The following is a 57,671-nucleotide window of genomic DNA, read 5'->3' as shown; positions in this document are numbered from 1 at the left end:
CCACGTCGACCTCGACTTTCACCGGCTCCTGATCGTCAACGACTGCGGCCCGGAGGTCGACGAGATGGAGCGGCAGATCCTCGCCATCATCGACGGCGTCGACGGCGTCGTGTACGCGCGCAACGAGCGCAACCTGGGCTTCGTCGGCACGTGCAATCGCGCGGTGACCGAGCTCGACACGAGCGAGAACGACGTGCTCCTGCTCAACAGCGATGCGCAGCTGTCCGCGGGTACGGTCGATGAGCTGTCAACGGTCCTGTATCTGTCCGAGAAGCACGGCGTCGTCACGGCGCGCAGCAATCACGCGACGATCGCGACTCTTCCGTTGCGCACACGCTCCGGCGAAGAGGCGTCACCGGAGCGGTCACGGGAGGTGTTCGACGAGATCGCCTCCGAGCTGCCGCGGTATTCGATCGCGCCGGTCGCGCATGGCTTCTGCTTTCTCGCCCGCCGTTCGCTCATCCGAAACTACGGCCTGTTCGACGAGGTCTTCGCCCCGGGGTACGGCGAGGAGAACGACTTCTGCCTGCGGGTCAACGACTACGGCTTCTCCTCCGTCATCGCGAACCACGCTTACGCCCACCATGACGGCGAGAAGAGCTTCTCGTCGCTGGACCGTCGCACCATTCAGGACGCGAATGAGCGGCGTCTGGTGCGACGCTACCCCCACTACCCGTCGGCGGTGGCGCACTACCTCGAAGACGGCATCGACACCGCGGACTGGTTCGCGGACCTGCTCGTGCCCTCCGATGCGCGAAAGAAGGTCCTGATCGACCTTCACCACATGTCGCTCATCTACAACGGCAGCGTGCAGTACGCGCTCAGCTTCCTGAATCATCTGGCCACGCTGCGTGACAACGGGATGCTGGACGAGTTGGAGTTCGTCATCGCGACCTCGGCGGAGGCGATCGAATTCTTCGGGATGGAGCGCTACGGATTCCGCGTCGTCGCGAACGAGGACCTCGACGAGCTCTTCGATCTCGGCCTCTCGCTGGCCCCTCTCAACGCGGCGGGCCAGATCCAGCGCCTGGACCGGTACTGCGTGAAGTGGGTCGCGTCGCTGCTCGACATCATCGCCATCCGCTCGCTGCCCCTCCTCGAGAGCGACTACAGCCGCCGCCAGGTGGTCCTGGACTCGCTGCGATTCGCCGACCGCGTGATCGCGATCAGCCAGGCGACGATCGACGACGCCCGCGCGTACTACCCGTCACTCTCTTCCGACTTCGCCGACCGGGCGTCCGTGCTCCACCTCGGCGTCGAGCATCTCGCCGTCAAGGTCCCGGGTGCCGTCTTCGATCTCGAAGCCCGCTTCAACGATCGGCAGCGCGCGGCGGTGCGCGCCGGGGACTACGTGCTCGTGATCGGCAACACGTTCCTGCACAAGCAGGTCCGGGAGACGGTGGCTGCGCTCGAAGGGACCGAGCGTACCGTGATCGCTTTCGGCAGCATGGACGAGGACGCGGGCAGCAACATCGTCCCGCTCCCGAGCGGCTATCTCACGGACGCGGATGTGAGCGCGCTCTACGACGCAGCCGGGGTGATCGTCTACCCGTCTGCGTACGAGGGCTTCGGACTTCCCATCGCCGAGGCGGCGGTGCACGGAAAGCCGATCGTGCTGTTCGATTCGCAGGTCGCCCACGAAGTCGTGGACGCTCTCGGGCTCACGCAGTCCGCCGCCTTCTTCGACGACTTCCGTCGTCTGCCCGAGGTGGTCGAGCAGGCCGCGTCACTCCCACTGCCCGACTCGGTGTCGGTGCGCACCCTCCAGGACTACAACGAGGGAGTGTTCCGCATCCTGCTCGAGACCCTCGCCGAACCGGTCGTCATCGACCGGGTGCGCGCGCGCAACTCCTACTTCCGTGCCACGCGCTCGTACGAACTGGCGCAGTCCGCGCGGGCGGCGCACCTGGAATGGCGGCTGTCGCGACGGTCGTTCCGCATCGCCGACGCGGTCGTGCGACGGCTCGAGTTCCTGCGACCGATCGCTCGAGGCGCCCGCCAGGCCATTCGCCGCGAACGTCCCGAGATCGACGGCTGAGCCGCCGGCCGCACAGCGCCGGCTACGCCGGTCCAGCGCGCGCGGCTAGAATCGAGAGTCGGACCGCTCCGGCTGCGACCTCGATCCACGTCCGTTTCGATCGTCCGACCGACCGCCTACGAACGAATGGGAAACCCCTTGACAGACGAACGACGCGTCGCGCTCATCACCGGCATCACCGGACAGGACGGTCGCCACCTGGCCGAGCTCCTGCACGAGAACGGGTACCAGGTCGCCGGTCTGATCCGCGGGCAGAGCAACCCCCGCCGTGAGACCATCACCAGCTACCACCCCTACGTGCGTCTCATCGACGGCGATCTCACCGACCCGTCCTCGCTCGTGCGCGCCATGGAGACCGTCAACCCGGACGAGGTGTACAACCTCGGCGCGGTGAGCCACGTCGGCTACTCCTTCGGCAACCCCACCCTCACCGCCGACGTCACCGCCAAGGGCGTGCTCAACGTACTGGAGGCGGTGCGGATCACCGGACGCACCGAGACCACGCGCGTCTACCAGGCGTCCACCTCCGAGATGTTCGGAGGCCTCGACTACAACCGCCCCGGTGCGGGATACAACGAGGACTCGCTCTTCCACCCCCGCAGCCCGTACGGCGTGGCGAAGCTCTACGCGCACTGGATCTCGCGCAACTATCGCGAGAGCTATGGGATGCACGTCTCGTGCGGCATCCTCTTCAACCACGAAGGCGAGTACCGCGGCCCCGAGTTCGTGACCCGCAAGATCACTCAGGCGGTGGCCCGCATCGAGGCCGGCCTGCAGGAGTACGTCGAGTTGGGCGACCTGTGGCCCAAGCGCGACTGGGGCTACGCGGGCGACTACGTCCGCGGCATGTGGCAGATGCTGCAGCACGACGAGCCGGACGACTTCGTCCTCGCATCCGGTGAGACCCACAGCATCGAAGAATTCCTGACCCTCGCCTTCGGCGAGATCGGCGTCGACGACTGGACGCCTTACGTCCGCAAGAGCGAGACCCTTGTCCGGCCTGCAGAGGTCGACATCCTCCTCGGCGACGCGTCCAAGGCCGAGACCGTCCTCGGCTGGCGCCGCGACGTCGACTTCCCCCACCTCGTCAAGCGGATGGTCGCCCACGACCGCAGCCTCGCGCGCATCCAGGCCGCGACGCCCTCGCACGCGTGAACATCGTCGTCACGGGGGCCGACGGGTTCGTCGGCCAGCACGTCGTCAAGCAGGCGCTGCAGGCGGGGCACGAGGTTCGGGGCATTCGCCGAAGCGCCTCCCCCGCCGACCCCGCCTCCACGCTCGTGGCCGACCTCACGGAGCGCTGGCCCGTTCCCGAACCACCGGACGGGATCATCCACCTCGCCAGTCTCGCCGCCGTGGGCCGATCCTTCGACGCCCCCCAGGAGTACATCTCCGCCAACACGGCGATGCTCACGCGGATCGGCGAGGGCCTGCTGGCGGCAGGCACGCCGCGGACGCGTGTGATCGTCGTGAGCACAGGCGCCCTCTACTCGCCGGGCCGCGGCCCCGCCGACGAATCCCGCCCGTTGGCGATGAGCTCGCCCTACGCCGTGAGCAAGGGGGCCGTGGAGCTCCAGTGCGCCTACTACCGTTCGCGCGGCATCGACATGGTGATCGTGCGCCCCTTCAACCACATCGGTCCGGGCCAATCCAAGGGGTTCCTCGTGCCCGACCTGGTCGACGCGGTCGACGCGCTGAGCGGCGACGCGCCGCTGCGCGTCGGCAATCTCGACACCCGACGCGACTACACCGACGTCAGGGATGTCGCGGCCGCATACGTGGGATTGCTCGAGGCGCCCCAGGTCTCACCCGTCTACAACATCGCCAGCGGGCGATCCCTCTCGGGTCGCGAGATCCTCGAGGCCGCCTGCCGATCGCTGGGCCGGGAAGTACCCCAGACGATCGTCGACGCCTCCCGCATCCGCCCCACCGACCCGCAGGAGATCGTCGGAGACGCATCGCTCATCCGGCGCGAGCTGGGATGGGCTCCGAAGATCGGGTACGAGCAGTCGATCGCCGACTTCGTCGCCAGCCGCCGTCCCGCCGTCGCGGCGGACCGCGCCTGATCGCGTCCACCTTCGACTCAGACTGCCGCAGATAGGATGGTCCGCGCCATGACAGCGCCATTCGACCCGACCGCAGAACGCCAGCGCCGCTTCGCCCGGCTCGCCGCGCTCCCGATGCGTCCCGTCGGATCACTCGCCGACGGTGGCGTCATCCGGCCTGTTGCCGAGATCTTCCGTCACCGCGAGATGCTCGACCTCCTCATCCGACGCGACCTCAAGTCCCGGTTCAAGGACTCCAGCCTGGGGTTTCTGTGGACGCTGATCCGTCCCCTCACCCAGTTGGCGATCTACTACGTGGTCATGGGGCAGTTCCTCGGCGCCGCCCGAGGGATCGATGACTTCGCGATCTACGTGTTCGCCGGTCTGACGATCTACGGGCTTCTGAGCGAGATCGTCCTGGGCGGTGTCGCATCGGTCGTGGCGAACGCGGGACTGGTGAAGAAGATCTACGTTCCGCGCGAGGTCTTCCCCCTCGCCGCAATGGGTGCCGCGCTGTTCACCTTCGCGATCCAGCTGCTCGTGCTTCTCGGGGCGACAGCGCTGGCCGGGTCCTTCCCGTGGAGTGCGGAGATCCTGTACGCGATACCGTCGATCCTCCTGGTGGTCGTCTACGGAGCGGCGTTTGCCCTTCTCCTGTCGGCGGTGAACGTCTACCTGCGCGACACGCAGTATCTGACGGAGGTCGTCATGATGCTCCTGATGTGGGCGTCTCCGATCGTCTACACCTGGACGATGGCCGGTGACATCCTGGGCGGCGGGCTCGTGTTCGACGTCTACACCGCGAACCCGATCACCTTGGCGGTGCTGGGTTTCCAGCGCGCGTTCTGGGTCGCGGGCGCACCGAGCGACTACCCGCCCGACCTGCTCCTCTGGATGGGCATCGCGCTGGTGATCGGCCTCGTCCTCCTGTACTCGTTCCACCGAGTGTTCCGTCGCCTGCAGGGCAATTTCGCTCAGGCGATCTGAGCACGCCGTACGCCCGACCACTGAAAGCCCCTTCGCCCCATGAATCACGCGCGCGTCAGCCTCGAACGACCCGTCGTCGTCGAGGTGTCCGACGTCTCCAAGAGGTTCGTCGTCCGCAAGGACAACTCACTGAAGGAGCGGCTGGTCACCCTCGGACGTGCCGGCCGCCGCCACCGCGAAGACTTCTGGGCTCTCCGGGACGTGACCACCACCATCCGCGCCGGCGAAACCGTCGGGCTCGTGGGCCACAACGGCTCGGGCAAGAGCACCCTTCTCAAGCTCATCGGCGGGATCCTCGAGCCGACGTCAGGAACGATCACGGGTCGCGGCCGCGTAGCTGCCCTTCTCGAACTCGGCGCCGGGTTCCACCCGGATCTCACGGGTCGCGAAAACGTCTACCTCAACGCGTCCGTGCTCGGCCTCAGCCGAGAAGAGACCGACACCCGCTTCGAGGAGATCGTCGCGTTCTCGGGAATCGGCGAGTTCATCGACACGCAGGTGAAGTTCTACTCGTCGGGCATGTACGTCCGGCTGGCTTTCGCCGTCGCGGTCCACACCGACCCCGACATCCTCATCGTCGATGAGGTGCTGGCCGTCGGCGACGAAGCGTTCCAGCGTAAGTGCATGGACAAGATCCGCGCCTTCCAGAAGGAGGGTCGCACGATCATCCTGGTGACCCACTCCATGGCGCAGGTGTCAGAACTGTGCGACCGGGCGATCCTGCTCGATCACGGGCGCGTCGTGATCGAGGGCGAGCCCAACGACGTGATCCCCGAGTTCAGGGATCTGCTCGAACAAGAGCGTCAGGTCGCCCTGAGCGCGACGAATCGGGCGGAGGACGACCCGACTCACGCGAAGATCATCGGCGTCACGCTCGACGGGAACCAGGCCGACGATGTGGTGCTGCAGCCGGGTGATCCGCTCTCGATCGACGTCCAGCTGTTCCACCCGACGGGCGTCGATGAGTGGCTGTGCGCCGTGCAGATCGACAACGAGAACGGACAGGTCGTGTTCGGCACCGGCACCGATCACGCGACGACGGCGCCAGGCCCGCTGCGCGGCACGCGCACCGTCTCGGTGAAGCTGCCGAGCCTGATGCTCGGCGGCGGCAAGTACTTCGTCAGCATCGCGCTGCTGGACGGCAACGGGCGGCAGTTGGCGGCGCGGTCGCAGGCCTGCTCCTTCAACGTCCGGTCGGACGGCACGACCTTCGGGACGCTGTACGCGCGACCGGCGATCAGCTTCTCGCCGCTGGGTGCGCCGGATCAGCCGACCGGATAATCGGCGTTGTACCGATCGAGGACCTCGCCGATCGGCGCATCCATCGCAAGGCGATGCTTGTCGAGGTAGAGCCCTCGCGTGCAGAAGCGACGCAGATCGCGTTCGCTGTGGGAGACGAAGAACAGCGTCCGCCGCTCGGCCAGCAGCTCGTCGATCCTCGCGTAGCACTTCTCGCGGAACGCCTTGTCCCCCACCGCGAGCACCTCATCGACGAGCAGGATCGGCTCCTCGAGCTGCGAGACGACAGAGAACGCGAGACGCACCTTCATCCCGTTGCTGAGGTGCTTGTAAGGGGTGTCGAGGAAGTCGCCGAGTTCGGCGAAGTCGATGATGCCGTCGAACCTCCGCGCGACCTCCGCTTTCGACATCCCGTGCAGGCCGGCGGTCAGGCGCACGTTCTCGCGGACCGTGAGGTCGCCGACGAAGCCGCCCGTGATCTCGATCAGCGGCGCGACACCACCGTTGACCGTCACCGACCCCTCGTCGGGAAGCAGAACCCCTGCCACGAGCTTGAGCAGAGTCGACTTCCCCTGCCCGTTGCGCCCCACCACGCCGATGGACTCGCCGGCGGTGACGTCGAAGCTGACGTCCTTCAGTGCCCAGAACTCCCCCGGCTTCGAGCGGCGAGTGGAGTCGGAGAACAGATCCTTGATGCTGCGTCGGCCCCGCCGGTTGCGGCGGAAACGCACCCCGAGACCCTTGACCTGGATCGCAGGATCGCTCGGTGCCATCACAGCTCCTTCAACACGGGGCGCTCAAGGCGCCGGAACACGGCGATGCCGAGGATCAGGAACAGCAACGACATGATCGCGCTCACGCTCACGACCCACGGGTCCCATTCCTCCGGGAAGAACCCGACCCGGTACAGGGCGAAGATCCCCGCCAGCGGGTTGAACGCGACGAGCGTCTCGAACACCCCCGGAAGGTCCTCGACCCCGTAGATCACCGGAGACGCGTAGAACAGCGCCCGCAGGACGAGCTTCGTGGTGCGCTCGAGATCGCTCCAGAGGACGCACAGCGGTGCGATGAGCAGCCCGAGCCCCACGAGCAGCACCGACTGCATCACGATCGCCACCGGCACCCACAGCAGGCCCCAGTTGAGCTGGGCGGGGGTTGCGGAGAACTGCGAGAGGACGACGAAGAACGCGACCACCGGTATCGAGCAGAGGAACTCGATTCCCTTGCTCAGGATGATCCGATTCACCCAGATGGATCGCGGGATCGCCGTGGAGCGCACCAGGCGGGCGTCCTTGTTGAACGCACGCGTGAAGTCCGACACCGCCGAGTTGAACCACACCCACGGCAGCAGCGCGGTGATCAGAAACACGATGTACGGCTCGTGCCCCACCGTGCGCTCGAACACCTGTGTGAAGACGAACCAGTAGATCGCGCTCATCACGAGCGGATCGAGGATCGACCACAGGTAGCCGAGGGCGCTGGTCGAGTAGCGGACCTTGAGGTCGCGCGCGGACAGCAGCCAGAGCGAGTGAAGGTACCGCCGGGCAGACCCAGGGGCGCCGACGGCTACGGAAGTCACGCGTCCGATCCTACTTCTGCGGCGAGCTCGTGCCGCACTCGTCGATCCGGAACAACGCCGTATCCCCTTCGGAATCGACCTCCGTGAACAGGCCCGCTTCGATCGCCTCGTGAGAGCCGGGGAAGTGGTTGCCCGCCGGGTCGCCGCCCCCGAAAGCGTGCGGCGAGTACACCACGTACTCGACATCGAGCCGCTTCAGTGCCGCGCACACCTCGGGATTCGTCTGGATGTCCGCGAGACTCCATGCCAGCGTCTGCCGGTCCGCGTCCCACTGACCGTTCACGTGGGGGAATACGGGCTCACGGTCCCCGAAGGCCAGCGTCCACGCCGAACCATCCCACGGATCCCCCAGAACCCGCTGCCCCTCGGGGACGACTTGTCCGATGCGTCCGAAGAACGAGACCTGTGCACGAGAGACGACTTCGCCGTGCGCGCCCGACTCCGGCATATGGAAGACCGCTGCGACGCCGGCCGTCATGCCGCCCAGCGTCAGCGCCACCCCGGATGTCGTCGCCACCAGCCACGCGCCACCCACCGTGACCGCATGGCGGGCGCGCGGATGCGAGACCATTCGCCCGAGCGTGATCACCCCGAGTGCCGCCAGCGGAACCCCGAGCACCGGCAAGACCGAGCTGAGCCGGTACTTGTCCTTGTACCAGAGCGCCGTCATGAGCTTCGTCACGACGTCGTCGGACCCCGCGGCCAGCACGAAGAGCACGGCGACCACCGCGTACGCCACGACGATCCACCGAGTGCGGTGACCTCGCGCAGCCGCGATCGCGCCCACGATCACCGCCGCCGCGAGCAGCAGCGACGGCCAGGTCGCGCTCGCCCCGACGCCGGTGAGCCACGACTGGGACACCACCTGCCAGACGCCCGCCCACAGCGGCTGGACCGCTGCAGCCTGCGGCCCCGTGAGCCGATCGTCCAGCGGCCTGGTGAACAGCCCCAGGCGGAAGATGACGTACCACGCTGTGGCGACGAGGGCCAGCGCGACGAGGACTCCCCCGATCGCGAGAACCTTCCGCACCCGCGCGCGTGCTGCGCCGCCTGCGCGACGACCACGCCGGCACCATCCGACGAAGACGCCACCGGCAGGCACCGCGAGGATCAGTGCGAACGACGCCAGCACGCGCGGTTGGGCGAGCGCGATCGCAGCCACGCTCGCCACCACGCCGACGAGGGCCCACACCAGCAGTCGGCGGCGACGCGCAGGCCTGGTCGCGCGCCATCCTCGCCACGCCCACACCGGCATCGCCACCGCGACAGGCAGCAGCGCGGTGGCCAGGAAGGTCGGATACAGCGTTCCCCACGTGAGCAGGGCGTACGGCATCGCGCCGAACGCCGCACCGAGCGGGAGCGCCACGAGCGCTACGGTGCCCGCGGCGATCCGCGGCAGGCAGGCTTGCGTGAGCCAGGCGACGCCCGGCAGCCAGATGACCGCGCACACGGCGATCCATGCGGCGTTCACGGCCACGGGCACGGACACCCCGGTGATCTGCGCGACCAGCGCGACCGTTGCGTGCCACCCTGCGGGATAGAACGCGAATGCGCGGTCGGTCTCGATGAGCGTGCGCAGCGTCAGCGACGATGCGTTCCCGTTGGCCAGGATGTCCGCGATCGCCGACACGTGGAAGACGTTGTCGTACGTCTGGCTGACCAGTTCCGGGCTCGGCACGGATGCGAACGCAACCACCCCGATGATCGCGGTGCCACCGGCCCAGGATGCCGCGAGCCCCCACGCGCGCCCGTCTCCGGGAACCCGCGGTGCCGACCGGCGTGCGAGGAAGACCGCCACCCCGCCTGCCACGGCCATCAGCAACGGCTGCCACAGTCCGAACGCCGCGCCGGTCGGTGCGAACACGATCCCGGCCCCGCCGATCAGGACCACGGAGATCATGCCTGAGAGCGCGATCCTGGCGACGATCCCCATCCGGACGGGGGCGAGCACGACCAGTCCCGGCGCCAGCAGCACCGCGCAGGCGACGAGGATCGCCGGCGCCGCCTCCCACCAGGCCGCGTCGCTCACGTCAGGCGAGCTCGTTGCGCCACATCGTCAGCGCCGACCCGATCGCCATGTGCATGTCCAGGTACTGGTAGGTCCCCAGGCGCCCCCCGAAGTGCACGTCCCGCTCCCCCCGGGCCAGGTCACGATAGGCGAGCAGCCCTGCGCGGTCCTGAGGCGTGTTCACCGGGTAGTACGGCTCGTCTTCGCGCGACGCGAACCGCGAGAACTCGCGCATGATGACCGTCTTGTCGGTGGGATGCCGGTCGGCGCGCTCGGGATGGAAGTGCTTGAACTCGTGGATGCGGGTGTACGGCACCTCGGCATCGGCGTAGTTCATCACGGGCGTGCCCTGGAAGTCGCCCACCTCGAGCACCTCCTCCTCGAAGTCGAGAGTGCGCCAGGACAGCGCGCCCTCGGCGTAGTCGAAGTAGCGGTCGACGGGGCCGGTGTAGACGATGGGCACCTGGCCGACGGTGGCGCGCTTGCTCAATGGCTGCGTGTCGTCGAAGAAGTCGGTCTCCAGTCGCACGTCGATGCGGGGGTGGTCGGCCATCCGCTCCATCCAGGCGGTGTATCCGTCGACCGGAAGCCCCTCCCAGGTGTCGTTGAAGTACCGGTTGTCGTAGGTGTACCGAACCGGGAGACGGCTGATGACTTCGGCGGGCAGCTCCCTCGGGTCCGTCTGCCACTGCTTGCCGGTGTAGTCGCGGATGAAGGCCTCGTATAGCGGGCGACCGATGAGTCCGATGGCGCGCTCCTCCAGGTTGCGCGCGTCTTTCGGGTCGAACTCCCCGGCGAGCTCGTGTACGAGAGCGCGAGCCTGATCGGGCGAGTACGCCGCCTGGAAGAATTGGTTGATCGTGCCCAGATTGATCGGCATCGGGTACACGACGCCGCGGTGATTCGTGTAGACGCGGTGGACGTAGTCGGTGAACCCGGTGAAGCGGTTGGCGTACTCCCAGACGACGGCGTTAGAGGTGTGGAACAGGTGCGCACCGTAGCGGTGCACCTCGATCCCGGTCGCCTTCTCGAGTTCGCTGTACGCGTTGCCGCCGATGTGCGGCCGCCGGTCGATCACGGTCACGCGGCGGCCCGCGTCTGCCGCGCGTTCTGCGATGGTGAGCCCGAACAGGCCCGAGCCGACGACGAGAAGATCCATGCGATGCCAAGCCTTTCCGGCGCCGCAGCGCCCGTGACATTCTACGGATGCCGCGAGGTGACGGTGCTGTGACCGTCCGCGGTGGGCGGACACGCGACCGAGGCGGCCCCTATGCGCGATGGGGGCGCAGCTTGCCGACCGCTCGCAGGGGCGCGGTGATCCGCCAACTCGTGCTGGCTTTGATCGTCTGCACGTACTGCCTCTCGGCCTCGAGGGCGGCGGCCGTCTGGTCGATCTGAAGCGACCGCTCATGGGCCAGTGCGTTCACACGGTCGAGCTCGGCGGGCAATGACTCCAGCCACGCCTGCCGGTGTACCCGGTCTCCGAGTCGGGAGAAGTCGCCGCGGATCTTCGCGGCGGTCTCCTCGTCCGCACCGCACAGCCGCGAGATGGGCTTGTACCGGATGTCCCCTACCGCGAGCAGGCCGAGGCCGTGTCCGTGTTCGAAGAAGAACGATCGCCCCGGCTCGGCGATCTCCTCCCACAGGCGCCACACACCGAAGCCGCGCTCGCGTTCGGCGATGTCGTGGAAGAGGATCACTCCGCCGTCCGCCACGCTCGATCGCCACTGCTCGTAGTCCTCGGTGGCGTCCTCGTACCCGTGACGTCCGTCGATATGGAGAATGTCGACCGACTGGTCTGCAACCCTGGGACGGACGTCGCTGAACCACCCGCGGTTCAGCACCACCGTCCGGGGAAAGTCCTGCTCGACGACCGTCCGCACGGACTCGAAGACCGATTCGTCGTAGAAGCCGGCGTGGTCATCGCCTTCCCATGAGTCGACGGCGTCGACAGTGGTCGGCAGCCCGAGCCGGCTCGCCGCCTCCGCGAAGGCGAAACACGAGAAGCCGAGGTGAGTGCCGAGCTCGACGATACGCCGCGGCCGTATCGAATCCACCAGCCACGACGCGAACGGCGCGTGTGTGAACCAGGCGGACAGCGGGTAATGCGTGGGCATCCAGAACGACGCCGGGCTCAGCCAGAACGGCTGATCGACCGCCTCGGGATCGGGGGTTTCGGCATCAGTCGACATGCACGCGCTCCGTTGCTTGCAGGATGTCGCAAGCATACGCGTTCCGCCCGCACCGACCCGCGACCGCTGACGTGCCGACGTGCTGACGTGCTGACGTGCTGACGGTGGTCAGGCGTGCGCGTCGTCGAATCGCTGCCGCCATGCCGCTGCCGACGCGGACTGCGGCGCGGCGGTCGCGTAGTCCCGCGCGAGACGTCGCCACCCGCGCAGAAGCCGCCACCGGAGGACGATGGCGCTGCCAAGCTGACGTCGGGCCACGTGCCGATCGCGTCGAACGACGAAGACGCCGTTGCCCGCCGCCGCGTCGACGAGTGCTGCGTCCGTGACGCCCAGTGCCCACCACTTGCCCTCAGCGCGCGTGAGCACTGCCGTCGGCGCGTCCACGCGGGCGGGCCGCAGCTGGTGGACGCACACGCGAACGAGTCGCCCGAGTACCGCGACGGTGCCGCGGGGACGCCTCGGGGCAGGCGTCGTGGTCGTGAGAAGATCCGCCGTGCGCGGCACGACGACCTGGCCGTGCTCCGCCAGCACCGACGCCGCCCTGGCAGGACCCGCCCGCAGGACGGGATCAAGATGTCGCGGACCGCTGAGGATGTCGTGCAGGGCGAGGTTTCGCACCGCCACCGAACCATATTGCGCGCACAGCAGATGGTTGAGGTCTTGGGCGAACGATGCCTTCAGCACGCCGCGACCGCCATGCAGGAGGGCGGCGACGACACGGTTGCGCAGCTGGAAGTACGCCTGCCAGTCGAGGCCGTCGTCCTTCGCCGTCCACGGCATGTGCCAGAGCGCGGCACCCGGAAGCGTGACCGTCCGGGTTCCGAGAGCGGCCGCGCGAAGGCCGAACTCCGCATCGTCCCACTTGATGAACAGGGGCAAGGATGCCCCGGCCGACCGGATCGAGGACGTCGGTACCAGGCACATCCACCAGCCGTTGAAGTCCACGTCGATCCGACGGCTGAGCGCGGGGGTCGTCTCGAGGGCGTCACCGGCCACGTCGAGGCCGGACAGCTCCGGGATGACTGGCCCCCACCAGAAGGGCCGACGCAGGATCCGTTCGCCGAAGGAGTGCAGGCGCGTCGGCTCGATCAGGCTCAGCATCTGAGCTCCGACGATGAGGGGCGACGGCGCGTACTCCGCGAACAGCGCCATGCGACGCAGGGACTCGGTCTCGAGGTCGACGTCGTCGTCGAGGAGGAGCACGTGCGAGCTGCCGACGTCAACCGCCTCGAGCATTCCGCGGCTGAATCCCCCCGACCCGCCCAGATTGGGCTGCTCGACGACGATCAGACGTTCCCCGAGCGTCGCTGCGACGGCGGCGAAGCCCTCAGCGTCGCGAAGGCGGCGGGTGCCTTGGTCCGCGACGACCACGGCGTCGAGGCGCCCGAGCGAATCGACATCGCCGGCGAGTCGGTCGAGCACTCCGACGCAGTCCGCCTCTCGGTTGAACGTCGTGATCGCGACTGTCACGCGTGCGTTGGTGAAGGCGTGCTCGTGGGTCGCCCAGCCGACATCGTCGACGACGGCGGGGGCGCGGGAGGCCTCGACCTCGGCCCAGATCCAGCCCATGTCAGCCCTGATCGACACCGGCAGCACGCAGGCATCGCTCGTCTCATGAAGCTCTGCGACTGTGGACACGCGCCCCGCGGAGTCCGTGGCGCGAACACGGACGGATACCGGCGCGTCGGACCGGAGCTGGAGGTCGACCGTCCGCACACGCGTGTGAGCGAACCAGTATGCGGCGGGGAAGGCTCCGAAGTAGGTGCCGAAGGAAGCGTGCTCCCCGGCGGCGAGGCGCAGTGCGGTCCGCGACACCGGGGATCCGCCGCGGACGTACAACGATCGCCGGGACGGCGTGTCCGACAGGACGCAACGATGGATGACGCGCGCCACAGCCGTCATCGAGTCCGCCGGCGTCTGCGCCAGTCGCGGGCGGCGTCCATCAGGCGCTGTCCGGGTCCGCGGCGCTCGTCGAGCTGCCGGCCGACCTCGTCCTGGATGTACCGTGCGAGATACAGCGCAAGCCCCGGCCCGTTGTCCCGGACATACGCCCGCAGCGCTTCGTCGCGCACGAGCCGGTCGTAACGGTCGTGCTCCGCTGCAAGCGCGTACATGCTGTTGCCGAGCTCCCCTTCGACGCCGACCCGCTGCATCCAGTAGGCGAGAGGCTGTCCGCCGATGAACCCGATGTGGTGAACGAGGGCAGTGCGGAGGTTGAATTCCCAGTCCTCGACCGCGTGGAGGTCCTCGCGGTAGTACCCGACCGAGTCATGAAGCGCTCGTCGGTAGAGATAGGAGATGGGCACGGCCCGGTTCACCTGGAGGAGATCGGAGTACGTGATCTCGGTCAGGTCATGCCAGAAGGGGGCTCGTCCGCTTTCGACGAATCCCGCCTCGGTCTGTCGTTCGTAGACGATCTCGGTGCGCACCATCACGCCGATGTCCCCGGGGTGCCCGTCGAGGTGAGCGACCGTGCGATCCAGAAAGGACGGATGCCAGAGGTCGTCGTCGTCGTGAAGGACGACGAATTCGGCGTCCAGGCCCCGGATCGCCTGGTTCGCGGCGCTCGATCGCCCCGTCGAGACGGCGTTGTGGCTCGCACGCACTCGCGCCCGGACATCGTCGGGAAGTGCCGCCACGACGCGATCCACCCCGGCGGCGTCGCCACCGTCGTTCACGACGTGGACCTGCCAGTCGCCGTATTCCTGCGCGACGATGTCGCGAAAGGTCCGCTCCAAGAACCACGGTCGATTCTTCGTGCGCACGGCGATGCCGACGCGCGCCGTCATGACCTCGTCGGACACCGCTACCTCCGTCCGATGGGAATCCGCCCCGACGATACCATCGGGTCGGTGAGGAACCGCTCCGTATACTCGGCAGGGTGGTCATGAGGGGGGTGCGCGCGCTGTGGCGTGCCGCCCGCCGGGCACCGCTGGTCGGTACAGCGCTGGCGGGTGTCGACCGCCTGTGGTGGGCGCGGACGATACGCCGGGCCGACATCGTCGACCTCGATGTCGTCGCGGCGCAGGTGGGCCGCGCCGTCTCCGCCCGCCGCGCCGTGCGCACCTACGTGCGAGGCGGCTTCCGGCACGGATTCGTCATCAACCCCCTGATGATGGAGCGGACCGTCTCCCGGCAGCTCTCCGACGCGGACCGCGTTCCGGCGCTGTACGCGTACCTGGTCAACGATCGCGCCCGACTGCAGACGAGCCCCCACTGGGACTCGGTGGCGGTGGCATCCGCGCATCCGTCGTCGCTCGACGACCCCGCTGGTCCTCTCGGCTGGATGTGGCGTCGCGCGCGCGCAGCGGGGACGATCGACCTCGGCCCGGCGCGGGAGTCCGTGACGCGCGCCTGGACCGAGGTCGTCGCTGCCGCGTCCCGCGCCGCGGACGATCCGGTCCCCGCCGCTCCGACCGCACTGCACCTGACCTGTGTCGTCGCTGCCGATGAGCCCGATCCGGACCGGGCCCTCGTGGTGGCGGCCCACGCCGCGAGCGGGCTCGGCGCGTCGGTGGACCTGGTCGTCACCGGGCGTTCGGCTGACCTGCACCTCCAGGCGCGCCTGCTCGCACTGTGGGTCCCGGGCATCTCGGTGCGCAGAGCGAGCCTCGACGAGGTCGCCGAGCCAGTGCCCTTGCCGGACGGCTCGGCCGGTCTCTGGCGCGCAGCGGGTGCAGACCTCGATGCCGCGACGCTGGAGGCGCTCGCCGCTGCGGGCGCGGAACACCCTGTCGCCGCGCTGTGGATCGGCGCCGACGGAACGATCACCGCAGCCGGCGCGGTGGTGCACGAGCGCCGGACCCTTCCCCTTCTCGAGGGGCATCCGGCGGAGGACGCCCGCCGCCTCGGCGCCGAGGTCGCTGTCCCGATCCTCACCGGCCCGGCCCGGGCGTGGCCCGCGGGTGCCGTCCCGTCCGGCCCCGGACGGGTGCTGACCGAGTCTTCCGTCATGGCGCCGGGGCGGATGACCGGCGAGGTCTCATCGATCGCAGACACCGACCTGGACGAGCTGCTGGCCCCCTCCGGACTCGTCGTCGCCGCCTGGAAGGACGGCCGGCCGCTGCTGGGACGAGCCGACGGCGCGGCGCAGCGAGGTCTGCGCTGGGCCATTAAGACGTCGTCCCCCGCGGGACGCGCGGGCGAGTCGTGGGGCGACACGCACTTCGCGCGGGGTATCGCCACGGCACTGGAGCGTCTCGGCCAGGAGGCTGCGGTCGACGCGCGCGCGGCCGCACATCGGCCCTCGGCATACCTCGACGATGTGGCGCTGGTGCTCCGAGGACCGCACCGGATCGATCCGCCCCCGGCCAAGATCCGCATCCTCTGGATCATCAGCCACCCCGACGAGATCACACCCGACGAACTCGAGCAATTCGATGTCGTGTTCGCCGCGTCGGCGGCCTGGGCGGAGCGTGCCACTGAGCGCTTCGACCGAACCATTCGGCCGCTGCTGCAGTGCACCGACACGACCCGCTTCCGCCCGTCCGGCGCACCACGGACCGATGACATCGTCTTCGTCGGCACGGCGCGCGGGATCGCCCGCCCCGCGGTGGTCGAGCCGCTCAAGCACGGCATACCTGTGCGGGTCTACGGACCCGACTGGAGCGGCTACATCCCCGGATCGGCGATCGCGGCAACGGGCATCCCCAACGAGGACCTGCCGCAGCAATACGAGACGGCTGCGGTCGTCCTCAATGATCATTGGCCGGCGATGCGCCGGGAGGGTTTCGTCTCGAACCGGCTGTTCGACGTCGTCGCCGCGGGGGGTCGCGCGATCTCGGACCAGGTCGACGGCATCGACGACATCTTCCACGGCGCCGTGCGCACCTTCGATTCGACGGCCGAGCTCATCGGGATGCTGTCGGGCGACATCGACTCCCTCTTCCCCGATGACGCGAGTTTGTCCCGCCTCGGCGCCGAGATCCGATCGGCCCACTCGTTCGACCGGCGCGCCGCACAGCTGCTGTCAGCGGCGGAGCCGGCGGCGCAGCGCGATCACCGGCGCGAGTAGTCGCCGCAATCGTGACCCGGCGTTCGGCCACCGGGAGCGGACATACATGCGGGCGAAGTCGCGTGCACGGCCGGTTCCGAAGTGCCCGACGCGCCGCAGGGCATCGAACTGGGCCTCGGCGGTGGCCGGCACGAGGGCGGTCAGCTGATCCAGGTCGAACTCGAGAGCTGGCTGGCTGATGGCCGCATAGTCCGTCGTCAGCACCGTTCGCGTCACGAAGCCCGCCTCCCCCGCGGCGTACGACGGCATGCGCTCGAGGATGTGGGCGAGGCCGCCGTCGCGGTACTGATCCGATCCCCCGAAGTCGGAGAATCGCCACTGCTTCGCGAACAGCCCGGCCAGCGCCTCGGGGCGGGCGAAGTACATCGAGCCGTAGGGCGCGAGCGGAGAGCTGTCATCGAGCGGCACGCGGATGCCCAGGGCCGCGGCGAGGCGGGCGAAACCGGGCTTGTTGGCCCACCACCCCTGTCCGAGCGTCGGGTAGCCGATGTGGATTGCGGGCGGGTACACGATGCCGACCTCGGGATGACGTTGGAAGACGGCGAGCACGTTCGCTGCGTAACCCTGACTGGCAAGCAGGTTGTCGAACTGCTGCAACGCGAAATGCCGGCCGATGTTGAATCCGTCCTGCGGCGTCTTCTTGGAGTGCAGCTTCACGACCACATCGTGCTCGCCGGCCAGCACCACATCTCGTGCGGTGATGAGGAACGCGCTCTGGTCGCGGCCGTCGTTCGAGGCGACGATGCGGACATCGACGCGTCCGGGGGCCGCGGGACGAGCCGCGATGATCTCGCGGATGCGATCGGCCTTCTGCGGCGTGGCCGTGGTGACGAGGAGGTCGTAGTCGCCGGGCAGCCGATCCGCACGGTCCAGGATCTCGTCCGTCATCTCTTCGTAGAAGATGTGGGCGATCACGACCACGCGCAGTGGTCGGGCCGTGTCGTACGTGCCGGCATCGGTGAGCGGCAGGACATCGAGCAGCGCTGCGGTCGTGTTGAGCACCTTCGGCTGCACGTTCCGTGCCAGGTCATGCCAGAGCGCTCGGGCCGGATAGCCCGCGGCGAGGAGCCGCTCGATCACCCACCGCCCGACGACGGCGTGGCTGTTCAGCGCAAGCGGGGAGTGGAACAGCACCCGCCGCTTGAGGACCGGGCATCCGTCATCGATGAGCTGGATGGGCGCCCACAGCGACGCGTTGTCGGTCGCGTAGCGATCGGTGTCGAAGGCGGCCACGCCGATGTACCCGAGCGCGCGGAAATGCCCCGTGAAACGAGATTCGTGCCGGAGCACGGCGTCCTGGTAGCCGCGGACAGCCCCGAGCCCCGACCAGTACGCGGCCCAGTCGGCGGTGGTGAACATCTCGCGGCGCACCGCAATCCAGTACGACTGCAGATGGTAGGCGACGCTGCCGCTGCCGGTGAGGGGATGCGGGCTCGCCGCCGCGTGCGCCGTCATGCCCCAGAAGTGGACCGGCTGCGCGGCCATCCGCGCGAACAGGGCGTCGAAGTCATCGAGGGGACCGTACCACGTGTCGTTCGTCAGGAGCAGCTCGTCGAACGCGGCCAGCCCGCCTCCGAGCTGCTGAAGAGCATCACGCTGCGCACCAATGTCGAGACCCGTGTTCGGGCGCACCACGATCTCGTCGCACACCGACTCCAGTCGCGTACGCGCGGAGTCGGAGAGGGAGCCGTTCACCACCACGACGAGCCGCTGCGCGTGTGGGCGCAGCCCTGTCAGCGCGTGCATCACGTAGGGTTCGACATCGCCTCGGCGGTCGTACATCGTGTAGATCACGAGACGGCGCGCGCTGTCGGGCAGCGAACGGGCCGGGCGGAGAGAGGATTCCGGGTTCATCGGCCGCCGATCACGCTCCGGACGACGCGACGGATGCTGCCGATGCCGCCCCGGAGGGATCGGATCAAGGGCAGAAGCGGATGGGAGCCGTCGGGATGGTTGATCCGCATGTGCATCTTGACAAGGTCGATGGCCCGCGCTTGACCACGCCATTGGGCGCGCTGCAGGAACTGGATCTGTTCGAGTCGATACCCGTAGGTGTTTTCCAGCAGCCGGTCGAGGGAGTACTCGATCGCCGTGTGCGCCAGCGCCGCATGCTCAGCCGTCGTCACGGTGCGGGAGTGGAACCCGCACTCGGCGACGAGGTACGGCAACATCAGGTCGCTGAGCGCCCACGAACCGGGCGCCATTGGGGGCTCGTCGGTGGTGAGCTCCGCCTGGCCTGCCATCGCCTCGGGCCGCGCCGCCCAGACGCCGGCCGCCGGGGCCAGCGGGCCGAACTCGTCGATCGGCACATGGATGCGTGCTCGTTCGGCGGCGGCTGCCACTCGACCTCGCGTCGCCGGCCAGCGGATCGCCTCGGGCAGCTCGCCCACGTACGGCGTGGGAGGAAAGACGAGCCCGAGCCCAGGCTCCCGGCTGAACGCCTCCGCGAGCCACGCGAGGGCATCCTGCGGGCCCAGGAGCGACTCGAGCTGCTGACGCCGCAGCGCCCTGTGCTCATTGTCGTCGCCGTCCCAGATGCGCGCATCGATGCGGACGAGCAGATCGACCCTCTCCGGATCCGCGAGGTCCTCGGCCCCTGCGAGCGGGTGCGTCGACGGGCCGGCAGCCGGTCGGACATCCACGGCGAGACCAGGCAGCGCGGCGCCCCACGCCTCGATCAGCGCGGCACGGTCCTCGTCGCGCGCGGCCACGACCACGATCCGCGAGCCCGCCGGGAACCGGCTCGCCCACGTCAGCGCGGAATCGACGTGGCCCGGTGACATGGCCACCACCACCATGGCGACGCGGGCGGCCGAGAGGGCTTCCGGGGCAGCGGCGGCGGTGCCGCGGACGTCGAGCAGCCCGAGATCGGCGTTCAGCGTTCGGGGGGCGACGTTGCGCGCGAGGTCCCGCATGATGAGCTCGGTCGGGTACCCGAGCTCACGCGCCACACGGAGGATGTCACGGGGGACGATCGCGTGGCGATACAGGAACGTCGGATGGTGGAACAGCACTCGACGCTTGAGCAGGGGGCACCCGTCGCGCATGAGCAGGTCGGCGTGGAAGATGGTCGCGTTCTCGGTGGGATAGTCGGATGAGGGGAAGGCCACGGCCGCGATGAAGCCCTGCGCGGTGAACGTCTCCGTGAACACCGACTCGTGAAAGAGAATCGCCTCGTTGTACGACGTGATGGGGGCCAGGTCACGCCAGTACCTGCGCCACTGCTCGGTCGCGAACATGCTCCTGCGCACCGCGATCCAGAACGACTGGAGGTGGCGATGCATCACCCCGGCGCCCGTGAAGGGGTTCGGAACCTGCTCCCGGTGGTCGGTCATGCCCCAGAAGTCCGCCGCGGTGGCGTCCATTCGTTCGAACACCTCGGTGAACGACCCGATCGGCCCGTACCAGGTGTCGTTCGCGAGCACGATCTCGTCGTAGTCGTCGATGGATGACCCGAGGTAGGTGAGGGCTTCGCGCTGGGCCTCGATGTCGAACCCGTGGTTGTCGCGCTCGAGGATCTCGTCGGCCACCTCGCTGAGGCTGCCTCGACCCGCGGAGGTGAGGCGACCGTTGACGACCACCAGAATGCGATCGGCGTGGGCGCGCAGGGCTCGCAGCGCGTGGACGATGTAGTCCCCGACGTCGCCGCGCCGGTCGTACACCACGTAGACCAGCAGCCGCTTGCCGTCGGCGGGGAAGGCCACGGCGGGCTGACGGCTCGGCGTCACCTGACTCCCTGCGCGAGCACCTTGAGGAGGTACGTGCCGTAGCCGCTCTTGCGGAGGGGCTCCGCGCGCTCCCGGAGCTCGTCATCGTTCAGGAACCCCATCCGCCAGGCGACTTCCTCGGGGCTGCCGATCGAAAGGCCCTGACGCTTCTCGACGGTCCGGATGAAGTCGGTCGCCTCGGCGAGCGAGTCGAAGGTCCCCGTGTCGAGCCAGGCGGTGCCTCGCGGCAGGAGCTCGACCTGGAGCCGCCCCCGCTCGAGGTACACCTTGTTCACGTCCGTGATCTCCAGCTCGCCCCGAGGGGAGGGCTCGAGCCCCTTGGCGATCTCCACGACGTCGTTGTCGTAGAAGTAGAGGCCCGGCACGGCGTAGTTGCTCTTGGGCTGCGCCGGCTTCTCCTCCAGCGAGACCACCCGGCCCGCTTCGTCGAACTCCACGACGCCGTATGCCGTCGGGTCGTCCACCCAATAGCCGAAGACGACTCCGCCCTCGAGCTCGGTGTAGCGGCGCAGGCGGGTGCCCATTCCCTGCCCGTAGAAGATGTTGTCGCCGAGCACGAGGGCCGCGCTCTCCGAGCCGATGTGCTCCTCACCGAGGATGAAGGCCTGCGCAAGACCATCCGGCGAGGGCTGGGTCTTGTACGTGAGAGAGATCCCGAACCGGCTCCCATCGCCGAGCAGGCGCTGGAACTGGTCGGCGTCCTGCGGGGTGGTGATGACGAGGATGTCGCGGATGCCGGCGAGGACCAGTGTCGACAGCGGATAGTAGATCATCGGCTTGTCGTAGACCGGCACCAGCTGCTTCGAGATGCCGTGGGTGATCGGATGCAGCCGTGAGCCGGTCCCGCCTGCAAGAATGATGCCGCGCATGACGTCTAGTCTCGCCGATCGCCGCGCCATTGCCCAATTGCAGGGCGGCGAATGGCTCGCCGGCTCAGGACAGCGTGCCTTGCCCGTGGGCCGAGCGAACCGCGGCGAGAGTGCGGCCGATCCCTTCCGCGAGCGGCACTCGCGGGCGGGCGTCGAGGTCGGTCCACACCATCGAGCGGACTCGAAGGTCCGGAGCTTGCAGTGCTGACTGTGCGGACGCGGACATCACGATAGGTGGTGCGCTCGTCGTGATGCGCCGAAGATCGCCGATCAGCGACCCGACGCTGGCTGCCTGCCCCGCTGCCAGGATCTTCGTGGTCGCGCCGCCGAGCATCGCGGATCTTTCCGCGAACGAGATCACCAGCTCCGCGCAGTCGTCGACGTAGATGTAATCGCGGCGCGTGTCGAGAGGCACGAAGACGGACAACGGCGTCCGTGTGACGGCAGCGAGGCACAGCCGCGAAATTAGCCCCTGCCCCTTGTCCAGTCGCTGGCCCGGGCCGTAGAGGTTGGAGATTCTGCCGATTGCGAGGGCCTGCCCCGTCGAGTCCGACCACGCACGCGCGGCCGCCTCCATGTCGAGTTTCGCCCGACCGTAGTACCCGAGCGGCTGCGCGGGTGTCTCCTCGGTGAAGGGTGGTTCGGACGCGCCGCCGTAGACGGCTCCGACCGACGATGCGAGGAAGAGCGCACCGCCCGCCCGGTCTCCGAGGTGGTCACGGATTCGTGAGACGAAGGCTCGGAAGACCTCGACCTCCCCCTCGAGGTGATCGCGACTGGAGCCTGTCACCGCAGCACCGGCGCACCAGAAGATCCGCCAGTCATCGCCGGCTGATCGTGCGAAGCGCTCGAGGTTGCGTGCCAGGTCCGCGTCCACCGCCTCGGTGCCCCAGCCGATCCGTTCGGCTCGGAACACCTGCTGACCGGTCCGCTGCAGAGCGCGGACGACGGCGGAGCCCAGGAGCCCGCCGGAGCCGATGACCCAGTTCGGCGCGGCGGTCATCGCCGCACGACTCGTCCCAGCGGACCCGACGCCGGATCGCTCACGATGAGGTACGTCGGTTTGCCCATCGCCATGTTCACTGCCGCGCCGAGGTACTCGGAGATGACGCCGAGCGCGAAGAGGATCGCTCCCGCGCCGACGAGGATGACGCACATCAGCGAGGTCCAGCCGTCAGGTGAATCAAGACCGAACAGATGCTGCAGCCCGAACCATATCGCCAAGAGGATGCCCACCACGCCGGAGACGATGCCGAGCACGCCCACGAAGCGTAGTGACCGTGTGCCCGTGGAGAGCACGAGTCTCCAGAAGTGGCTCATGAGCTTGCGCGGCGAGTAGCCCGACCGCTCCCGCCCCTCGATTCGCATCGGCACGGACGCGCTCGCGACCGAGCTCGCCCCCCAGCTGAGCGCGACGTCGAGGTAGACCCCACCAGTGGCGTACGCCGCGATGCTGCGACCGAGCTCACCGAGGATGAGGCGGAAGCTCTGATACTGCGTCGTCCTGCTATCGCCCGTGAGGAGCGAGACGATCTTCTTCGCGCCACGCGAGGAGGCGTTGCGGAGTGCGCCGTGCGGCGGTTCGTTGGATGCCTGGGCGTACACCAGCGGAGCCCGCTCGCGTTGCGCGACGTCGAGCAGCACGCCGATCGATCGCGGGTCGTGCTGGCCATCCTCATCGAGAGTCACGATCCACTCCGACCCGCTGGATGCGATGCCCGCCAGTGTGGCCGCGTGCTGCCCGAAGTTCCGGCTCAGCCATACCGGCCGGACGAACGGGTAGCGGGAGGCGAGCTCGCGGATCCGCTCATCCGAGCGGTCCGGCCCGTTGTCGTGGACGAGAAGGACCTCGGTCACGCGCCAGGGCGTTCCGTCGGGCGTCTTCGGACCACGGGTCAGGGGTTCGATCTCCTCGACGAGCGCCTGCAGGGTCCTCTCACCCTGGTAGACGGGTACGACGACCGAGACCTCATGTGGGAGTGGCTTCAACTCGACCGCGAGGAGGGCTTCGGGGGGCGGCGGGGCGGAGTTCATTTGCATCTAGAATAGCCCAGTGCCACGTCGACCTTTGAGCTGCAAATGAGCCGTGTCCGGACGGCGTTTCGCCGCGTCGTTCACGATGAGAAGGTCCGGTTCCTTGCGGTGGGCGGCACGAACACGGTCGTCGGATTCCTGCTCTTCGCCGCTTTCGAGTCGTGGATATTCCGCGACGTACCGTATGGCTACCTGATCAGCCTCGTGCTGTCGTACGCGATCGCGATCGTCCTTGCCTTCTTCCTCTACCGCCGCTTCGTCTTCCGGGTCTCAGGAAACGTCGTGACGGACTTCGTGCGCTTCGTCAGCGTCTACGCACTCTCGATCGGCATCAACTTCCTGGCGTTGCCGGCCCTCGTCGAGATCGGCGGAGTCCCCCCGATCATCGCTCAGGCTGTGGTGCTCGTATGCACGACAGTCGTCAGCTTCGTGGGTCACAAGTTCTTCTCGTTCCGCCGGAGCACCCGCGCCGAGGCGCCCGACCTCTGATCTGGTGGCCCCGATGAGCGAAGGAGCGACACGGGTCAGACGTCGAATCCTGCTCCGCGCAGGCGCTCGAGGATGTCGGCACGATCGCGCTTGAGGAAGTAGAAGCCGTCGAGGTTGGGATCGTCGACGGTGAAGTACGCCCTGCCCACCTCGTCGAGGATGCGTTCCACCGCCGTAGGCCCGAACGGACTCCCCGGGTGGAACCACATCACCCGCGGCTGATTCGTCAGGATGTCGCTTCTCACCTCATCGAAGCAGACATCGCAGGCGGCGACGTGGTCGAAGAAGTAGAGGAACCTGGATGCCGAGGGCGAATCGACGAGGATGGCCTGGTTGTATTCGGCGGGTGCCATCCAGTAGGTGCCGTCAGTCCCCTCGTTCACGATGTTCACGATGCCGGCCGCAGAGTTCGGCCCCGCGTGTATCGCGATGCTGCCCGTCGATGCGAGCGCACTCCGCATCTGCGTCGTCGTGACGGTCAGACCGTCGACCGCGACGAGGAGGGCAGCGACCGACACCAGCGCGATGAACGGCTTGCGCATCGACGCGACGAGCGCGGTGTGCGCGACGCGCCTGCCGACCAGGACCTCCACCGAGGCCATCACGATGACGATGATCACCATGAACAGACCGGCAGCGTGGCGCGCGTTGGCATTGTCCGGCAGCAGGGCCGCGAAGCCCTCCTGCTTCTCGCCCCAGACTCCCCGGCTCCCGGTGAAGACGACGAGGACGCAGAGCCACGATGCCAGGACCCAGCGCTTGTTCGCAAAGAGCCAGGTCAGTCCCAAGATCGCCGTGACAGCCAGCAGGAACTGAATCGGCTGACCTGCGACGCCGAAGTCGGTCAGGGCGGTCCACAGGCCGCGGAAGAAGATCTGAAGCACGATGATGACGCCGTCAATCGCGCCCCGCGGCGCCGAGGGATTGAACGCGGCGTAGTAGCGGGTGTTGAACTGAACGGCCTGGAAGACCGCGTCTGCCAGGGCTCCGTTCACGACCAGGACCGCGCCCACAAGTGCGTACGGACCTATGGCCACCGCCGCCAGCCCGACCCAGCGCGGCACCGTCAGTGCCGCGCGTCGTTCGACGATCCACCACACCGTCATTCCGTACAGGGCGACGGTCACGGGCAGATACGCGAGCGCTGAGAGCACCGGGATACTCGACAGGACTGTCATCAGAAGGATCGACGGGAAGAACTTCGTCGACGCACGGTTGCGCAGCCAGAACAACACCGTCACGTGAGCAACCGACCAGGCGATCCATGTCTCCGCCATGAGCATGTTCGACCACGATGCACTGAAGGTCACGGCGACGGTCAGGACGAAGCCCACCGCGTACCACCGGCCGGCACCCAGCGCGATGCGACGCCCGATGCCGAAGGTCCACAACACGAGGAACGCCGTGAACACGACCCGGATCACCAGCAGGCGTTCACCGAACACGGCGACGATCGGGTAGGTCAGGAAGTACGTCAGCGGCATGTGCTGCGTGAAGTAGCCGGTGTATATGAATCCGCCATCCGCCAGCACCTTGGCCGCGAGGATGTTGTCGTACTCGTCGAGAAACGAGTTCTGCGTCGACACGCTCAGCATCAGCAGGCCGGCGGCGACGAAAGAGAGAACGACGACGACCGTCGGCATGTCGATTCGGCCGCCGGCCCGCCTTTCGGAGGCGGAATCCACCATGTGCATGTTTTTGATCCCTATCTGAGACGCAGAACTTCCAGCCTAAACGGACGGAGCAGATCGAGCGATTCGCCCCGAGCGGCCGTGCTGCCGTGTCCGATCACCGCGGAGGACCGGGGCTCGGGCAGGGCGCGAGCACACTAATCTTGGGGGATGGCCAGACTCCTCGTGACCGGCGGTGCCGGGTTCATCGGCTCCAACTTCGTTCACCACGTGATCGAGAACACCGACGATCACGTGACGGTGCTCGACAAGCTCACGTACGCGGGGAACCGCGCCTCTCTGGCCGGGCTGCCCGAAGACCGACTGACCTTCGTCCAGGGCGACATCGCCGATGCCGCCCTCGTCGACGAGCTGTTCGCCGGCGTCGATTCCGTCGTGCACTACGCCGCCGAGTCCCACAACGACAACAGCCTCCACGACCCGCGCCCGTTCCTCGACACGAACATCATCGGCACGTACACGCTCCTCGAGGCCGCCCGCAAGCACGACCGGCGCCTGCACCACATCTCGACCGATGAGGTCTACGGCGATCTCGAGCTCGACGACCCGGCGAAGTTCACCGAATCGACGCCCTACAACCCGTCGTCGCCGTACTCGTCGACGAAGGCGGGCTCCGACCTGCTCGTGCGGGCGTGGGTCCGCTCGTTCGGAGTGCGCGCCACGATCTCGAACTGCTCCAACAACTATGGCCCCTACCAGCACGTCGAGAAATTCATCCCTCGCCAGATCACGAACGTCCTGCGCGGCATCCGTCCGAAGCTGTACGGCAAAGGCGAGAACGTGCGGGACTGGATTCACGCCGACGACCACTCGTCGGCCGTGCTCACGATCCTCGATAGGGGCTCGATCGGCGAGACCTATCTGATCGGCGCCGATGGCGAGAAGGACAACAAGACGGTCGTCGAGCTGATCCTCCAGCTCATGGGTGAGCCCGCTGACGCCTACGACCACGTCACCGACCGCGCCGGACACGATCTGCGTTACGCGATCGACTCGACTCGCCTCCGCACCGAGCTCGGGTGGGAGCCGCGGTTCCGCGACTTCGAAGCCGGCCTCGCCGCGACGATCGACTGGTACCGCAGCAACGAGGACTGGTGGGCTCCCGCGAAGGACGGCGTCGAGGCGTTCTACGCATCGAAGGGTCAGTGATGACGAAGTTCGGCAAGGCGCTCGGCCGCACCGAGACCCCCATCCCGGGGCTCTTCCTATGGGACCTGCCGGTCCACGGCGACAGTCGCGGCTGGTTCAAAGAGAACTGGCAGCGCGAGAAGATGACGGCAGCCGGTCTTCCCGACTTCGGCCCCGTCCAGAACAACATCTCGTTCAACGACGCGGTCGGAACGACCCGCGGCATCCATGCCGAGCCCTGGGACAAGTGGGTGTCCGTGGCGACGGGACGAATCTTCGGCGCCTGGGTCGACCTTCGGGAGGGCCCGACGTTCGGGGCGGTGTTCACCGCCGAGATCGATCCCTCCCGGGCCGTCTTCGTCCCTCGCGGCGTCGGAAACTCGTACCAGACACTCGAACCCGACACCGCGTACAGCTACCTGGTCAACGACCACTGGTCGCCGAATGCGGCCTACAGCTCCCTCAACCTCGCCGACGAGACAGCTGCCATCGCGTGGCCGATCCCGCTGTCGGACGTCGAGATCAGCGCCAAGGACCTCGCGCACCCGCGACTGGCCGATGTCGTGCCGATCCCGCCGAAGCGCATCCTGGTGACCGGAGCGGCGGGGCAGCTCGGACTGGCCCTGCGCGACGAGCTCGCAGGCATGCCGAACGTGGAATTCGCTTCCCGGGCCGACCTCGATCTGAGATCTGCCGACCTCGCCTCCGCCCGACGGTGGCGCGACTATCAGGTGATCGTCAACGCGGCCGCCTACACCGCGGTCGACACCGCCGAGACCTCCGAGGGCCGCGCCGAGGCCTGGATGGCCAACGTGACTGCTGTCGCGGCGCTGGCGCGCATCGCAGCGGACAACGGCATCACGCTCGTGCACGTGTCGAGCGATTACGTGTTCGACGGCACGAGCGCACTCCCCTATCGCGAAGACGACCGCGTCACCCCGCTCGGCGTCTACGGTCAGACGAAAGCGGCGGCGGACGCGATCGTGTCCACGGTGCCGCACCACTACATCGTCCGGACGTCCTGGGTCATCGGCGCAGGCAAGAATTTCGTGCGCACGATGGCTTCGCTCGCGGAACGGGGAGTCGACCCGGAGGTCGTCTCGGACCAGATCGGGCGCCCCACCTTCACGAGCGACATCGCGCGCGGCATCCGTCATCTTCTGGATGTCGAGGCGGAGTACGGCGTCTACAACCTCACCAGCGGCGGCCCGTCGGCGGCGTGGTCGGACGTGGCGCGGGCGGTCTTCGCGGCGGTGGGCCATGATCCCGAGCGGGTGGCGGACGTCACGACGGAGCAGTACCTGTCGGGGGCTGCCGGCCCGGTCTCGCCTCGGCCGCACAACAGCGTCCTCGACCTGTCGAAGATCGAGGCCACCGGGTTCGCCGCACCCGACTGGACCACGGTGCTCCCCGAGCACGCCCGCGCCTCGCTCCGACCCGCCTGATGGCGCCGGATCGCGTCACGAGCCTCGATGGCCTGCGGGGGCTCGCCGCCCTGGTCGTCGTCGTCCATCACGCGCTCCTGACGATGTCCGGCTTCTCCGCCGTGTACTGGGGGCTCGCGGAACCGTGGTTCGTCACCCCCTTCGCGCACACGCCGTTGCATGTGGTCTGGGCCGGCGGAGAGGCGGTGCTCGTCTTCTTCGTCCTGAGCGGTGTCGTGCTGACGCTGCCCGCCACCGGTGAGCGACGGATCCGCTGGCGGTCCTACTACCCGAGCCGGCTTCTGCGGCTGTACCTCCCGGTCGCGGCCGCGGTGGTCTTCGCCGTCGCCTGCGCGCTGCTGTGGCCCCGGTTCGTGGGCGAGGGATACAGCGAGTGGGTGCGGGCACACGGCGAGGAGCTCACGCCCGCGGGTGTGGTGCGGGACATGGCCCTGCTGGACGGCACGTCCTGGCTGAACAGCCCGCTGTGGTCTCTGCGGTGGGAGGTGGTGTTCTCGCTCCTGCTTCCGGTGTACATATGGGTCGCTGTCCGTTTCGGGCGGCGCTGGTGGCCTGTCATCGCCGGCCTCCTCGCAGCCGTCTCGGCATTCGGTTCGGCGGTCGGCTCCGATGCGATGCGGTACCTCCCGTTCTTCGGGTTCGGTGCGCTCGTGGCCGTCAACCTCTCCCAGATCACCCGCAGCATGCAGCGGCTCTTCACCCGCCCCCGAGGTGCGCTGGCCGAGATCGTCGCCGGAACGATCGCGGTGTTGCTCGTCACATTCGCGTGGTGGGGTCCCGCGGCCACCGAGCCTGTCGGGACGGCGCTGCGGGCCATTCCGGTCGTCATCGGTGTCGTGCTGGTGGTCCTGCTCGCGATCGGGTCGCCCGGTGCGCAGCGCCTGCTGTCCACGCGCCTGCTGACAGCCGTCGGCACGATCTCGTTCAGCCTCTACCTCACCCACGAGCCCATCGTCGTGAGTCTTGCCGTCATGACGCCACCCGAGCACTCCTGGATCGCTCCCGTCGTCGCCCTGCCGATCTGCATGGTGGCCGCGTGGTGCTTCTGGAGATGGGTCGAGCGCCCCTCTCATCGCCTCGCGCGTTCGGTCGCCCGCAGCTTGAGCCCGAGCGAGCCGCAGACCGGGCGCTGGGGGCGGCGCGGGCAGCAGGCGGGTTCGCCACGAACCGAGCAGGATTCGCGCACCTGAGAGGCGGCGGCTCGAGTGTCCGCCTTCACGGCCCACGGGGGACCAGGTCGCCGCACCGGTTAGGCTTGTCCGATGCATTGCCCCCACGACCAGCTCTCGCGCGATGACGCAGGCCCGTGGACCTGTCGGCAGTGCGGGCAGATCTTCGGAGCGTCGCACGCGCCTGCCCCAACTTCCTGACGAGGTCGGAACACAGCGCCGCTCCTCTAAAGCTCGGCGTGCAGCATCCAGACCTTGTCGGCCGCCTCGCGCCACGAGAAGGCCCGGCCACGGTCCCCCGCCAGCACACCGAGCCGCTCGGCGGCCGACGTCGAGCCCAGAGACGCGGCCAAAGAGGCTCCTAGTCCCTGCACAAGGCTCGGGCGGTCGGTTCCGCCCACCAGCACGCCCCCGTCGAACACGACCTCGTCGTGCGCAGCGGACGAGGCGGCGATCACCGGCACCCCCAGCGTCAGAGCGTCGACGACCCGCCACGGGAACGCCGCTCGACGCGACGGCGCCACGAACGCGACCGCCGCCCCGAACACCGCCGCCCGATCCTCCGCGGAAAGCACCCCGCGCACATGGAGCGCCCGCTCGGGCACCCCGGCCGCCGAGGCGAGATCCGCCACCGCCGGCTCGTGCCCCTCCGCGACGTCCATGACCACCACCGGAAGATCGACCCCGGATGCCGCCACCGCCGCGAGCCCGGCCTCCAGGCCTTCGGAGCCGAACGGCCCGCCGGCCAGGAGCACGAACCCTTCGGGGAGCCCCAGTTCGCGGCGCCGCCCGACCTCGTCGACGGGCACCGAGAACCCCAGCGGCGAGGCGCCGGCGATGACGCGCAGCCGATCCCGAAGCGCCGGAGCGACCTCGAGCAGCCGCGACGCGAGCGAATGCGTCGGCACCACCACGGCATCGGCGTGCTTCACCGCCCGCTTGAGCATCGCCTTGTGCCACGCGACGACCGCGCGCGGCAGCTCGGAGGGTGACTCCCACGGGCGCAGATCCCACACGGTCACCACCGTCTGATCGTGGTCGTGTACGCGGTCGTGGCGCACCAGCGGTGCGAAGAGCGACGGCGAATGGATCATGCCGCCGCCGATCCCCGTGCCGACTCCGAGCTGCAGAGCGCCGGCGAGCTCGCGGCGCGGCAGAGCCGTGCGACGCACGCCCGCGAGCCCTGAGACCGCATCCAGCGCGCCGTCCACTCCCCCGGCCGGCGCGATCGCCTCCACCTCGCATCCGGACGGTGCGCCCAGCACCAGGGCCCGCGCGAGCTCGCGCGAGGCCTCAGCGAGCTCGGGCTCGGTCGGTGCGACGAGCTGGTCGAGCACGACGCGCAGCGTGGCGACCATGATCACTCCCCCGACGGGGTCGGAGTCGGCGGGTGGAGCGTCGTCTGGAGGAGCTCCGCGATATAGGGGTAGTCCGGGTCGAACTCGTCTATGCCGCCGGCCGGAGTGAGCTCGAGAGTCTGCACGGGCTGCTCCTTGGCCTTGAGACCGAGGTCGACGAGGGTCGGGATGAACGACTGCGGCAAGTCGGTCTGGATGATGTCGGCGCCCGCCGCGGCGACCTCCTGGAAACGCGTGAGCACCACCTGCGGAGTGAACTGCGCGAGGATCGCCTCCTGCAGCTCGCGCTGACGACTCATGCGATCGAAGTCGCTGGTCGTGTACCGCGACCGGGCGTACCACTGAGCGGTGTCGCCGTCCATGTGCTGCTGGCCGGGCTCGATCCAGCCTGTCGCCCAGTCGTCCACCGGCTCGCCGGGGTACGAGGGTCCGCCGCCCTTGGGCAGGCGTTCGGTGACGTTGATGTCGACCCCGCCCAGCGCATCGACGAGCGAGGCGAAGCCGTGCATGTCGACGAAGACGTAGTACGGGATCTCGATGCCGAGGATCCCCGCGGCGGCGTCCTTCGTCGCCTCGATCGCAGGCGTCGAACCCTGGGCCTCGGCATCCGGGTACAGCCCCGTCCCGCGATCCTCGCGGCACTGCTCGACGGCGTTCGTCAGCTGGTTGACGCCGCTCCCCCAGCCACAGCTGGGGTCACCGTGGCCTTCGAAGCCGTTCGGATACTGGTCCTGCATGGGACCCTCCGAGAACGGGAAGTGGGGCATGTCACGCGGGATGCCGGTGATCGTGGTCGCTCCGGTCTCGGCGTTGACCGACACCACCGAGATGCTGTCGAACCTCATCGAGTCACGGCCCTCGCCGCTGTCGGCGCCGAGCAGCAGGATGTTGTAGTAGCCGTCGGAGGGTGGAACCGTCGGCCCGCTCGCACCGAAGATCGTGCTGATCGTGCCGCGCACCGTGCCGACGGCGTTCGATGCGTAGACGGCGGTGCCGCTCGCCACGACCATCAGCCCGACAGCCACGAGCGCGATCGCGAACCGCGCGCCGCCACCGGTCTTGACGAGACGCACCAGGCGCAGGGTGTCCACCGTCAGGACCACCCACAGCACCGCGTACGCGATGAGAAGGCCCTGCGCGATCAAGAGCGGCAGCGGCCGGAGCAGTCCCAGCCAGTCCGGCAGCCACGCGCCGGTCACGATGCTCAGCCCTGCAGTCGGCGCCAGCAGTGCGAACAGCAGCGCGACCACGACCAGCACCCACATGAGGAGAGTGGCGGCGATCCCGAACCGACCCAGCCGTCGGTTTCCGGCGAGTACCTGCGCGGACCCCGGGATCAGGAAGTTCAGCCCCACCAGCCACCAGCCTCGGCGCGTCATCATGCCGCGGGACGAGGCATCCGGATACCGCATCGGGCGCTCCTGCACGACCGCCGGCCCGCCGAGGCGGGCGGTGGCGCTCGGAGGGCTGATCACGCTCACAGCGACTCCTTGAGCCGCCGGTTCTTCTGCTCGACCTGGGCTTCCAGATCGCGGGCGTAGGCCTCGACGCGGTCGGCGACCTCGGGGTCGGACGCGCCGAGGATGCGGGCGGCGAGCAGTCCGGCGTTCTTGGCGCCGTTGATGGAGACGGTGGCGACGGGAATGCCGGCCGGCATCTGCACGATGCTCAGGAGCGAGTCCATACCGTCGAGGGTTGCCAGCTGCACGGGCACCCCGATGACCGGGAGTGCGGTGACGGATGCCAGCATGCCGGGGAGGTGCGCCGCGCCCCCGGCGCCGGCGACGATGACGCGGAGACCGCGAGCGCGCGCGTCACGCCCGTACCGGATGAGCTTGTCGACCGTGCGGTGCGCCGACACGACCTCGACCTCGTGCGGGATGCCGAAGTCGGTGAGCGCCTGCGAGGCGTCGCTCATGACCCGCCAGTCGGAGTCGGAACCCATGACGACGCCGACGAGCGGCGACTCGGAGGAGTGGAGGGGCGCAGTCACTCGTCGAGGGTAGCGGGGAAGGCTGGAAACTCCCCGCAACGGCGCGGCAGATCCGATCGTCGCGCGACGCACGATGCGAAGAGCCGCGGGCCTATGGCATCGGCTCGGCGCGTTTCGTCTCGCTCGTTCCTCGCTCGCTCAACGACCGGTTCAGTCGAGGAAGAAGGATGCCGCGGCCCGCGCCTGGTACGCGACATCGTCGAGCTCGTCGCCCACCACCGTGACATGCCCCACCTTGCGGCCGGGGCGGGGGGCCTTGCCGTAGGTGTGGACCTTGGCCTGCGGGTGCTCCTGCATCGCGGCGGCGAAGCGGGCGTCGAGGGAGTCGTCCGCCGGACCGCCCAGGATGTTCACCATCACCGCCCACCCGGTGAGCGGGTCGGTGTCGCCGAGGGGAAGGTCGAGCACGGCCCGCAGGTGCTGCTCGAACTGGCTCGTGACGGCGCCGTCCTGGCTCCAGTGCCCGCTGTTGTGAGGGCGCATGGCGAGCTCGTTGACGAGCAGGCGCTCGTCCGTCGTCTGGAAGAGCTCGACCGCGAGCATCCCGGTCACGCCGAGTCCGTCGGCGATCGAGATCCCGATCTCGGCGGCGACCTGCTGCAGGCGCTCGCTCGAGTGCGGCGCCGGGGCGATCACCTCGGCGCAGACGCCGTCGCGCTGCACGGTCTCGACGACGGGGTACGCCCGCACCGCGCCGGACGGGCGCCGGGCGACCTGCTGGGCGAGCTCGCGGGTGAAGTCGACGAGCTCTTCGACCAGCAGCGCGCCGCCGTGGGCGTCCTCGGCGAGCGTCGTGAACCAGTCCTCGGCCTCGGTGCCCGCCGAGACGACGCGCACGCCCTTGCCGTCGTATCCGCCGCGCGGTGTCTTCACGACGGCGCGCCCGCCGTGGTCGTCGATGAACGACTGCAGCTCCTCGGCGTTGGTGACGGCTGCCCAGTCGGGCTGCGGCATCCCGAGCTCCTGCAGCCGGGCGCGCATGAGCAGCTTGTCCTGCGCGAACCGCAGCGCGTCGGGGCCTGGATGCACGGCGATGCCCTCGCCGACGAGCGTCGCGAGGACGTCCTGCGGCACGTGCTCGTGGTCGAACGTGAGGACGTCAACGTCGCGCGCGAAGGCGAGCACGGTGTCGGCGTCGCGATAGTCGCCGACGGCGGTGGCCGCGAGGGATGCCGACATCCCCTCGTCTTCGGCGAGCACGCGGATCTCGACCCCGAGCTCGACCGCCGGTGCGATCATCATGCGGGCCAGCTGGCCACCTCCGACGACTCCGACTCGCAGTGCCATGCCACTCCCTCTCGACCGGATCCTCCGTCCATCATCCCGCACGCGTGGGACGACCGACGATCCGGCTCATGCCGGAGGGGCGACCGGACGGGGCGGGGCGGGCGGCGTGCCCGGCGGAAGCGGCTGCGCGTCGCGGTGAGCCAGGATCTGGTTCACCTCGACCTGGTCGACCAGCGCCTCATGCACGAGTTCGACACTGGGGATGTTCGCGAGCTGGAGCGGTTCGTCGATGCCGTTGGTCAAGGTGATCGTGCCGGCGCCCCACATGCGCTGCAGCAGACCCCGGTGCACCTTCAGCGCGTAGCCGCGCACGTGGGCCAGCTCGCGGCGCTTGATGGAGAAGATCCCGCGCCGCTCCATGACGCGCCGCGTCGTGATCGTGTAGACGTGACCGAGCCACACGAGGTACGGCAGCACGACCAGGAGGAGCACCACCACGGCGGCAGCGGTGAGCAGCATCCAGTTCTCGAACGGCGCGGGGAGGTTGCCGTAGAAGAACCCGCAGGCGCCGGCGACGGCGATCAGCACGAGCGCCGACCACGCGAGCCGACGCGCGTGCGCGCGGAAGCGCGCGACGAGCAGCTCCGGCGTCGGTGCGCCGGGGGCCGGAGTCAGCGGCCTGCCGCCGTAGCTCGTCGGCTGCGTCATGTCCCCATTGTGCGGGGCACGGCTGACAGTCCGGTGCGCACCCGCCGTATTGCGTCATGCGGGGGCGCACCCGCGAGCCGTGCCCACCACGGCCCGGCCGGCGGCGGGACGGCGCCCGGCGGCGCGCCTGACCTCGCCCCGGCCAGCGGCGGGGCCGCGCGTCAGGAGCCGGCCGGCCGGCTCCGCACGTGCACCACGTCGCCCGCCGACACCACGCTCTCGAACTCGTCGTCCTGCACGACCACGAGGCGGCCGTCGGGGTCGATCCGCTGCGCGCGTCCCCACAGCGTCGCGCCGTCAGGCAGCGACACCGCGACATCGCTGCCGAGCGTGCTGCACAGCGCCTCGACCTCGGCGACCACGCCCGCGGCCGCGGCGTCCCCGCCCGCGCGGGCGAGGGCCGCCAGCTGCTCGTCCAGCGCGGACAGGTAGTCGGCGAGCAGGCGATCGTCGTCGCACGTCAGGCCCGCCGCTGCGAACGAGGTCGCCGTGTCGACGGGGAGCTCTACCTGCGGCATCCGCGTGTTCACACCCGAACCCACGACGACGATGTCGGGGTGTCCGGGGACCACCTCAGCGAGGATGCCGCACACCTTCGCGCCGTCCAGCAACACGTCGTTCGGCCACTTGAGCGTCGCGGAGTGCACGCTGCCCGCCACCTGTGCGGCGATCGCGCGGGTCATCGCGGCACCGGCCAGCAACGGGATCCACCCTCGCGCCTGGACGGGGACCGCCGACGCGTCGACGACCACCGACACCGCCAGCGCAGATCCTGGCGGCGTCACCCACGTGCGGTCGAGCCGCCCTCGCCCGGCACGCTGGTCATCGGTGAGCAGCAGCGACAGATGCGGCCAGTCGTGCGGCGCCTCGACGACGTGACGCACGACGTCGGCGTTCGTGGAATCGGTGGTCTCGACCACCTGCACGCGCGGACTCACAGCGGCGGCGAGCGGATAGCCGCGATCAGGGATCGACATGCTGACACGCTACCGCCGTGTCAAGCGGGCGCGCTAAGGCCGCTCCCGATCATCGCGTGACGACGTCTGAGTAGTAGATCCACACCTGGCGGGAGCCGTATTGGACCAGATACCACAGGCGCTGCGCATCGAGGACCTGCAGCGGGTACCACTGGGGCAGCTGCGCCGCCACCAGTCCACCCGGCGTCGTGCGGACCACTGTGGCGGCGCGTGTGAGCACCTGCTCCACCGGATAGGTGGCCGCCGCGCCGAATGCCCCGTGGAAATGCTGGTACGCCGTCCGTGAGATCGCCCGGATCGCCGCCTGCGACGCGGCATTGTCGCCGATCACCGTGAGCACGTACGTCGACGTCGGGCCGTCGATGATCGCTGTATCCGCCTGCATGAGTCCGCCGGCGAGCCAAAGCGCCCCCGGCTTACTCGCCTGCGGCACGCCCGGCGGGATACCGGAAGGAATTCGGGTGCGGAAAACCTGTGTACGCATGAGGCCGAAGAGGTGCTCTGCGAGTGCTGGGGCAAGAATCTCCCCCGTCCGCAGCCGCGCGAGCAGGAGGTTGACGTCCCCGGAGGTCGTCCGGTTCCCCGCGTAGAGCACGCTCGTCCCGTTCGCAACGTTCCCGTAGGACGTCGAGGCGAATCCAGCGGCGGCGATCATCCCGTTGATCACGGGGATATTGATCCAGTGGACGATGTCGGAGTGGCAGTAATTGTCCGACGCCTGGATCATGACCTGGAGACAGGCGCCGAGCGGAACCCCGGAGGGCAGCACCGTGCCGAGCGTCGCACCGCCTTGTTCGATCCGCTTGAGTGCCGCCCAAGCGGCGAACACCTTCATCACACTCGCAGGTTCGCGGCGGTCGCCCCCGTTGATGTGCACCGTCTGGTCGACTCCGCCGAGCTCGCGGACGGAAACAGCGTAGGTGCCGGACAAGTTCGCCAGCGTTGAGCGCAGCGCGCTGTCCAGGCGACGCTCGCCGTCTGCTTTGACCGACGCGCAGCTGCGGTTGGCAAGCACGGGGTCGCCGATCCAGACCGGACCGCCGACCGCCGTCACCGGCACCCCGGTGGCAGCGATGTGCGCAGCCGCGGCGTCTACCATGCAGGGTTTGATCGTGTAGTAGAGCGGTTGCCGGGTCACGGCCGCGAGACCGGCGGCCACCCCCACATCGGCGGTGGCGAACGAGTTGGCCACGATGGCTCGGCTCGGCGACCCGAGCCGTTCGCCGGCCATCATCACCGCCGTGGCATAGCGATCCGAGCCCATCTTGCGTGAGACGACGAAGCCTGCGGACCTGAGCGATGCCTCGTACGCTGAGCTGATAGTCCCGAATCCGCCAACGAGCACCGCATTGCTTACGCCAGCGGCGCGCAGCGCCTCGACTGTTTCGGAGTCGGCGGAGGGCAGGAGGCCGTTGACGAGCAGGGCGGCGCGGCCGGTCGCCGCCGCCGCCACGGATGCGACGGGCGGGTCGATGAGACCAGCTCCGCCAGTGAGATACGCGGTGTCGGTCGGACCTCCGCGGCCCGCGAGAGCCATCCGGGAGGTCTCGAACCTGTCGCCACCGCCGAACCGCCGCACACCCGCGACGAGCGTCTGCAATCGTTGGATGATCGGCTCAGGCACCACGGCGGGGCCTCCGATCACCACGATCGAAGTCGCCCCAAGTCGGGTGATCTCGGCAGCGATCGTGTCCGGCACGAACTCCGGATGGACGTACAGGAGAGGCGCGGACAAGGCCCCGGCCAATCCCGCGGCGGTGATCGCGTCGACCGGTGCGTACGCTGAAGCGACGAGTATTGTTGCCGCCCCCGAAGGGAATGCCGTCTGCGACGCGAGGACGCTCGTGTCGAATCGGTCCCCACCACCCAATCGTGAAACTCCAGGCACGACAGGCGCCGCTGCAGGGTCCACGTCCTGCAGCTCGGTGTCAGGCGCGTCCTCCTGCGGAGAGCGCTGGACCGGCGCCTCGTCGGTGCCCGGATCCTGGATCTCCTGCTCCGGCGGTTCGGGCGGATCTTCCGGTTCGGTCGACGGTGCGGACGAAGAAGGTGTGGGCACTGGCACCGGCGTCGGCGACTGCGGCGCGTCGCCCTCACCAGTCTGCGTCTCGTCAGTTGCTGAGAGTGGGCCCGGGGACGTTTGAGAGTTCGCCGCGGCGCTGGGTTCCGGCAGCGGCTGGGCGTTCGCCATGCCGTCTGCCATGCACAGTCCGAGCGCGACGGCCAGCGATGCCGCCGTAGCCCGAACTACGCCGGCACGGAAGGACTCCCGCCGTGCTCGCATGTCATCACGACCCTAGCCACAAGTCGGATCGGGCGGGGAGTGGGCGTGTGAAGAATCGGTGAGAGTTGCCGCGGTCGGCGGAGCGGATCCCGATCAACGACAGCGGATGCCGCGACCCCTTGTACGAACCCTCCAACAGATCGCGAAGGGGCGCCGATAGGGTGGAATCCGTGACCGAGCAGCCCGACCTCTCGACGACCGCCGGCAAGATCGCCGACCTCCGCGCCCGCTTCCAGGAGGCCGTGCTCGATCCCGAGGAGGTCGCGAAGGAGAAGCAGCACGCGAAGGGCAAAGGCACCGCGCGCGAGCGCATCGACCAGCTGCTCGACACCGGCAGCTTCGTGGAGCTCGACGAGTACGTGCGCCACCGCACCACCGCCTTCGGCATGGATCGCTCGCGGCCATACGGCGACTCGGTCGTCACCGGCGTCGGCACGATCCACGGCCGCACGGTCGCCGTCTACTCGCAGGACTTCTCGACCTTCGGCGGATCGCTGGGCGAGGTCGCCGGCGAGAAGATCATCAAGGTCATGGAGTTCGCGCTGCGCTCCGGCATCCCCATCGTCGGCATCCTCGACTCGGGCGGAGCCCGCATCCAGGAGGGCGTGGTCGCCCTCGGCAAGTACGGCGAGATCTTCCGCCTGAACACGCGCGCGTCGGGCGTCATCCCGCAGATCTCGATCATCATGGGTCCCGCGGCAGGCGGCGCGGTCTACTCCCCCGCCCTCACCGACTTCGTCGTCATGGTCGACAAGACGAGCCAGATGTTCGTGACCGGCCCCGACGTCATCAAGACCGTGACCGGCGAGGATGTCGGCATGGAGGAGCTCGGCGGCGCGCACACGCACAACACCCGGTCGGGTGTCGCCCACTACCTCGCCGAGGACGAGGAGGACGCGATCGACTACGTCCGCACGATGCTCGGCTTCCTCCCCGACAACAACATGGCGGAGCTGCCCGTCTACGAGACCGGGTTCGAGTTCGAGACGACGGATGCCGATCGCGCACTGAACGCGATCATCCCCGATTCGCCGAACCAGCCGTACGACATCCACCAGGTCATCCGCGGCATCGTCGACGCCGAGGACTTCCTCGAGGTGCAGCCGCTGTTCGCCCCCAACATCGTGATCGGCTTCGGCCGTGTCGAGGGGCGCTCGGTGGGCATCATCGCGAACCAGCCGTCGCAGATGGCGGGCACGCTCAACATCGAGGCCGGCGAGAAGGCCAGCCGGTTCGTGCGCTTCTGCGACGCGTTCTCGATCCCGATCGTCACGCTCGTCGACGTGCCCGGCTACCTGCCGGGCACCGACCAGGAGTGGACGGGCGTCATCCGCCGCGGCGCGAAGCTGCTCTACGCCTACGCCGAGGCCACCGTGCCGCTGGTGACCGTGATCCTCCGCAAGGCCTACGGCGGCGCGTACATCGTCATGGGCTCCAAGCAGCTCGGCGCAGACGTCAATCTCGCCTGGCCGACGGCCGAGATCGCGGTCATGGGCGGTCAGGGCGCCGTCAACATCCTCTACCGCGGCGAGATCAAGCGCGCCGAAGAGGCCGGTGAAGACGTCGCGGCGGTGCGCACGCGCCTGGCCAACGAGTACACCTACAACGTCGCCTCGCCGTTCCTCGCCGCCGAGCGCGGCGAGCTCGACGGCATCATCGAGCCGGCGGCGACCCGCGTCTCGATCGCCAAGGCGCTGCGCGCGCTGCGCGGCAAGCGGGCGAGCCTGCCGCCCAAGAAGCACGGGAACATCCCGCTGTGAGCATGGCAGACGACGGGACGGATGCCGGGGGCGTCAAGATCGACGTCCTCCGGGGCACGCCGATGGAGGAGGAGCTCGCCGCGCTCATCGCCGTCGTGAGCGAGGCCTACACCGGCGAGGCCGCCGAGGCCGTCGCCCCTGACGATGCGCGTCGCAGCGGCTGGTCGCTGTCGCAGCGCGCGCTGCGGCGCCCGCTCGACCGCGAGCTCGGCTGGGGACGCTTCGGCGGCTGACCGCAGGGGGACAACGGGCTGCGGCTTGTCCCCCGAAATACCTACAGACACCGGGCTTGCGGGATGGAGATACTTGTCTCGCTGGAACGCTTCTGCGTTCGGCCGATCCGGATCCGCTCTGCGGATTCCCCGGATCCGGCCATGCGGACGGTTTTCGGGTAACCGTCCGCCAGGCGAGGGGCGGGCGGCTTCGCCGCCCCTCGCCTCCTTCCACTCCGTTCCCCGCCTGGCGTCCCCTCCCCCTGCTGGGCGGGGAGCGAGGCTGTCTTCGAACGGCCGCGGGTCGCGGCATCCGTCATCCGCCGTCGCAACCGCGCGGCGGGCGGGTCCTGCGCGCGGTCAAGACCTGCCCGGCGAGGCGATCAGCCTCGGCCGGGGTGCGGGATCTCGCGCCACAGGTCGACGGCGTCCTCGTCGCTCGGTGCGCCGACCGACGTCGAGCGCCCGACGACGGTGACCGCGACGCGCTCGTCGGGCGAGGTGCGGATGTAGAGCCGGTCGGAGCTCGCCGAACGCAGCGCCTCGGCGAGCTGCCCGCGGATGACGCCGAGCGTCTCATCGTCCACGCCCTCGAGGCCGCCCTCGTCGAGCACGGTGACGTTCGCCCCGCGACGACGCGCGCGCTCGAGCTCGGCGCGCACCTCGTCGTCCAGCAGCCGTGGCCCGCGCATCTCGTCGCGCAGGCGCCCCTCGGCGATGCGGGCCTCGAGCCGGTCGGCGTCGGTCAGCACGCCGGCGTGGGCCACGGTGCGGGTCAGCACCGGTCCGGCGACCGCGAGCGCCCGCTGCACCTGCACACGCCGCTCCCGCTGGCGCACGACCTGCGCGGTCTGCCATCCGGTGGCGGCGCGCTGCAGCCGCGTGAGGCGCGCCGTGTCGCGCGCGGCGCGGTCCATGGACAGCACGAGGAGCTGCGCGCAGGCGACCCACACGATGGAGCCGACGAGCCCGAGCGCGAGCGCCGCGACGGGTCCCATCCAGATCATCGACGCCACGGCCAGCGCCACGATCCCCGACCACGCCGTCCACGGCCGCCGCCGGACCATCACGATCGTCATCAGCGCGCCGATGCCGCCGAGGTACCACGTGGCGAAGGGTGCGGTGCGCGAGGCCTCACCGACGGCGACCGAGATCGCACTGGGCACGATGAGCGCGCAGGCGAGCGCGAGGATCTGGGCGATGACCGGCAGCGGAAGCGGCCCGCGGATGCCGTCGACCGCGGCCTGGGCGGCGTCGTCAGGGTGTGCCGGTGACTCGGAATGGGGGATGGCGGGATGTGGGGCGGCTCGCACGGACGCGGGCTCCCAGAAGATGCAGAGCCACGTGGTGGCGAGGTAGAGCGCGAGCGCCGCGACCACGATGAGGGGCTGCGCCACGGGGCCGGTCCACGACAGGCCGCGCGCGGCGAGATAGGCCGTGAACGCGACCGCGAGCACGATGAGGACGTTCTTGACGCTGATCACGTGAGCGGCTCCTGCCAGTCCAGGCGCACGACGGTGCCGTGCGGTCCCGTCTCGAGATCGGCCTTGCCGCCCACCGCCGCCACGCGGGCCACGATCGACGCCCGGATGCCCAGCCGGTCGTCGGGGACCGCATCCAGATCGAATCCCTCACCCGCGTCGTGGACCTCGACGCGCACGCGCCCGCCGACGGTCGTGACCGCCACGCCGAGCCCGGCGCCTCCCGCGTGCTGGAGGGCGTTCGCGACCGCCTGAGTGGCCGCGAGCGTGAGAGCGCGGGCCACTCGACCGGGAATCGGGGAGCTCTGCGGATCGAGGTCGCGCTGCACGTCCACATCGACGCCGAGCTCGCTCGCCGCGTCGGCGATCTCGACGGCGAGGGTGGCGGCATCCCACGGCTCGTCCGTACCCTCGTGCGCGTCCTGCTCGGTGTTGGCCAGTCGCGTGAGCGCCTCGCGCGCCATCGTGGCGGCCAGCGTCCGCTCGCGCGGCGTGCTGGCGCGCTCGGCGGCGATGAGCGCGGCGAGCACGCTGTCGTGCATGAGCGCGGCCACGGAGACGCGCTCCTGCTCCGCGGCGTCCGCCGCGGCCGCTTTGGCGTAAGAGGCGACCGCCCGCGCTCGGGTCTCGTCGACGTTGACCGCCATGGAGCGGAAGAGCCATCCGAGGGTGAGGATGACGCCGCCGAGGATCAGCGTGAAAGACACGTCGAGCCCGACGACCAGCCAGTACTCCTGGACGAACCCCACCTGCACCAGCCGCACGATGCCGAACAGCACCGGGGTGACGGCGGTCCAGACGATCTGCAGCGGGAAGGGGAACGCCAGGACCGCGGCGAGCGTTGCGAGGTTCAGCGGCAGCCAGATCCAGGGCTCCTCCAGCGACGGCGGCGGCACACCGGCCGTCGCGATCGGCCAGGCGATGAGGGCGAGCACGTAGATCAGCGCGAAGCCGCCGGCCGCGATGCGCACGCCGCGCCCGATGAGGCACGCGAGGATCATCACGGCGAGCGAGCCGAACACCGCGATCATGAGCGCTTCGTGCCAGCCTGGCCGCTCGTCGGTCGAGCCGAGCGCCGTCACGAACGCCTGCAGGCCGACGATGACCGAGCCGAGCCCGGCGGCGAGCGAGATGATGCGCTCGACCCGGGAACGGGTGAAGGAGCCGATACCCGCCGTCGCCTGAGGCGAATGGGGGATCTGTGCCCACGCGGTGTCGAGCACGGCGGTCTGCCCGTCACCGGCCACGCGTGATGTCTCCCGCGTCGGCCGACGGTTCCACGAGGATGCCGTCCTCGACGGCTCGGTGCAGCAGATCGATCTTCGTGGGCGCCGGCCGGCCGACTTCCACGTACTTCACCCGGATGCGCGTGATGTTCTCCTTGGCCGTCGAGTACGCCACCCCGAGGCGGTCGGCGACGACTTTCAGCGGCAGTCCCGCTGCGTACAGGCGCAATACGTCGCGCTCGCGGGCCGACAGCGACGCATCGGCGAACGCCCGGTCCCCTTCGACCGCGCTCGCCCACTCGACGTTGTTGAGCGGCTCGCCGCGGGCCACCGTGCGGACGGCCGAGATGACGTCGCCGATGGGCGACGACTTGCTCACGACGCCGGCGGCGCCGGCGGCGAGGGCCTCGCGCACGGCGGCAGGGCGATCGGCGACGCTGTGGATGATCACGCTGGACCCGTCGAGCACGAGCCGCCGCACGTTCTCGGTCACCGTCGTCCCGTCGCCGAGCGTCAGGTCGAGCACGACCACGTCGGCGGGAGGCTGCCTCGAGAACGCACGCCAGTCGACGTACTCGGTGACGGTGCTGCCCGAGAAGGCGACGGCCATGGCCTCGGCACGCGCGCAGGCCGCCTCGAGGCCGAGCCGCACCGACTCGTGATCGTCGATGAAGGCTACGCGCGTCATGCCGTCAGCCTACCGACGTGCGCCGCTCCGGGAGAGAATTGCGACGGCTTCGACGTGATGCGAGTTGGGAAAAAGATCCAGAGCAGAGACGCTTTCGACGTCGTAGCCCCCGGCCCGGAAGGTGGCGATGTCGCGGGCGAGCGCCACAGGGTCGCACGCGACGTAGACCACGGTCTCGGGCGACAGCGACGCGATGCTCTCGACGACCTCGCGTCCTGCTCCCGAGCGCGGCGGGTCGAGGAGCACGACGCCCCTCGACAGCCGCTCGCGTTCGGTGACGGATGCCTCGGCCACCAGTCGCGCGAGCCACCTGTCGACGCGCCCGGTCTCGGCGCGGGCACCGACCCAGTCGGCCAGGTTCTCGCCCGCGTACTCGGTGGCGCGGGGGTCGGACTCGACGCTCGTGACCCGCGTGGACGGTCCGCCGAGGTCGCCGAGCGTCGCCGCGAACAGCCCGACGCCGCCGTAGAGGTCGAGGTGCCACGCGTCGGGATCGATCCACGCGCCGCCGCTGCGCGGTGCGGGTCCGTCGGCGCGAAGGCTCTGCAGCGCGCCGGCGACGTGCTGTGTGAGCGTGTGGGCGGCGAGGCGATGCACCTGCCAGAACCCGCCGGCGTCGACGCGGAAGTCGCGGTCGCCGACCCGCTGGTGCACGGTCTCCCGCGCGGGGTCGTTACGGGTCGTCGCCGGCGTGCCGGCTGGGCCAGCGGACGGCTTGCCGCCGCGACGCGCGCCGCGGCCGACGCCGCCGGCGCGGCCGCGAGGAGCCCGCTTCTCGGTCTCGGGCCGGGCGAGGACGCGCACGCGGCCGTCCGACGGCTGGACGAGGTCGACGCGGCCGGGCGCCGCGCCCCGCAGCTCGAGCGCCGCGCGCTCGACCGCGGCTGTGGCGAGAGGGAGGTCGTCGACCGCGATCACGCGATGGCTGCGCGCGGCGTAGGGGCCGATGCGCCCCTCCGCGTCGACGTGCAGGCTCACCCGCGTGCGCCACCCGGTCCCCTCGGGGCTCTCTTCTTCGCGCACTTCGCCGTCGGCGGAGAGCACCGGTGACACACCCTCGAGTCCCACCGGGAGATCGATGCCGCCGAACCTCTGGAGGGCGTCGGTCAGCACGCGCAGCTTGAGCGCCCGCTGGTGGCCGAGCTCGATATGGCCGAAGTCCGCTCCCCCTGGCCTGTTCTCGGGCGCGATGTCGACGTCGGCCTGGCGCCACACGTGCGGGCGCCGGTGCGGGGACGCGTCGAGGACCTCGAGCGTCTCGCCGCGCCAGAACGACTTCTTGGCGGTATCGGTGAGGCGCACGCGGACCTTCTCGCCCGGGATCGCATCCGGCACGAACACCACGCGTCCCTCGTGGCGGGCGACGAACACGCCGCCGTGCGCCACATCGGTGATCTCGAGGTCGATGACGTCGCCGGTTCCACTCACCCGTCGAGCCTACGCCGACGGGTGAGTCGACCCCCGGCCGCGTACGGTGGAGCCATGCGCGTCTGCCTCGCCTCGACCTCCCCCGCCCGGCTCATGCTGCTGGGGCAGTTCGGCATCCGTCCGCTGACCGTGGCGCCGGACGTCGACGAAGAGGCCGTCATCGCCGCCGTGGAGGCGGCGGAGGAGCGCACCCTCGCTCCCGACGAGCACGTGCTCCTGCTCGCCCGGCGCAAGGCGGCCGACGTGGCGGCGCGCCTGCGCGATGACATCCCGGACTTCGACGGCATCGTGATCGGCGGCGACTCGATGTTCGAGCTCGGCGGCGAGGTGCTCGGCAAGCCCTACACGCCCGAGAACGCCGTCGCCCGCTGGCGGGCGATGCGCGGTCGCACCGGCGTCCTGCATTCCGGCCACGCCGTCGTGCGCATCGAGCCCGACGCACCGCCGCGCGAGGTGCACGCGACGGCCGCGGCATCCGTCTCGTTCGCGGCGGACGTGACGGATGCCGAGATCGACGCGTACGTCGCGACCGGCGAACCCCTCCACGTGGCGGGCGCGTTCACGGTCGACAGCCTGGGCGGCGCCTTCATCGAGCGCGTCGAAGGCGACCCGTCGACCGTGGTGGGCATGTCGCTGTCGACGCTGCGCCGTCTCGTGCGCGACGTCGGGGTCGACTGGGCGGCGCTGTGGAACACCGTCGATCCGTCCCTCGGCGACACTCCGGCGGTGTAGGTCGGGGCCTCTCGTCGACGCGCCGGCCTTGTAGTAGGAATCCCACGTTTCTGGTCGGTTCTTGTACGAACCGCTCAAAAGCCCTCGGGATGCCGTCGGTAGGCTGGCATCCATGCCTCAGATCGCCAAGGTTCTCGTTGCCAACCGCGGCGAGATCGCCGTTCGCGTCATCCGCGCCGCCCGCGACGCCGGAAAGTCGTCGGTTGCCGTCTACGCCGACCAGGACCGCGACGCCATGCACTCCCGGCTCGCTGACGAGGCATACGCGCTGGAAGGCTCGACGAGCGCCGAGACCTACCTGTCGATCGACAAGATCCTCTCCGTGGCCCGCCGTTCCGGTGCCGACGCGGTCCACCCCGGCTACGGCTTCCTCGCCGAGAACGCCGACTTCGCCCGCGCCGTCATCGGCGCGGGCCTGATCTGGATCGGCCCGAGCCCCGAGGCGATCGAGGCCCTCGGCGACAAGGTGACCGCCCGCGCCGTCGCCGAGAAGGTGGGCGCCCCGCTCGCCCCCGGCACGCCCGGCCCGGTCGCGGGAGCCGACGAGGTCGTCGCCTTCGCCGAGTCCGTCGGCCTTCCGATCGCCATCAAGGCCGCCTACGGCGGCGGCGGACGCGGCCTCAAGGTCGCCCGCACGCTCGACGAGGTGCCCGAGCTCTTCGAGTCGGCCACGCGTGAGGCGATCGCGGCGTTCGGCCGCGGCGAGTGCTTCGTCGAGAAGTACCTCGACAAGCCGCGTCACGTCGAGACGCAGTGCCTCGCGGATGCCGCGGGCAACGTCGTCGTCATCTCCACGCGCGACTGCTCGCTGCAGCGACGTCACCAGAAGCTCGTCGAGGAGGCGCCCGCGCCCTTCCTCACCGACGAGCAGAACCGCGTGCTGTACGAGGCATCGAAGGCCATCCTCAAGGAGGTCGGCTACGTCGGCGCGGGCACGTGCGAGTTCCTCATCGGCGCCGACGGCACGATCTCGTTCCTCGAGGTGAACACCCGCCTGCAGGTCGAGCACCCCGTTTCGGAGGAAGTCACCGGCATCGACCTCGTGCGCGAGCAGTTCCGCCTCGCCGAGGGCGAGGAGCTCGGCTACGACGACCCGGTCGCCGACGGCCACTCGATCGAGTTCCGCATCAACGGCGAGGACCCGGGCCGCGGGTTCCTTCCCCAGCCCGGCCCGATCCACGTGTTCAAGACGTTCGGCGGTCCCGGCATCCGTCTGGATTCCGGCGTCACCGCCGGCGACAGCGTGTCGGGCGCCTTCGACTCGCTGCTCGCGAAGATCATCGTCACCGGCCGCGACCGCGCCGAGGCGCTCGAGCGCTCCCGTCGTGCCCTCGACGAGTTCGAGGTGTCGGGCCTTCCGACGGTGCTGCCGTTCCACCGCGCAGTCGTGCGCGACCCCGCTTTCACGGCCGAGGACGGCCGGTTCGGCGTCTACACGCGGTGGATCGAGACGGAGTTCGTGAACGACATCGCCCCGTGGGACGGGGAACTCGCCGAGACCACGCCCGCCGAGGCGCGCCACACCGTCGTCGTGGAGGTGGCAGGCAAGCGCCTCGAGGTGAGCCTTCCCGACCGTGTCGTCGCCGCGCCGGGTGTCGCGGGCCGCCCCGCCGCCGTTCCGCCGTCGCGCCGCTCGCACGCCCCGTCGGTGGTCGCCGGCGCCTCGGGCGACGCCGTCAAGTCGCCGATGCAGGCGACCGTGGTCAAGGTCGCCGTCGAGGAGGGCCAGCAGGTCGTCAAGGGCGACCTCGTGGTCGTGCTCGAGGCGATGAAGATGGAACAGCCGATCCAGGCCCACAAGGACGGCGTCATCGGCGCGATCAACGCCGACCCCGGCGCGACGGTCTCGGCCGGCCACCAGCTCCTCACGATCTCCTGATGGCTGACGGCTGACGGATGCCTCGCCCCGAGGCATCCGTCGTTCATCCCTGCGCCGTCTACCCCGCTCCTTCTTCGCCGACATCGCGGTTTCTCGGCGAGCGACCGCGCTTTCGTCGCCGGCGACGGGGTTCTTCGCCGAGTGACCGCGATCTCGACGGCTCGGCACGCACGCGGCAGGATGGCGGCATGGCCACCCCCGAATCCGACGCGCCCGAGGTGTCGGCGCTCGCGATCAACGTCGTGATCCCGACCGAACTGCGCTGGACCGACGTGCGGCGCGGCGAGGAGTTCGAGCTGCAGTCGCTCACCGTGCGTCTGCTGCCCGACCGCTCGGTCGCCGTCAAGGCGTACGGCCGACCGACCGCGGGCGGACGCGGAGCCTACGTGTCGTTCGCGATGCCCGACCGGCCGGAGCTGCGTGCCCTTGTGGACGAGGCCGCGAACCGGGCCGCAGCGCTCTGGGCCACGAACACCGGCCTCGCCTGACATCACCTTCACCCCGCCGACATCGCGGTTGCTCGGCGAGCAACCACGCCCTGGGTGCCGACAACCCGGTTCCTCGCCGAGTAACCGTATCTCGACAGCACTTGGCGCGGCGTGCGCGGGCGCGGGGCGAGCGCGCGGGCGCGAGAGCGCTCGGGAGCGAGAGCGGGCGCGGACGCGGGCGAACGAGAATCGCGGCGGATGCCGGGGGCGCGGCATCCGGGATCGCTCGGCGGTCAGCCGCCGTAGACGTTGTGGTCGACGACGTGCATCGCGCGGGCGGCGTCGGTGATGCTGCCGGAGAGCGACGGGTACACCGCGAACACGCGGGAGACCTGGTCGACCGTGAGCCGGCGCTCGACCGCGATCGCGATCGGGTAGATGAGCTCGGAAGCGCGCGGGCCGACGATGACGCCGCCGATGACCGTGCCGCTGCCCTCGCGGGCGATGATCTTGACGAAGCCGTCCTTGATGCCCATCATCTTGGCCCGGGCGTTGGCGGCGAGCGGCATCTTGTGCACGACGCCGTTGATGTGGCCGTCGTCGATGTCGGTCTCCTGCCACCCGACGGTGGCGATCTCGGGCGCGGTGAAGATGTTCGACGTGATGCGGCGGCGCTCGAGCGGGATCACGACGTCGCCGAGGGCGTGGAAGATCGCGGTGCGCCCCTGCATCGAGGCGACGGACGCCAGCGGCACGAAGGTGGTGCAGTCGCCGGCTGCGTAGATGTTGGGCACCGACGTGCGCGCCACGCGGTTCACCTGGATGTGACCGGAGTCGGTCATCTGCACGCCCGCCTGCTCGAGGCCGATGCCGGCGGTGTTGGGGATCGAGCCGACTGCCATGAGGCAGTGGCTGCCCTCGACCGTGCGCCCGTCGGAGAGGGTCACCACGACGCCGTCGCCGGTGTTCTCGACCCGGTCGGCGCGGGACTTCGACAGCAGCTTCATGCCGCCCCGCTTGAAGACGCGCTCGAGGACTGCGGCGGCATCCTTGTCCTCACCCGGGAGCACCTGGTCGCGGCTCGAGACCAGCGTGACCTTCGCACCGAGGTTCATGTAGGCGCCGGCGAACTCGGCGCCGGTGACGCCCGAGCCGACGACGATGAGGTGCTCGGGGAGCGCCGTCATGTTGTAGAGCTGGGTCCACGTGAGGATGCGCTCGCCGTCGGGCTTGGCGTGCGGAAGCTCGCGCGGGGACGAGCCCGTCGAGACGACGAGGGTGTCGGCCTCGATGCGGTCGAAGTCGGTGCCGCCGGGCCCGGTCGAGACCACGACGGCGTTGTCGCCCTCGAGGCGCCCGTGGCCCGAGATGATGCGCACACCGGCCTCGGCGAGCGAGGCCCGCATGTCGTCGGACTGCTGCCGGGCGAGGGTCAGCAGGCGCTTGTTGACCGCGGTGAGGTTGATGGCGATCTCGGGCTTGAGCGGCTTGCCGTCCTTGCCCTTCGCGAACAGCTGCACCCCGAGGTCTCCGGCGCCGGCGATCGCCACGGCCGCGTCGGCGGTCGCGATGAGCGACTTCGACGGCACGACGTCGGTGATGACGGCCGACCCTCCGATACCCGCGCGCTCGACGACGGTCACCTCCGCGCCGAGCTGGGCGGCGGCCAGCGCCGCTTCGTAGCCTCCGGGTCCGCCGCCGAGGATGGCGACGCTCTGGGTGGTCTCGAAGCTGATCGACATGGCTTCCATTCTTCCCTGCCCGACGCCGCGGACACGACACACGGGCGACACACCCGGGCTGAGCCTTCGTCGGGCCTCGCTGGCCCTCCCGCCCGCCGGTTCCTAAAGTGGTGGCATGTCTGACACCACCGGCAATCCTCTCGACGACCCCACGGCAGACCCGTTCGCGGTCGCCGCCGCCGCCGCGGAGGACATCGCCCGCATCACCGGAGTCGAGCGCCACGATGTGGCACTGACGCTCGGCAGCGGCTGGGGCAAGGCGGCGGAACTGCTCGGCGAGACCACCTCGACGTTCCCCGCCACCGACGTGACGGGCTTCAGCGCACCTGCGCTCACCGGACACGTCGGCACCCTGCGGAGCATCGTCACCCCGAAGGGCCGGCGCGTGCTGGTCATCGGCGCCCGCACGCACTACTACGAAGGACACGGCCCGCGACGGGTCGTGCACAGCGTGCGCACCGCTGCCGCTGCCGGCGTTCGCACCATGGTGCTCACCAACGGCGCCGGCGGCATCAAGCACACCTGGACCCCGGGCCGCCCGGTGCTGATCAGCGATCACATCAACATGACCGGCGACACGCCGCTCGAAGGCGCGACGTTCATCGACCTCACCGACCTGTACTCGATGCGACTGCGCGACCTCGCGCGCTCGATCGATCCGAGCCTGGACGAAGGCGTGTACTGCCAGTTCCGCGGACCCCAGTACGAGACGCCGGCCGAGGTCCAGATGGTGAAGACCTTCGGCGGCCACATCGTCGGCATGTCGACCGCGCTCGAGGCGATCGCCGCGCGCCAGGCCGGCATGGAGATCCTCGGCTTCTCGCTCATCACGAACATGGCCGCCGGCATCCAGAAGACCCCCCTCAGCCACCAGGAGGTGCTCGACGCCGGCCGCGAGGCCGAGCCGGTCATCTCGTCCCTGCTGGCCCGCGTGATCGGGGCGCTGTGAACGGCCGCGAGGTCCCGGCGGCGGACCCTGAGGTCCAGGAGCCGGCCCCGGAGAAGGTCCCGACCGGCGACGAGGCCGCGGCGGACGTGCTCGCCCGGGCCCATGCCTGGCTGGCGCAGGACCCCGACGGCGAGACCCGCACCGAGCTGCGCGCGCTGATCGAAGCGGCGGAGTCGGGGGATGCCGCGGCCGCCGAACAGCTCGCAGACCGTTTCTCTGCGCGCCTGGCGTTCGGCACGGCCGGACTGCGCGGCGCTCTCGGCGCCGGCAGCAACCGGATGAACCGCGTGCTGGTCGCCCAGGCGGCGGCGGGCCTCGCGGCGTACGTGCGTGAGAAGGCCGGACTGCCGCCGGTGGGTCCGGACGCCGTGACCCCGGCCGGCACGGACGCCGACGCGGCGGCCTCGGACGCCGACGCGGCGGGCGCGGAGGGCGACGCGAGCCGGTCGGCACGCCACGACGCGGACGACGACGCAGTCGTGGTCGCGTCGACGGATGCCTCGTCCGAGAGTCCGGCCGAGGGCGCCGCCCTCGCCGGAGAAGTCGCGGAGACCTCGCCGGCCACGGACGCCGAGCCCGCGCCGAGCGTTGACGACGCCCCAACTCAGGAACCCGCATCGCAGGCCGCCGATACCTCGGATGCCGCGGAGAACGAGCCCGGAGCGGAGGAGAACGAGCCCGGCGCCTCGACGCACGACGGCGACGACGCCCGCGACGGCGACGCGGCCGCGGGCGCGGCATCCGTCGCCTCCCCTGTCTCAGGACCGTCGGCGCCCGAGCTGACCGACGCCCCCTCGGCGGACGCGCTCGAGGCCGAGGGCCCGAAGGTGCCGGGGATCCTCGATGACGCGCCGATCGTCGTCATCGGGTACGACGGACGCCGCAACTCCGACGTGTTCGCGCGCGACTCCGCCGAGATCTTCGCGGGCGCGGGTCTCCGCGCGATCCTGATGCCGCGCCTGCTGCCCACACCCGTGCTCGCCTTCGCGGTGCGGCACTTCGGCGCGGCGGCCGGCGTCATGGTGACCGCCAGCCACAACCCGCCCGACGACAACGGGTACAAGGTGTACCTCGGCGGCGCCGACGACGGCTCCCAGATCGTCTCCCCCGCCGACGCGGAGATCGCCGCGCACATCACCCGCGTCGCCGACGCCGGCGACATCAGCACGCTTCCGCGGTCACTGGGCTTCGAGCTCGCGACCGAGGACGTCGTCGACGCGTATGTGAACGCGACCGCTGCTGTCGCGCCGGCCCCCGCGGGCGCGCAGGACCTGACGTGGGTCTACACCGCGATGCACGGCGTCGGGTGGGAGACCTTCTCGCGCATCCTCGAGGCCGCGGGCTACCCGGCACCCGTGCCGGTCACCGCACAGCTCGAGCCCGACGGCGCGTTCCCGACCGTGGCGTTCCCGAACCCGGAGGAACCGGGTGCGATGGACCTCGCTTTCGAGGCGGCCCGCGACGCCGGGGTCGACCTCGTGATCGCGAACGACCCCGACGCGGACCGGCTGGCGGTGGCGCTGCCCGATGACTCGGCCGAGGGTGGATGGCGACGGCTGACCGGCAACGAGATCGGACTGCTGCTGGGCTGGCGTGCCGCCCGGCTCGCGACGGCGGAGGGCGCGGCGCCCGGCGCTTCGCTCGCCTGCTCGCTGGTGTCGTCGCCGGGGCTGCAGACGGTCGCCGAGCACTACGGCCTCGACTTCCACGCGACGCTCACCGGATTCAAGTGGATCTCGCGCGCACCGGGGATGGTGTTCGGCTTCGAGGAGGCCCTCGGCTACCTGGTGAACCCGGCCACCGTGCGCGACAAGGACGGGATCTCGGCGGCGGTCGCCATCCTCGGGATGGTGTCCGAGGCGCGTGAGCGGGGCGCGACGCTCGCCGACCTCCTGGCGGAGTTCGACCAGCAGTTCGGCTCGTTCGCCAGCGACCAGGTGTCGGTGCGCGTGGACGACGTGTCGCAGATCAGCGACATCATGTCGGCGCTGCGGGCGCGGCATCCCGAATCCATCGGAGAAGTCGCCGTGGAGCGCGTGGACGACCTGCTCGGCGGCTTCGGCGACCTGCCCCCGGGTGACGTGCTGCGTCTGTGGCTGGCCGACGGCTCGCGCGTGATCGTGCGCCCGAGCGGCACCGAGCCCAAGCTCAAGCTCTACCTCGACGTGCGCGGGGACGATCGCGACGACGCCGCGGGGAGGATCGGCGCGCTGGCCGACGGGGCCCGCGCGCTGCTCGCCGAGTACGGCGGGTAGGGTTCGGACGCGCTGCGCGCGTCGGACCCCCGTGTTAGAGTCACTTCGCGATATATCGCGAACCTCGTCTTCATCGGGCGTTCGCGGGTGCGCACGGGGGCGTGGATACGAGGAGTGAGATGAGCGGCGCGCACGAACGAGATCGAACGGATGCCGAGACCGACGCGTCGCCCCCGGCCCCGGGCTCTCCGCTCGGGGCCGCGAGCCTGGCCGGCGCAGAGCCGTCGGAGGCCGGCGACGGCACGGGCGGTCCGGCGGGGTCGGCTGAGCCCGCGGATCCGCCTGGCTGGCTGAGGAACGTCGTCCTCTTCCTGAGCGGTCAGACCGTCAGCCTGTTCGGCTCGATGCTGGTGCAGTACGCCGTGTTCTGGTACCTCACGATCACGTACCAGTCCGGGATCATCATGACCCTGGCGGCGGTGTTCGGATTCCTCCCGCAGGCGATCGTGTCGATCTTCGGCGGTGTGTGGGCCGACCGCCACAACCGCAAGTACCTCATCATGGGCGCTGACGCGGCGATCGCCCTGTCGACCCTGGCGCTCGCGCTCATCATGATGACCGGCTACGACGCCGTGTGGCTGCTCTTCGCCACCATGGCGGTCCGCTCGGCGGGCGCCGGCATCCAGATGCCGGCGGTGTCGGCCCTCATCCCCCAGATCGTCCCCGCCCGCAACCTCATCCGGGTGAACGGCATCAACGGGTCGATCCAGTCGGCGATGGCGCTTCTCGCGCCGGCCGTCGCGGGCGCGCTGTACGCGTGGGCCTCGGCTGCGTCGGGGGGAACGGCCGCCTCGCTCATCCCGATCTTCTTCATCGACGTGGTGACCGCCGTGATCGACGTCGGCATCCTCGCGTTCATCCCGGTCGCCACGCTCCGACGGGCGGCCGACGCGCACACGGGCTACTTCGCCGATCTCGCCGACGGCGTGCGGTACATCGTGCACCACGCGTTCGTGCGCTGGCTGCTGGTCCTGTTCGCGATCATCTTCCTGCTGACCGTCGCGCCGTCGAACCTCACTCCGCTCATGCTTGTGCGCTCGTTCCCTGCGGGCGAGGCGCAGGATGTCGTGAACCTGGCGGTGCTCGAGATCGCCTTCAGCATCGGCATGATGCTCGGCGGCATCCTGGTGGCCTCCTTCTTCGCGAAGCGCAGCCGGATCGCGCTCATCGTGGTCTCGTCGCTCGTGTTCGGCGCGCTGTCGATCGGCCTCGGCCTGTCGCCCAACGTCTGGGTCTTCTTCGGCTTCATGTTCCTGGTCGGTCTCGCGGTGCCGTTCTTCTCGACGCCCTCGATGACCCTGCTGCAGGAGACGGTCGAACCCGAGCGTCAGGGGCGCGTGTTCGGGTTCGTCGGGATCGTGATGGCCGTGGCGATGCCGATCGGCATGGTCGTGTTCGGTCCCCTCGCCGACGTCGTGTCGATCGAGGTGCTGCTCATCGCCGCGGGCCTGCTGACGTTCGTCGTCATCGGCCTCGCGGTCTGGCTTCCGGCCGGTCAGCGGGCGATCGCCGCCGCCCGCCACGCCGCGCAGCTCGCGGAGAAGGATCCGGGCGCGGCGGCCGCGGTGGTCGAGGCCGACATGCACTCCAAGGACGCCTGACCTCTCACTCACTCAGCCTTGTGCCAGGCAGCTGGGCCACCGCCCGCGGCCCACGGGTCAGCGGAGCACGAGATGACCCGGCGACACCTCCGCGAGGGCGGTGCCGTCGGGCTCGAGCCCGACCGGCTCGGGCCTGGTCGAGATGCGCTCGAGGCGGCGCCGGGCCTGCGCGGGATCCGTGGTGAGCGCGGCGTCGAGGAGATGCCGCGTGTACGGGTGCTGCGGCGAGGCGAACACCTCGGCGGTGGGGCCGAGCTCGACGATCCGTCCGCGGTTCATCACCGCCGTGCGGTTCGCGATCTCGCGCACGACCGAGAGGTCGTGGGAGATGAACAGGTACGTCAGGGAGAGCTCCCGCTGCAGCCGCAGCAGCAGCTCGGTGACCTGGGCCTGGATCGACATGTCGAGCGCAGACAGCGGCTCGTCGCACACGACGAAGCCGGGCCGCACGGCGATCGCGCGGGCGATCACGATCCGCTGCCGCTGGCCTCCCGAGAAGGCGCGGGGGTGACGGTGCACGGCATCGCCGTCGATCCCGACCGCGGCGAGAGCCTCGACCGCCCTCGCGCGCGGATCGGCGTCGGAAGTGAGGACGGTCAAGGGCTCCATGACATTCTGGAGCGCCGTCCGGTGCGGGTTCAGCGACGAGAACGGGTCCTGGAAGATCACCTGCATGGAGCGGTGGTACGGCGCACGGCGCTTGCGCGGCAGCGACGTCAGCTCGACGCCCTCATAGGCGACGGTGCCGCTCGTGGGCTCCTCCATCTGCAGGATGCAGCGGCCGAGCGTGGATTTGCCGCTCCCCGACTCGCCGACCAGAGCGAGGGTCTCGCCGCGCCGGATCGTGAGGTCGATGCCGTCGACGGCCCGGGTCGTGCCCGTGGTGCGGCCCCAGGCGTTGCGCTGAGGGAAGGTCTTCACGAGCCCTCGCACCTCGACGAGATCGGCCGTGGGTTTGCTGCCCGGTTCCTGAGCCTGTCGAAGGGGGCTCATGCGTCCGCTCCGTTCTCGGTGGCGTCGGCGTGCTCAGCGTCCACGGCGATGCCGGAGACCCGGAGCTCCTCCGGGGCGTCGGGTGCGGCATCCAGCAGCTCCCGCGTGTACGGATTCCGCGGCCCCTGGAACACGCGATCCACCGGGCCCGACTCCACGATGCGGCCGTCCTTCATCACGAGCACGTCGTCGCAGACGGCCGCGACCACGCCGAGGTCGTGCGTGACGATGAGGACGGTGAGAGAGCGCTCGGTCTGGAGCGTGCGCAGCAGCGCGAGGATCTGCGCCTGGATGGTCGCGTCCAGTGCCGTCGTGGGCTCGTCGGCGAGCAGCAGTTCGGGCCGCGCGAGGAGCGCCATCGCGATCATGGCACGCTGGCGCATGCCGCCCGACAGCTCGTGCGGGTAGCGCGAGAGCACCCCCTCCGGGTCGGGGATCCGCACAGCCTCGAGCGCTTCGCGCGCGAGCGCCGTCGCCTGACGGCGTCCGACCTTCTGGAAGCGCTGCGCGACCTCGGTGAGGTGCCCGCCGATCCGGACCAGCGGGTTGAACGAGGTCATCGGGTCCTGGAAGACCATCGCGGCCGGCAGCCGCCGCTGCGGAAGGGTCGCGGTGACGTCCTCGCCGTCGAGCAGCACGCGCCGCCATTCGCGCGAAGCCCCGTCGGGGAGGATCCCCATGAGCGCCCGCAGCAGCATCGTCTTGCCGGATCCGGATTCGCCCACGATGCCCACCACGCGGCCGCGCGGCACATCGAACGACACGTCGTGGAGCACGCGCGCGCGTCCGCCGGTGCGACCGGGCAGATCGACGTGGAGACCGTCGACGCTGAGCAGCAGGTCGCTCACCGCGACCGAGCCCGGGCCACCGGGCGTGCCGTGGGCTGCGGCATCCGTCATGACGCCCCTCCTTCGCTGACCGACTGGCGCAGCGCGTCGCCGAGCACGTTGAACGACAGCACCGTGAGCAGGATCAGCACACCCGGGATCAGCGCCAGATACGGCGCGCTCTGCAGGCTGCCCTGCGCGGTCTCGAGGAGGCTCCCCCACGACGCCATCGGCGGCTGGATGCCGAGCCCGAGGAAGCTCAGCGCCGACTCGGTGAGGATCGCGGTCGAGATGCTCGCGGTCGCCGCGACAATGATCGTCGGCGCGGCGTCGGGGATCACGTGGCGCCACATCACGAGCTCGCGCCGCACGCCGATGTACTTCGCGTAGCGGACGAACGCCCGCTCGCGGAGTGTGAGGGTCTCGGCGCGAACGAGCCGGGCGGTCGCCATCCATGAGAACACGCCGATCACGAAGATGATCGTCCAGAGCCCGGGCTTGAGGAACACGCTCGCGACGATCACGAGAACCATCCACGGGATCGACGACAGGAAGTCGACGACCCGCATCAGGGCGTCGTCGACGCGACCGCCGGCGTACCCGGCGATCAGGCCGACCACGACGCCGATGGCGGTCGCGGCGGCCATCGCGAGGATGCCGACCGTCAGCGAGATGCGCCCGCCGTATACGACCCGCGAGAAGTAGTCGCGCCCGAGCTCATCGGTGCCGAACCAGTGCGCGGCGCTGGGCGGCTGCCAGCGGCTCGCCAGATCGGTGGTCGTCGGATCGAGGGGAAGAAGCGGCGCGAGCAGCGAGATCGCGCCGACGATCACCAGGAATGCGATCGCGAGGAGCGCCGAGACCGAGCGGAACGACCGCGTGCGGTGCACGAGCGTGGTGGCGTCGACCACTGCGGCGACGTTGGGCGTGGTGTCGGCGGTGGTCATGAGCCCGCTCCGATCCGGATGCGCGGGTCGACGACGACGTACAGGATGTCGGCGATGAGGTTGCCGACGATCACGAGCACCGCCGACAGCAGCAGCACCGCGAGCACGACCGGGTAGTCGAGGCTGCGGGTCGCCGTGAGGAAGTAGGGGCCGATCCCCGGCCAGCCGAAGATCGACTCGGTGACGATCGCGCCGGTGACGAGGATGGGGAGGGCCAGGCCCAGCTGCGTGATGATCGGGAGCATCACGTTGCGGCCGACATGCCTCGTGAGCACCTGCCGGCGCGAGGCGCCGAATCCGCGCTGCACGAGCACGTAGTCC

The 57,671-nt window shown here is 69.7% G+C and carries 47 protein-coding genes (2 of these 47 running past the window's edge); 18 read left to right on the top strand and 29 right to left on the bottom strand.

The annotated features are described in order from the left end of the window. The 5 genes from IM767_RS11440 to IM767_RS11420 all read left to right on the top strand — a co-directional run. A protein-coding gene (locus IM767_RS11440) for a glycosyltransferase (protein WP_162564253.1) crosses the window boundary here: on the top strand, positions 1 to 2,038 show its 3' portion. Its footprint begins 86 nt before the window's first position; only the last 2,038 of its 2,124 coding nucleotides appear in the window; its start codon lies off the left edge, out of view; the stop codon is at positions 2,036 to 2,038. A gap of 138 nt (positions 2,039 to 2,176) precedes the next feature. Next, entirely contained in the window at positions 2,177 to 3,193 is a 1,017-nt protein-coding gene (locus tag IM767_RS11435; protein WP_198425873.1) for a GDP-mannose 4,6-dehydratase, read from the top strand. Continuing rightward, positions 3,190 to 4,104 carry an NAD-dependent epimerase/dehydratase family protein gene (locus IM767_RS11430; protein WP_162564252.1) on the top strand — a complete coding sequence of 305 codons (915 nt, stop codon included), beginning with the start codon at positions 3,190 to 3,192 and terminating at the stop codon, positions 4,102 to 4,104. The genes IM767_RS11435 and IM767_RS11430 overlap by 4 nt, the downstream gene beginning before the upstream one ends. A gap of 48 nt (positions 4,105 to 4,152) precedes the next feature. Next, positions 4,153 to 5,070 carry an ABC transporter permease gene (locus tag IM767_RS11425; RefSeq protein ID WP_194398868.1) on the top strand — a complete coding sequence of 306 codons (918 nt, stop codon included), beginning with the start codon at positions 4,153 to 4,155 and terminating at the stop codon, positions 5,068 to 5,070. Positions 5,071 to 5,109: 39 nt separating this feature from the next. Further along, positions 5,110 to 6,351: an ABC transporter ATP-binding protein gene (locus tag IM767_RS11420; RefSeq protein WP_109209935.1), complete on the top strand. Its 1,242-nt coding sequence runs from the start codon at positions 5,110 to 5,112 to the stop codon at positions 6,349 to 6,351. Here IM767_RS11420 and IM767_RS11415 read toward each other — a convergent pair. The 7 genes from IM767_RS11415 to IM767_RS11385 all read right to left on the bottom strand — a co-directional run bounded on the left by IM767_RS11415 (position 6,336) and on the right by IM767_RS11385 (position 14,892). Next, positions 6,336 to 7,082 carry an ABC transporter ATP-binding protein gene (locus tag IM767_RS11415; protein WP_109209934.1) on the bottom strand — a complete coding sequence of 249 codons (747 nt, stop codon included), beginning with the start codon at positions 7,080 to 7,082 and terminating at the stop codon, positions 6,336 to 6,338. The genes IM767_RS11420 and IM767_RS11415 overlap by 16 nt on opposite strands. After that, positions 7,082 to 7,888, bottom strand: coding sequence for an ABC transporter permease (locus IM767_RS11410; protein WP_109209933.1), 807 nt, complete (start codon positions 7,886 to 7,888; stop codon positions 7,082 to 7,084). The genes IM767_RS11415 and IM767_RS11410 overlap by 1 nt, the downstream gene beginning before the upstream one ends. A 10-nt stretch (positions 7,889 to 7,898) precedes the next feature. After that, complete coding sequence (locus IM767_RS11405) at positions 7,899 to 9,917, bottom strand: DUF6541 family protein (RefSeq protein ID WP_109209932.1); 2,019 nt, start codon at positions 9,915 to 9,917, stop codon at positions 7,899 to 7,901. A 1-nt stretch (position 9,918) separates the two neighbouring features. Further along, positions 9,919 to 11,055, bottom strand: coding sequence for a UDP-galactopyranose mutase (gene glf / locus IM767_RS11400; protein WP_109209931.1), 1,137 nt, complete (start codon positions 11,053 to 11,055; stop codon positions 9,919 to 9,921). 109 nt (positions 11,056 to 11,164) lie between these two features. Next, positions 11,165 to 12,088 carry a class I SAM-dependent methyltransferase gene (locus IM767_RS11395; RefSeq protein ID WP_239453256.1) on the bottom strand — a complete coding sequence of 308 codons (924 nt, stop codon included), beginning with the start codon at positions 12,086 to 12,088 and terminating at the stop codon, positions 11,165 to 11,167. Between the two features lie 108 nt (positions 12,089 to 12,196). Beyond that, entirely contained in the window at positions 12,197 to 13,903 is a 1,707-nt protein-coding gene (locus IM767_RS11390) for a glycosyltransferase (protein ID WP_162564251.1), read from the bottom strand. 83 nt (positions 13,904 to 13,986) lie between these two features. After that, positions 13,987 to 14,892, bottom strand: coding sequence for a glycosyltransferase family 2 protein (locus IM767_RS11385; RefSeq protein ID WP_109209929.1), 906 nt, complete (start codon positions 14,890 to 14,892; stop codon positions 13,987 to 13,989). Positions 14,893 to 14,975: 83 nt separating this feature from the next. Here IM767_RS11385 and IM767_RS11380 point away from each other — a divergent pair, with 83 nt between their 5' ends. Further along, on the top strand, positions 14,976 to 17,102 hold the full coding sequence (locus tag IM767_RS11380; protein WP_109209928.1) for a glycosyltransferase family protein: 2,127 nt from the start codon (positions 14,976 to 14,978) through the stop codon (positions 17,100 to 17,102). Here IM767_RS11380 and IM767_RS11375 read toward each other — a convergent pair. The 5 genes from IM767_RS11375 to IM767_RS11355 all read right to left on the bottom strand — a co-directional run bounded on the left by IM767_RS11375 (position 17,058) and on the right by IM767_RS11355 (position 23,733). After that, positions 17,058 to 18,956 carry a rhamnan synthesis F family protein gene (locus IM767_RS11375; protein WP_162564250.1) on the bottom strand — a complete coding sequence of 633 codons (1,899 nt, stop codon included), beginning with the start codon at positions 18,954 to 18,956 and terminating at the stop codon, positions 17,058 to 17,060. The two genes, IM767_RS11380 and IM767_RS11375, sit on opposite strands and share 45 nt — an antisense overlap. Next, the gene (locus IM767_RS11370) at positions 18,953 to 20,830 is read right to left on the bottom strand and encodes a rhamnan synthesis F family protein (RefSeq protein ID WP_109209926.1); all 1,878 of its coding nucleotides are present in this window, start codon (positions 20,828 to 20,830) and stop codon (positions 18,953 to 18,955) included. The genes IM767_RS11375 and IM767_RS11370 overlap by 4 nt, the downstream gene beginning before the upstream one ends. Next, complete coding sequence (gene rfbA / locus IM767_RS11365) at positions 20,827 to 21,699, bottom strand: glucose-1-phosphate thymidylyltransferase RfbA (protein WP_109209925.1); 873 nt, start codon at positions 21,697 to 21,699, stop codon at positions 20,827 to 20,829. Before rfbA ends, IM767_RS11370 begins: the two co-directional genes overlap by 4 nt. 64 nt (positions 21,700 to 21,763) lie before the next feature. After that, complete coding sequence (locus IM767_RS11360) at positions 21,764 to 22,702, bottom strand: NAD-dependent epimerase/dehydratase family protein (protein ID WP_109209924.1); 939 nt, start codon at positions 22,700 to 22,702, stop codon at positions 21,764 to 21,766. Continuing rightward, positions 22,699 to 23,733 carry a glycosyltransferase gene (locus IM767_RS11355; protein WP_109209923.1) on the bottom strand — a complete coding sequence of 345 codons (1,035 nt, stop codon included), beginning with the start codon at positions 23,731 to 23,733 and terminating at the stop codon, positions 22,699 to 22,701. Before IM767_RS11355 ends, IM767_RS11360 begins: the two co-directional genes overlap by 4 nt. Positions 23,734 to 23,841: 108 nt before the next feature. Here IM767_RS11355 and IM767_RS11350 point away from each other — a divergent pair, with 108 nt between their 5' ends. Beyond that, positions 23,842 to 24,222 (top strand): GtrA family protein, encoded by a 381-nt coding sequence (locus IM767_RS11350; RefSeq protein ID WP_239453255.1) that lies wholly within the window; start codon positions 23,842 to 23,844, stop codon positions 24,220 to 24,222. A gap of 35 nt (positions 24,223 to 24,257) precedes the next feature. On the opposite strand, the gene IM767_RS11345 is transcribed toward IM767_RS11350, so the two are convergent. After that, complete coding sequence (locus IM767_RS11345) at positions 24,258 to 25,865, bottom strand: hypothetical protein (protein WP_109209921.1); 1,608 nt, start codon at positions 25,863 to 25,865, stop codon at positions 24,258 to 24,260. Between the two features lie 198 nt (positions 25,866 to 26,063). On the opposite strand from IM767_RS11345, the gene rfbB reads away from it, so the two are divergent. Genes rfbB through IM767_RS11330 form a run of 3 tightly spaced genes read left to right on the top strand, consistent with a single transcriptional unit; the run spans position 26,064 to position 29,676 of the window. Beyond that, the gene (rfbB, locus tag IM767_RS11340) at positions 26,064 to 27,062 is read left to right on the top strand and encodes a dTDP-glucose 4,6-dehydratase (protein ID WP_109209920.1); all 999 of its coding nucleotides are present in this window, start codon (positions 26,064 to 26,066) and stop codon (positions 27,060 to 27,062) included. After that, positions 27,062 to 28,486 carry a sugar nucleotide-binding protein gene (locus tag IM767_RS11335; protein WP_109209919.1) on the top strand — a complete coding sequence of 475 codons (1,425 nt, stop codon included), beginning with the start codon at positions 27,062 to 27,064 and terminating at the stop codon, positions 28,484 to 28,486. Before rfbB ends, IM767_RS11335 begins: the two co-directional genes overlap by 1 nt. Further along, complete coding sequence (locus IM767_RS11330; RefSeq protein WP_109209918.1) at positions 28,486 to 29,676, top strand: acyltransferase family protein; 1,191 nt, start codon at positions 28,486 to 28,488, stop codon at positions 29,674 to 29,676. The genes IM767_RS11335 and IM767_RS11330 overlap by 1 nt, the downstream gene beginning before the upstream one ends. Before the next feature lie 206 nt (positions 29,677 to 29,882). On the opposite strand, the gene IM767_RS11325 is transcribed toward IM767_RS11330, so the two are convergent. The 7 genes from IM767_RS11325 to IM767_RS11295 form a co-directional block, all read right to left on the bottom strand. Beyond that, entirely contained in the window at positions 29,883 to 31,013 is a 1,131-nt protein-coding gene (locus IM767_RS11325; RefSeq protein WP_109210074.1) for a glycosyltransferase, read from the bottom strand. Between the two features lie 2 nt (positions 31,014 to 31,015). Beyond that, complete coding sequence (locus IM767_RS11320) at positions 31,016 to 32,494, bottom strand: LCP family protein (protein ID WP_109209917.1); 1,479 nt, start codon at positions 32,492 to 32,494, stop codon at positions 31,016 to 31,018. After that, entirely contained in the window at positions 32,491 to 32,958 is a 468-nt protein-coding gene (gene purE / locus IM767_RS11315) for a 5-(carboxyamino)imidazole ribonucleotide mutase (RefSeq protein ID WP_109210073.1), read from the bottom strand. The genes IM767_RS11320 and purE overlap by 4 nt, the downstream gene beginning before the upstream one ends. Before the next feature lie 198 nt (positions 32,959 to 33,156). Next, positions 33,157 to 34,293, bottom strand: coding sequence for a 5-(carboxyamino)imidazole ribonucleotide synthase (locus tag IM767_RS11310; RefSeq protein ID WP_109209916.1), 1,137 nt, complete (start codon positions 34,291 to 34,293; stop codon positions 33,157 to 33,159). Positions 34,294 to 34,359: 66 nt separating this feature from the next. Further along, complete coding sequence (locus IM767_RS11305; RefSeq protein WP_109209915.1) at positions 34,360 to 34,941, bottom strand: PH domain-containing protein; 582 nt, start codon at positions 34,939 to 34,941, stop codon at positions 34,360 to 34,362. Positions 34,942 to 35,102: 161 nt separating this feature from the next. Next, entirely contained in the window at positions 35,103 to 35,918 is an 816-nt protein-coding gene (locus tag IM767_RS11300) for a biotin--[acetyl-CoA-carboxylase] ligase (RefSeq protein WP_109209914.1), read from the bottom strand. Positions 35,919 to 35,967: 49 nt separating this feature from the next. Beyond that, on the bottom strand, positions 35,968 to 38,121 hold the full coding sequence (locus tag IM767_RS11295; protein ID WP_162564249.1) for a serine hydrolase: 2,154 nt from the start codon (positions 38,119 to 38,121) through the stop codon (positions 35,968 to 35,970). Positions 38,122 to 38,372: 251 nt separating this feature from the next. Between IM767_RS11295 and IM767_RS11290 the strand changes: the two genes are divergently transcribed. Beyond that, positions 38,373 to 39,962: an acyl-CoA carboxylase subunit beta gene (locus tag IM767_RS11290; protein WP_422613776.1), complete on the top strand. Its 1,590-nt coding sequence runs from the start codon at positions 38,373 to 38,375 to the stop codon at positions 39,960 to 39,962. A 2-nt stretch (positions 39,963 to 39,964) separates the two neighbouring features. Beyond that, a complete protein-coding gene (locus IM767_RS11285; RefSeq protein WP_109209911.1) occupies positions 39,965 to 40,195 on the top strand; it encodes an acyl-CoA carboxylase subunit epsilon in 231 nt (76 codons plus the stop codon). A 362-nt stretch (positions 40,196 to 40,557) separates the two neighbouring features. On the opposite strand, the gene IM767_RS11280 is transcribed toward IM767_RS11285, so the two are convergent. Genes IM767_RS11280 through IM767_RS11265 form a run of 4 tightly spaced genes read right to left on the bottom strand, consistent with a single transcriptional unit; the run spans position 40,558 to position 44,997 of the window. Next, positions 40,558 to 41,658: a hypothetical protein gene (locus tag IM767_RS11280; protein WP_109209910.1), complete on the bottom strand. Its 1,101-nt coding sequence runs from the start codon at positions 41,656 to 41,658 to the stop codon at positions 40,558 to 40,560. Continuing rightward, positions 41,655 to 42,902, bottom strand: a complete 1,248-nt coding sequence (locus IM767_RS11275; protein WP_194398867.1) for a sensor histidine kinase — start codon at positions 42,900 to 42,902, stop codon at positions 41,655 to 41,657. Before IM767_RS11275 ends, IM767_RS11280 begins: the two co-directional genes overlap by 4 nt. Then, positions 42,892 to 43,569, bottom strand: a complete 678-nt coding sequence (locus IM767_RS11270; protein WP_109209909.1) for a response regulator — start codon at positions 43,567 to 43,569, stop codon at positions 42,892 to 42,894. The genes IM767_RS11275 and IM767_RS11270 overlap by 11 nt, the downstream gene beginning before the upstream one ends. A gap of 9 nt (positions 43,570 to 43,578) precedes the next feature. Further along, on the bottom strand, positions 43,579 to 44,997 hold the full coding sequence (locus IM767_RS11265; protein WP_109209908.1) for a class I SAM-dependent RNA methyltransferase: 1,419 nt from the start codon (positions 44,995 to 44,997) through the stop codon (positions 43,579 to 43,581). 54 nt (positions 44,998 to 45,051) lie between these two features. On the opposite strand from IM767_RS11265, the gene IM767_RS11260 reads away from it, so the two are divergent. The 3 genes from IM767_RS11260 to IM767_RS11250 all read left to right on the top strand — a co-directional run bounded on the left by IM767_RS11260 (position 45,052) and on the right by IM767_RS11250 (position 48,096). Further along, positions 45,052 to 45,729 (top strand): Maf family protein, encoded by a 678-nt coding sequence (locus tag IM767_RS11260; protein WP_109209907.1) that lies wholly within the window; start codon positions 45,052 to 45,054, stop codon positions 45,727 to 45,729. Between the two features lie 112 nt (positions 45,730 to 45,841). Beyond that, positions 45,842 to 47,608, top strand: coding sequence for an acetyl/propionyl/methylcrotonyl-CoA carboxylase subunit alpha (locus IM767_RS11255; RefSeq protein ID WP_109209906.1), 1,767 nt, complete (start codon positions 45,842 to 45,844; stop codon positions 47,606 to 47,608). A gap of 188 nt (positions 47,609 to 47,796) precedes the next feature. Further along, positions 47,797 to 48,096, top strand: coding sequence for a hypothetical protein (locus IM767_RS11250; protein WP_109209905.1), 300 nt, complete (start codon positions 47,797 to 47,799; stop codon positions 48,094 to 48,096). Positions 48,097 to 48,329: 233 nt separating this feature from the next. Here IM767_RS11250 and IM767_RS11245 read toward each other — a convergent pair whose 3' ends face one another. Further along, complete coding sequence (locus IM767_RS11245; RefSeq protein ID WP_378764968.1) at positions 48,330 to 49,778, bottom strand: NAD(P)H-quinone dehydrogenase; 1,449 nt, start codon at positions 49,776 to 49,778, stop codon at positions 48,330 to 48,332. Positions 49,779 to 49,893: 115 nt separating this feature from the next. Here IM767_RS11245 and IM767_RS11240 point away from each other — a divergent pair, with 115 nt between their 5' ends. The 3 genes from IM767_RS11240 to IM767_RS11225 all read left to right on the top strand — a co-directional run bounded on the left by IM767_RS11240 (position 49,894) and on the right by IM767_RS11225 (position 54,583). Beyond that, on the top strand, positions 49,894 to 50,727 hold the full coding sequence (locus IM767_RS11240) for a purine-nucleoside phosphorylase (protein WP_109209903.1): 834 nt from the start codon (positions 49,894 to 49,896) through the stop codon (positions 50,725 to 50,727). Positions 50,728 to 50,813: 86 nt separating this feature from the next. Further along, positions 50,814 to 52,982 (top strand): phospho-sugar mutase, encoded by a 2,169-nt coding sequence (locus IM767_RS11230; protein WP_239453264.1) that lies wholly within the window; start codon positions 50,814 to 50,816, stop codon positions 52,980 to 52,982. A gap of 119 nt (positions 52,983 to 53,101) precedes the next feature. Next, on the top strand, positions 53,102 to 54,583 hold the full coding sequence (locus IM767_RS11225; RefSeq protein ID WP_109209902.1) for an MFS transporter: 1,482 nt from the start codon (positions 53,102 to 53,104) through the stop codon (positions 54,581 to 54,583). A gap of 57 nt (positions 54,584 to 54,640) precedes the next feature. Here IM767_RS11225 and IM767_RS11220 read toward each other — a convergent pair whose 3' ends face one another. The 4 genes in view from IM767_RS11220 to IM767_RS11205 are tightly spaced (each overlapping or abutting the next) and all read right to left on the bottom strand, a layout consistent with a single transcriptional unit that may run on beyond the window. Then, complete coding sequence (locus IM767_RS11220; protein WP_109209901.1) at positions 54,641 to 55,576, bottom strand: ATP-binding cassette domain-containing protein; 936 nt, start codon at positions 55,574 to 55,576, stop codon at positions 54,641 to 54,643. Beyond that, positions 55,573 to 56,475: an ABC transporter ATP-binding protein gene (locus IM767_RS11215; protein WP_109209900.1), complete on the bottom strand. Its 903-nt coding sequence runs from the start codon at positions 56,473 to 56,475 to the stop codon at positions 55,573 to 55,575. The genes IM767_RS11220 and IM767_RS11215 overlap by 4 nt, the downstream gene beginning before the upstream one ends. Continuing rightward, positions 56,472 to 57,350, bottom strand: coding sequence for an ABC transporter permease (locus IM767_RS11210; RefSeq protein ID WP_198425872.1), 879 nt, complete (start codon positions 57,348 to 57,350; stop codon positions 56,472 to 56,474). The genes IM767_RS11215 and IM767_RS11210 overlap by 4 nt, the downstream gene beginning before the upstream one ends. Then, positions 57,347 to 57,671, bottom strand: partial view of an ABC transporter permease gene (locus tag IM767_RS11205; protein ID WP_109209899.1) — the 3' portion only. Its footprint extends 635 nt past the window's final position; only the last 325 of its 960 coding nucleotides appear in the window; its start codon lies off the right edge, out of view; the stop codon is at positions 57,347 to 57,349. The genes IM767_RS11210 and IM767_RS11205 overlap by 4 nt, the downstream gene beginning before the upstream one ends.

This window comes from Microbacterium ureisolvens, assembly GCF_015278315.1.
Classification (GTDB): Bacteria; Actinomycetota; Actinomycetes; order Actinomycetales; family Microbacteriaceae; genus Microbacterium; species Microbacterium ureisolvens.
This window is presented reverse-complemented; position numbering and strand designations above follow the sequence as displayed.

What these genes read in the sequence shown, in the direction of transcription:
- IM767_RS11425 (WP_194398868.1), top strand. Translation starts at nt 4,153, where the DNA reads ATGACAGCGCCATTCGACCCGACCGCAGAACGCCAGCGCCGCTTCGCC.
- IM767_RS11420 (WP_109209935.1), top strand. Translation starts at nt 5,110, where the DNA reads ATGAATCACGCGCGCGTCAGCCTCGAACGACCCGTCGTCGTCGAGGTG.
- IM767_RS11415 (WP_109209934.1), bottom strand. Translation starts at nt 7,082, where the DNA reads ATGGCACCGAGCGATCCTGCGATCCAGGTCAAGGGTCTCGGGGTGCGT.
- glf (WP_109209931.1), bottom strand. Translation starts at nt 11,055, where the DNA reads ATGGATCTTCTCGTCGTCGGCTCGGGCCTGTTCGGGCTCACCATCGCA.
- IM767_RS11395 (WP_239453256.1), bottom strand. Translation starts at nt 12,088, where the DNA reads ATGTCGACTGATGCCGAAACCCCCGATCCCGAGGCGGTCGATCAGCCG.
- IM767_RS11380 (WP_109209928.1), top strand. Translation starts at nt 14,976, where the DNA reads ATGAGGGGGGTGCGCGCGCTGTGGCGTGCCGCCCGCCGGGCACCGCTG.
- IM767_RS11375 (WP_162564250.1), bottom strand. Translation starts at nt 18,956, where the DNA reads ATGAACCCGGAATCCTCTCTCCGCCCGGCCCGTTCGCTGCCCGACAGC.
- rfbA (WP_109209925.1), bottom strand. Translation starts at nt 21,699, where the DNA reads ATGCGCGGCATCATTCTTGCAGGCGGGACCGGCTCACGGCTGCATCCG.
- IM767_RS11360 (WP_109209924.1), bottom strand. Translation starts at nt 22,702, where the DNA reads ATGACCGCCGCGCCGAACTGGGTCATCGGCTCCGGCGGGCTCCTGGGC.
- IM767_RS11355 (WP_109209923.1), bottom strand. Translation starts at nt 23,733, where the DNA reads ATGAACTCCGCCCCGCCGCCCCCCGAAGCCCTCCTCGCGGTCGAGTTG.
- IM767_RS11345 (WP_109209921.1), bottom strand. Translation starts at nt 25,865, where the DNA reads ATGCCGACGGTCGTCGTCGTTCTCTCTTTCGTCGCCGCCGGCCTGCTG.
- rfbB (WP_109209920.1), top strand. Translation starts at nt 26,064, where the DNA reads ATGGCCAGACTCCTCGTGACCGGCGGTGCCGGGTTCATCGGCTCCAAC.
- IM767_RS11335 (WP_109209919.1), top strand. Translation starts at nt 27,062, where the DNA reads ATGACGAAGTTCGGCAAGGCGCTCGGCCGCACCGAGACCCCCATCCCG.
- IM767_RS11330 (WP_109209918.1), top strand. Translation starts at nt 28,486, where the DNA reads ATGGCGCCGGATCGCGTCACGAGCCTCGATGGCCTGCGGGGGCTCGCC.
- IM767_RS11325 (WP_109210074.1), bottom strand. Translation starts at nt 31,013, where the DNA reads ATGGTCGCCACGCTGCGCGTCGTGCTCGACCAGCTCGTCGCACCGACC.
- purE (WP_109210073.1), bottom strand. Translation starts at nt 32,958, where the DNA reads ATGGGTTCCGACTCCGACTGGCGGGTCATGAGCGACGCCTCGCAGGCG.
- IM767_RS11310 (WP_109209916.1), bottom strand. Translation starts at nt 34,293, where the DNA reads ATGGCACTGCGAGTCGGAGTCGTCGGAGGTGGCCAGCTGGCCCGCATG.
- IM767_RS11305 (WP_109209915.1), bottom strand. Translation starts at nt 34,941, where the DNA reads ATGACGCAGCCGACGAGCTACGGCGGCAGGCCGCTGACTCCGGCCCCC.
- IM767_RS11300 (WP_109209914.1), bottom strand. Translation starts at nt 35,918, where the DNA reads ATGTCGATCCCTGATCGCGGCTATCCGCTCGCCGCCGCTGTGAGTCCG.
- IM767_RS11295 (WP_162564249.1), bottom strand. Translation starts at nt 38,121, where the DNA reads ATGGCAGACGGCATGGCGAACGCCCAGCCGCTGCCGGAACCCAGCGCC.
- IM767_RS11285 (WP_109209911.1), top strand. Translation starts at nt 39,965, where the DNA reads ATGGCAGACGACGGGACGGATGCCGGGGGCGTCAAGATCGACGTCCTC.
- IM767_RS11270 (WP_109209909.1), bottom strand. Translation starts at nt 43,569, where the DNA reads ATGACGCGCGTAGCCTTCATCGACGATCACGAGTCGGTGCGGCTCGGC.
- IM767_RS11260 (WP_109209907.1), top strand. Translation starts at nt 45,052, where the DNA reads ATGCGCGTCTGCCTCGCCTCGACCTCCCCCGCCCGGCTCATGCTGCTG.
- IM767_RS11255 (WP_109209906.1), top strand. Translation starts at nt 45,842, where the DNA reads ATGCCTCAGATCGCCAAGGTTCTCGTTGCCAACCGCGGCGAGATCGCC.
- IM767_RS11250 (WP_109209905.1), top strand. Translation starts at nt 47,797, where the DNA reads ATGGCCACCCCCGAATCCGACGCGCCCGAGGTGTCGGCGCTCGCGATC.
- IM767_RS11245 (WP_378764968.1), bottom strand. Translation starts at nt 49,778, where the DNA reads ATGTCGATCAGCTTCGAGACCACCCAGAGCGTCGCCATCCTCGGCGGC.
- IM767_RS11240 (WP_109209903.1), top strand. Translation starts at nt 49,894, where the DNA reads ATGTCTGACACCACCGGCAATCCTCTCGACGACCCCACGGCAGACCCG.
- IM767_RS11225 (WP_109209902.1), top strand. Translation starts at nt 53,102, where the DNA reads ATGAGCGGCGCGCACGAACGAGATCGAACGGATGCCGAGACCGACGCG.
- IM767_RS11220 (WP_109209901.1), bottom strand. Translation starts at nt 55,576, where the DNA reads ATGAGCCCCCTTCGACAGGCTCAGGAACCGGGCAGCAAACCCACGGCC.
- IM767_RS11215 (WP_109209900.1), bottom strand. Translation starts at nt 56,475, where the DNA reads ATGACGGATGCCGCAGCCCACGGCACGCCCGGTGGCCCGGGCTCGGTC.
- IM767_RS11210 (WP_198425872.1), bottom strand. Translation starts at nt 57,350, where the DNA reads ATGACCACCGCCGACACCACGCCCAACGTCGCCGCAGTGGTCGACGCC.